The organism is Acidobacteriota bacterium, from assembly GCA_040756905.1.
In the GTDB taxonomy this organism is placed as follows: domain Bacteria; phylum Acidobacteriota; class Aminicenantia; order JBFLYD01; family JBFLYD01; genus JBFLYD01.
This window is the reverse complement of record JBFLYD010000068.1, coordinates 1-51,755: the sequence shown is the minus strand read 5'-3', so window position 1 is coordinate 51,755 and position 51,755 is coordinate 1. Positions and strand designations below refer to the sequence as shown.

46 protein-coding genes are annotated in these 51,755 nt (G+C 34.2%); 19 read left to right on the top strand and 27 right to left on the bottom strand.

The genetic code is table 11. The features are described from left to right. From AB1410_11770 to ispG, 12 genes are all read left to right on the top strand, one after another. A partial coding sequence (locus tag AB1410_11770) for a hypothetical protein (GenBank protein ID MEW6457378.1) occupies positions 1-182 on the top strand: 182 nt, incomplete at its 5' end. Positions 183-475: 293 nt separating this feature from the next. After that, complete coding sequence (locus AB1410_11765; GenBank protein ID MEW6457377.1) at positions 476-1,255, top strand: sulfite exporter TauE/SafE family protein; 780 nt, start codon at positions 476-478, stop codon at positions 1,253-1,255. Between the two features lie 53 nt (positions 1,256-1,308). Then, the gene (locus tag AB1410_11760; protein MEW6457376.1) at positions 1,309-2,289 is read left to right on the top strand and encodes an efflux RND transporter periplasmic adaptor subunit; all 981 of its coding nucleotides are present in this window, start codon (positions 1,309-1,311) and stop codon (positions 2,287-2,289) included. Positions 2,290-2,291: 2 nt separating this feature from the next. Next, positions 2,292-3,206, top strand: coding sequence for an ABC transporter ATP-binding protein (locus AB1410_11755; GenBank protein MEW6457375.1), 915 nt, complete (start codon positions 2,292-2,294; stop codon positions 3,204-3,206). Positions 3,207-3,222: 16 nt separating this feature from the next. After that, positions 3,223-4,008, top strand: coding sequence for an ABC transporter ATP-binding protein (locus tag AB1410_11750; GenBank protein ID MEW6457374.1), 786 nt, complete (start codon positions 3,223-3,225; stop codon positions 4,006-4,008). 4 nt (positions 4,009-4,012) lie between these two features. Then, positions 4,013-5,146 (top strand): ABC transporter permease, encoded by a 1,134-nt coding sequence (locus AB1410_11745; GenBank protein MEW6457373.1) that lies wholly within the window; start codon positions 4,013-4,015, stop codon positions 5,144-5,146. Beyond that, positions 5,143-6,276 carry an ABC transporter permease gene (locus AB1410_11740; GenBank protein MEW6457372.1) on the top strand — a complete coding sequence of 378 codons (1,134 nt, stop codon included), beginning with the start codon at positions 5,143-5,145 and terminating at the stop codon, positions 6,274-6,276. The genes AB1410_11745 and AB1410_11740 overlap by 4 nt, the downstream gene beginning before the upstream one ends. A 13-nt stretch (positions 6,277-6,289) precedes the next feature. Beyond that, on the top strand, positions 6,290-7,078 hold the full coding sequence (locus AB1410_11735; GenBank protein ID MEW6457371.1) for an isoprenyl transferase: 789 nt from the start codon (positions 6,290-6,292) through the stop codon (positions 7,076-7,078). After that, entirely contained in the window at positions 7,075-7,902 is an 828-nt protein-coding gene (locus tag AB1410_11730) for a phosphatidate cytidylyltransferase (GenBank protein ID MEW6457370.1), read from the top strand. The genes AB1410_11735 and AB1410_11730 overlap by 4 nt, the downstream gene beginning before the upstream one ends. Next, the gene (locus AB1410_11725) at positions 7,899-9,065 is read left to right on the top strand and encodes a 1-deoxy-D-xylulose-5-phosphate reductoisomerase (protein MEW6457369.1); all 1,167 of its coding nucleotides are present in this window, start codon (positions 7,899-7,901) and stop codon (positions 9,063-9,065) included. The genes AB1410_11730 and AB1410_11725 overlap by 4 nt, the downstream gene beginning before the upstream one ends. Continuing rightward, a complete protein-coding gene (gene rseP, locus AB1410_11720; protein ID MEW6457368.1) occupies positions 9,062-10,396 on the top strand; it encodes an RIP metalloprotease RseP in 1,335 nt (444 codons plus the stop codon). Before AB1410_11725 ends, rseP begins: the two co-directional genes overlap by 4 nt. 4 nt (positions 10,397-10,400) lie before the next feature. Beyond that, entirely contained in the window at positions 10,401-11,486 is a 1,086-nt protein-coding gene (ispG, locus tag AB1410_11715) for a flavodoxin-dependent (E)-4-hydroxy-3-methylbut-2-enyl-diphosphate synthase (protein MEW6457367.1), read from the top strand. Between the two features lie 12 nt (positions 11,487-11,498). Here ispG and AB1410_11710 read toward each other — a convergent pair whose 3' ends face one another. From AB1410_11710 to AB1410_11640, 15 genes are all read right to left on the bottom strand, one after another. Beyond that, positions 11,499-12,026, bottom strand: coding sequence for a cytochrome c family protein (locus AB1410_11710; protein ID MEW6457366.1), 528 nt, complete (start codon positions 12,024-12,026; stop codon positions 11,499-11,501). Positions 12,027-12,108: 82 nt separating this feature from the next. Then, the gene (locus tag AB1410_11705) at positions 12,109-13,332 is read right to left on the bottom strand and encodes a hypothetical protein (protein ID MEW6457365.1); all 1,224 of its coding nucleotides are present in this window, start codon (positions 13,330-13,332) and stop codon (positions 12,109-12,111) included. Positions 13,333-13,636: 304 nt separating this feature from the next. Then, positions 13,637-15,034 (bottom strand): sigma-54 dependent transcriptional regulator, encoded by a 1,398-nt coding sequence (locus AB1410_11700; GenBank protein MEW6457364.1) that lies wholly within the window; start codon positions 15,032-15,034, stop codon positions 13,637-13,639. 4 nt (positions 15,035-15,038) lie between these two features. Further along, a complete protein-coding gene (locus tag AB1410_11695) occupies positions 15,039-16,520 on the bottom strand; it encodes an ATP-binding protein (protein MEW6457363.1) in 1,482 nt (493 codons plus the stop codon). A gap of 196 nt (positions 16,521-16,716) precedes the next feature. Next, on the bottom strand, positions 16,717-17,856 hold the full coding sequence (locus tag AB1410_11690; protein MEW6457362.1) for an acyl-CoA dehydrogenase: 1,140 nt from the start codon (positions 17,854-17,856) through the stop codon (positions 16,717-16,719). A 30-nt stretch (positions 17,857-17,886) separates the two neighbouring features. After that, the gene (gene polX / locus AB1410_11685) at positions 17,887-19,614 is read right to left on the bottom strand and encodes a DNA polymerase/3'-5' exonuclease PolX (protein MEW6457361.1); all 1,728 of its coding nucleotides are present in this window, start codon (positions 19,612-19,614) and stop codon (positions 17,887-17,889) included. 10 nt (positions 19,615-19,624) lie between these two features. Then, positions 19,625-20,110 carry an HIT domain-containing protein gene (locus tag AB1410_11680; GenBank protein MEW6457360.1) on the bottom strand — a complete coding sequence of 162 codons (486 nt, stop codon included), beginning with the start codon at positions 20,108-20,110 and terminating at the stop codon, positions 19,625-19,627. Next, positions 20,110-20,382, bottom strand: a complete 273-nt coding sequence (locus AB1410_11675; protein MEW6457359.1) for an HU family DNA-binding protein — start codon at positions 20,380-20,382, stop codon at positions 20,110-20,112. Before AB1410_11675 ends, AB1410_11680 begins: the two co-directional genes overlap by 1 nt. A 22-nt stretch (positions 20,383-20,404) precedes the next feature. Further along, positions 20,405-22,123 carry a 30S ribosomal protein S1 gene (locus AB1410_11670; protein ID MEW6457358.1) on the bottom strand — a complete coding sequence of 573 codons (1,719 nt, stop codon included), beginning with the start codon at positions 22,121-22,123 and terminating at the stop codon, positions 20,405-20,407. After that, positions 22,110-22,985 carry a 4-hydroxy-3-methylbut-2-enyl diphosphate reductase gene (ispH, locus tag AB1410_11665; GenBank protein MEW6457357.1) on the bottom strand — a complete coding sequence of 292 codons (876 nt, stop codon included), beginning with the start codon at positions 22,983-22,985 and terminating at the stop codon, positions 22,110-22,112. The genes AB1410_11670 and ispH overlap by 14 nt, the downstream gene beginning before the upstream one ends. Positions 22,986-23,065: 80 nt before the next feature. After that, on the bottom strand, positions 23,066-24,178 hold the full coding sequence (hisC, locus tag AB1410_11660) for a histidinol-phosphate transaminase (protein ID MEW6457356.1): 1,113 nt from the start codon (positions 24,176-24,178) through the stop codon (positions 23,066-23,068). A 19-nt stretch (positions 24,179-24,197) separates the two neighbouring features. Continuing rightward, the gene (scpB, locus tag AB1410_11655) at positions 24,198-24,746 is read right to left on the bottom strand and encodes an SMC-Scp complex subunit ScpB (GenBank protein MEW6457355.1); all 549 of its coding nucleotides are present in this window, start codon (positions 24,744-24,746) and stop codon (positions 24,198-24,200) included. Next, positions 24,715-25,461, bottom strand: a complete 747-nt coding sequence (locus AB1410_11650; protein ID MEW6457354.1) for a segregation/condensation protein A — start codon at positions 25,459-25,461, stop codon at positions 24,715-24,717. The genes scpB and AB1410_11650 overlap by 32 nt, the downstream gene beginning before the upstream one ends. Next, positions 25,461-26,444: a tryptophan--tRNA ligase gene (trpS, locus tag AB1410_11645; GenBank protein MEW6457353.1), complete on the bottom strand. Its 984-nt coding sequence runs from the start codon at positions 26,442-26,444 to the stop codon at positions 25,461-25,463. The genes AB1410_11650 and trpS overlap by 1 nt, the downstream gene beginning before the upstream one ends. 37 nt (positions 26,445-26,481) lie before the next feature. Continuing rightward, positions 26,482-27,174, bottom strand: a complete 693-nt coding sequence (locus tag AB1410_11640) for a site-2 protease family protein (GenBank protein ID MEW6457352.1) — start codon at positions 27,172-27,174, stop codon at positions 26,482-26,484. A gap of 662 nt (positions 27,175-27,836) precedes the next feature. Here AB1410_11640 and ileS point away from each other — a divergent pair. From ileS to AB1410_11620, 4 genes are read left to right on the top strand one after another with little or no spacing between them, the layout of a single operon-like run. Continuing rightward, positions 27,837-30,605, top strand: coding sequence for an isoleucine--tRNA ligase (gene ileS / locus AB1410_11635; GenBank protein MEW6457351.1), 2,769 nt, complete (start codon positions 27,837-27,839; stop codon positions 30,603-30,605). Beyond that, complete coding sequence (gene lspA, locus AB1410_11630) at positions 30,586-31,113, top strand: signal peptidase II (protein MEW6457350.1); 528 nt, start codon at positions 30,586-30,588, stop codon at positions 31,111-31,113. Before ileS ends, lspA begins: the two co-directional genes overlap by 20 nt. Continuing rightward, positions 31,098-31,883 (top strand): prolipoprotein diacylglyceryl transferase, encoded by a 786-nt coding sequence (gene lgt, locus AB1410_11625; protein MEW6457349.1) that lies wholly within the window; start codon positions 31,098-31,100, stop codon positions 31,881-31,883. The genes lspA and lgt overlap by 16 nt, the downstream gene beginning before the upstream one ends. A 4-nt stretch (positions 31,884-31,887) precedes the next feature. After that, the gene (locus AB1410_11620; GenBank protein ID MEW6457348.1) at positions 31,888-32,796 is read left to right on the top strand and encodes an RluA family pseudouridine synthase; all 909 of its coding nucleotides are present in this window, start codon (positions 31,888-31,890) and stop codon (positions 32,794-32,796) included. A 105-nt stretch (positions 32,797-32,901) separates the two neighbouring features. On the opposite strand, the gene AB1410_11615 is transcribed toward AB1410_11620, so the two are convergent. The 12 genes from AB1410_11615 to AB1410_11560 form a co-directional block, all read right to left on the bottom strand. Then, positions 32,902-34,293 carry a sigma-54 dependent transcriptional regulator gene (locus tag AB1410_11615; protein ID MEW6457347.1) on the bottom strand — a complete coding sequence of 464 codons (1,392 nt, stop codon included), beginning with the start codon at positions 34,291-34,293 and terminating at the stop codon, positions 32,902-32,904. 10 nt (positions 34,294-34,303) lie between these two features. Then, entirely contained in the window at positions 34,304-35,704 is a 1,401-nt protein-coding gene (locus AB1410_11610; protein MEW6457346.1) for an ATP-binding protein, read from the bottom strand. A gap of 181 nt (positions 35,705-35,885) precedes the next feature. After that, positions 35,886-36,479, bottom strand: coding sequence for an SCO family protein (locus AB1410_11605; protein MEW6457345.1), 594 nt, complete (start codon positions 36,477-36,479; stop codon positions 35,886-35,888). Further along, positions 36,476-37,447 carry a c-type cytochrome gene (locus AB1410_11600; GenBank protein ID MEW6457344.1) on the bottom strand — a complete coding sequence of 324 codons (972 nt, stop codon included), beginning with the start codon at positions 37,445-37,447 and terminating at the stop codon, positions 36,476-36,478. The genes AB1410_11605 and AB1410_11600 overlap by 4 nt, the downstream gene beginning before the upstream one ends. 4 nt (positions 37,448-37,451) lie before the next feature. Beyond that, positions 37,452-38,870 (bottom strand): 4Fe-4S binding protein, encoded by a 1,419-nt coding sequence (locus tag AB1410_11595; protein MEW6457343.1) that lies wholly within the window; start codon positions 38,868-38,870, stop codon positions 37,452-37,454. Between the two features lie 3 nt (positions 38,871-38,873). Further along, positions 38,874-39,401 carry a hypothetical protein gene (locus tag AB1410_11590; GenBank protein ID MEW6457342.1) on the bottom strand — a complete coding sequence of 176 codons (528 nt, stop codon included), beginning with the start codon at positions 39,399-39,401 and terminating at the stop codon, positions 38,874-38,876. A gap of 27 nt (positions 39,402-39,428) precedes the next feature. Beyond that, positions 39,429-40,034, bottom strand: a complete 606-nt coding sequence (locus tag AB1410_11585) for a carboxypeptidase regulatory-like domain-containing protein (GenBank protein ID MEW6457341.1) — start codon at positions 40,032-40,034, stop codon at positions 39,429-39,431. A gap of 91 nt (positions 40,035-40,125) precedes the next feature. Continuing rightward, the gene (locus AB1410_11580) at positions 40,126-41,403 is read right to left on the bottom strand and encodes a hypothetical protein (protein ID MEW6457340.1); all 1,278 of its coding nucleotides are present in this window, start codon (positions 41,401-41,403) and stop codon (positions 40,126-40,128) included. Positions 41,404-41,756: 353 nt separating this feature from the next. Further along, positions 41,757-42,536, bottom strand: coding sequence for an inositol monophosphatase family protein (locus AB1410_11575; GenBank protein MEW6457339.1), 780 nt, complete (start codon positions 42,534-42,536; stop codon positions 41,757-41,759). Further along, positions 42,533-44,560: a S9 family peptidase gene (locus tag AB1410_11570; GenBank protein ID MEW6457338.1), complete on the bottom strand. Its 2,028-nt coding sequence runs from the start codon at positions 44,558-44,560 to the stop codon at positions 42,533-42,535. Before AB1410_11570 ends, AB1410_11575 begins: the two co-directional genes overlap by 4 nt. 63 nt (positions 44,561-44,623) lie before the next feature. Beyond that, entirely contained in the window at positions 44,624-44,908 is a 285-nt protein-coding gene (locus tag AB1410_11565; protein MEW6457337.1) for an acylphosphatase, read from the bottom strand. 237 nt (positions 44,909-45,145) lie between these two features. Further along, positions 45,146-46,804, bottom strand: coding sequence for an L-lactate permease (locus AB1410_11560; protein ID MEW6457336.1), 1,659 nt, complete (start codon positions 46,802-46,804; stop codon positions 45,146-45,148). A 435-nt stretch (positions 46,805-47,239) separates the two neighbouring features. Between AB1410_11560 and AB1410_11555 the strand changes: the two genes are divergently transcribed. The 3 genes from AB1410_11555 (at position 47,240) to AB1410_11545 (ending at position 51,654) form a co-directional block, all read left to right on the top strand. Then, on the top strand, positions 47,240-49,948 hold the full coding sequence (locus AB1410_11555) for a hypothetical protein (GenBank protein MEW6457335.1): 2,709 nt from the start codon (positions 47,240-47,242) through the stop codon (positions 49,946-49,948). A gap of 55 nt (positions 49,949-50,003) precedes the next feature. Further along, on the top strand, positions 50,004-50,804 hold the full coding sequence (locus tag AB1410_11550; protein MEW6457334.1) for a DUF4198 domain-containing protein: 801 nt from the start codon (positions 50,004-50,006) through the stop codon (positions 50,802-50,804). Between the two features lie 277 nt (positions 50,805-51,081). Continuing rightward, positions 51,082-51,654 (top strand): Crp/Fnr family transcriptional regulator, encoded by a 573-nt coding sequence (locus AB1410_11545; GenBank protein MEW6457333.1) that lies wholly within the window; start codon positions 51,082-51,084, stop codon positions 51,652-51,654. Positions 51,655-51,755 lie beyond the last annotated feature (101 nt).

Below are 51,755 nucleotides of genomic sequence, written 5' to 3'. Positions count from 1 at the left end.
TATTGAAGCACATAAGAAGGTGCAATGTGGTTAGTACAGGAATGCCAGAATACGGTTCTTTTAGTGAATATAAGCATGGGTACTTATCAGGTGAGCTTATTTTAGGGTTGCTTAATGCAAGGCTAAAACCTTGCCCTACATGTAACATTATTTTATGCGTTTGCTATAAATTAAGGAATTAAGAATATCTCTACTTCAATCACTTAATTTTTTTGGAATAAATACAGTTAGTGCGGGAGCACTCATGCTTCACCCCCCCTCACTTATCCCGCTACGCATTCGTGACGGTTTTCAGGAACCTTCGGTTTCTCCGCCACCCTTCCTGCTCACTCTTTTATGTTTAGAATTCATTCTCTTCTAAGTATTAAGATGCTCGTTGATATATCGCTCAGAAGATGGTTGGCTTCCCTTAAGAATGATAAAAGCCCAATTTCAAATTGACAGAAATAGGACTTTCCAATATAGTTTAGAGTTTATGGATTGGATAGCGAAATCAATTTTATTTTTTTTGATAGGAGGTTTAGCCCAGCTTATAGATGGAACTCTCGGGATGGGATATGGAGTCACCACTTCAAGTATTTTAATCTCAATTGGAATAACTCCTTCAATTGTTAGTGCAAGCGTACATACTTCTGAAATATTTGCCAGTTTTACATCTGGTGTTTCCCACTTCAGGTTTGGAAATGTTAGCAGAAATATTCTTACTCCTCTTACTGTGTTTGGAATTATCGGAGGAGTTATCGGTGCTTTTGGGCTCGTGAGCCTTCCATTAAAACCAGTAAGGATAATAGTTGGCATCATCCTTGGAAATATGGGAATATTAATTTTGATAAGATTTGCTCTAAATAGAAACAGAGACAAGGTATTGTTATTCTATAGATACCCAAATAAATTATTCTTATCCTTCCTAGGGTTTGCAGCTGCTTTCATAGATGCTATGGGCGGTGGAGGATGGGGGCCTATCTGTACTCCAAGCCTTGTAATCAGTGGAACAGAGCCAAGAAAAGCAGTAGGTTCAGCGAATTTAGCGGAATTCTTTGTCACCATATCTATCACAATTACGTTCATAATACTCATTGGATATGAAAATTTTAGATGGGATATTGTAATTCTTTTAGTCTTGAGTGGAATACTAATTGCACCTTTTGCAGCTTATTTAAGCAAAAAAATCCCCCATCATATCCTTGGAATTTTAGTGGGAATTGGAATATTCTTGTTGAGTCTAAGAATAGTTTTAACTTCAGTGTTAAAATAAAAAAGAAAATGATAAAATTATTCATCTATTGAGACATTAAGTCATTTATTAAAATGAGCAAATTTTTTTTAAATAAACTGAGATTAACCCTGATACTCAGTCTAATTTTGAATTTATTTTTTTTATCCTGTTCAAAGAAATCTAAGAATAAAATAGAAGCTTCAGGAACAATTGAAGCTGTAGAAGTTACTCTGAGTTCAAAAGCAAGAGGAGAAATTTTAGAGATTTATGTAAAAGAAGGAGATAAAGTTGATGTGGGAGATAAAATTGCTTCAACAGATAAAACAGAACTTAAACTTCAGCTAACAGAACAATTAGCTTCCCTCACTATTGTAGAAGAGCAATTAAAACTTATAAAAAAAGGTGCGCAGAAAGAAGATATAAGGCAGGCGGAGGAATCTTTTCATAAGGCAAAAATTTATTTAGAAAATGCTGAAGACAATTTAAAAAGAACTAAAAATCTTTACGAAAAAGAAAGTGCAACATCCAAACAGATGGAAGATGCAGAGACTCAGTATAAAATAGCAATTTCTCAATTTAAGCAGACGGAAGAGGTCCTAAAAAAAATAAAAGGGGGAGCAAGAGAAGAAGAGATAAAAATTGCTGAAGCTCGAGTAAATCAAACAAAAGCTATGATAAATATCCTAAGGAAAAAAATAGAAGATTGTGAAATTACCTCTCCTGTTAAAGGATTTGTAACTGAAAAGCTTGTTGAGAAAGGAGAGTTAATCGAAATTGGATTTCCAGTTGTAGTCATTACTAATTTAGATAAAGTATTTCTTAAAATATACCTTAGTGAAATTAATCTTGGAAAGGTTTTTCTCGGTCAGAAAGCAGAAATAAGAATTGATTCATACCCGAAAAAAGTATTTATTGGAAAGGTGGTAAACATTGCAAAAGAGCCAGAATTTACTCCAAAAAATATTCAGACAAAAGAAGAAAGAGTAAAACTTGTTTATGGAATAAAAATAGAAATCGATAACCCTGAATATATCCTTAAACCTGGAATGCCAGCAGATGCATCCCTTCTATAATAATGAAACTCCCCGCTGTTGATACTTTCAATCTTTCAAAAAATTTTGGGTCCGTAAAAGCAGTGTCTTCCTTAAATTTAAAAGTTGCCCAAGGCGAAATATTTGGCCTTGTTGGTCCAGATGGAGCAGGAAAGACAACCATAATCAAAATGTTATCCGGAGTTATGAGTCCTTCTGAAGGTAATGTAAAAATACTTGGTTTTGATTTGATAAAAGAAAAAAATAAAGTTAAGCCATACATTGGCTATCTTTCTCAACAATTCACCCTTTATGGTGACCTAACCGTTGACGAAAACCTGGATTTTTTTGCTGAAATATATGAGACAAAAAACTTTAAAACAAAAAAAGATGAATTACTTAAATTTACCCGACTCACCGATTTTCGAAAAAGGTTGGCTGAAAAACTCTCTGGCGGAATGTATAAAAAACTTGCCCTCGCCTGCTCGCTTGTTCATGACCCAAAAATTGTATTTCTTGATGGGCCAACTACAGGAGTGGACGTACTATCGAGAAGAGAATTATGGAAGATTTTTGATCGTTTATTAAAAGAGGGAATCACAATATTTATTAGTACTCCCTATCTTGATGAAGCGGAAAAATTTTCAAGAGTTGCTCTTATAAATGAAGGAAAATTAATAGCTTTAGACTCTCCATATGAGATAAAAAAGAAATTTCCTTTCTCAATATTAGAAGTTAATGCATCACCTATTCGAGATGCCTATCTATTGTTGAAAAAATTCCCAAACATACTAAAAGTTTACATATTTGGAAACAGCATTCATATCGAAATTGACAGACTTAAAATAAACCAAGAGAAAATAAAATCTTTTCTTTTCGAAAATAAAATTGAAGTATCAGAAATAAGAGAAATCTTACCTTCTCTTGAAGATACTTTTATTTCTCTGCTTTCAAATTGAAAATTCTAAAATTATCATGAAAGAATTTGCAATCGAAGTTGAGAGCCTGACAAAAAAATTTGGTGATTTTTTAGCAGTGGATAACATTAGCTTTAATGTAGAAAAAGGTGAGATATTTGGTTTCCTGGGTCCAAATGGAGCAGGAAAGTCTACTTTAATCAGAATGCTATGCGGGCTTTTAGAACCATCTAATGGTACAGCAAAAGTGGGTGGATTTGACATAAGAAAAACCCATGAGAAAGTCAAAAAAAATATAGGATACATGACACAGAAATTTTCTCTTTACAATGACCTCACTGTTGAAGAAAACATAAATTTTTTTGGAGGAATATATGGATTATCTAAAGAGGAAATAAATGAAAAAATAAACTGGACATTACAGATGTCTGACTTAGAAGGAAAAGAGAAAGCGTTAACAGGAAAACTTTCAAGCGCCTGGAAACAGAGGCTTGCTTTAGGATGCGCAATTCTCCATAATCCAAAAATTGTATTTCTTGATGAGCCTACAAGTGGAGTTGATCCTATTTCTCGCAGAAATTTCTGGGAATTAATCTATGAACTCTCAGATAAAAAAATAACAATTTTTGTTACAACTCATTTTTTAGAGGAGGCTGAATATTGCAATCGCCTTGGATTAATTTATAATGGAAAACTAATTGCCATCGGAACTCCCAGAGAGCTAAAAGAAAAATCATCTTATGAAGGATTAATACCTTCTCCTACCCTCGAAGATGCCTTTGTATATCTTATGGAAAAAGAAAGGGAAGAATTCAAACATAACCCTTTGAAGTCCAAAGGATAAATTTATGATAAACCAAAGGGTTTTTTCAATATCCAAAAAAGAATTCAAACAAATTCGAAGGGATTTGAGAACTCTGATTTTACTCCTTATTTTCCCCTCCTTCCTCCTTATACTATATGGATATGCTTTAAACTTCGATGTAAAACATATTCGTATGGGAATATATGACCAATCATGCACTAAAAAAAGTAGAGATTTTATCAATTCACTAATTCATTCAGAATATTTTTACCTGAAAAAAGTATTCACAAATTCAAATGAGATTGATGAGTATATCTCCAAAGGAGAAATATCTGTGACACTAATTATTCCTAATAATTTTTCGAAATCAATTGAACGAGGAAATATGACTTCAGTTCAAATAATAATCGATGGCTCAGATTCAAACACTTCAATTGCAGCTTTAGGGTATTTAAATAGTTTTGTACAGAATTTCACAGTAAAAATAATCAACGAGAAATTAAAATCCATAGCAAATAAATCTTTTCAACTACCAATAAACTCAGAATCCAGGATGATGTACAACCCTGAACTTAAAACATCAAAATTCCTTATCCCAGGGCTTATTGTATTTATTCTTATGATAACCTCAGTTGTATCCACTACAATGTCTTTAGTAAAAGAGAAAGAAAAAGGCACGATAGAGCAATTGAAAGTAACACCAATAAAGCCATCTGAAATAATAGCAGGGAAAACCCTTCCTTATGTTCTTGTATCTCTATTTTCAACCACTATTATTCTAATTGTTGGATGGCTTTTATTTGACATCTCAATTAAAGGAAGCCTGCTACTTTTATTTATGTCAACTCTAATCTTTTTAATTGGAGCTCTTGGATATGGACTCTTTATATCTTCAATTGTTGAAAGTCAGCAGGTAGCTTTTATGATTGCCCTTTTAACAACAATGCTGCCGACAGTACTTTTATCGGGTTTTATCTTTCCCATAAAAAACATGCCAGCTATAATTCAATGGATAACCTTTATCGTGCCTGCAAGATATTTTTTAGTAATTCTCAGGGCAATAATTCTAAAAGGTGCTGGGTTTTTAGCCTTCTGGGAGCAAATCGTCGCACTGGTAATTTTTTCATCTTTTATGATTGTAGCAAGCTCAATAATGATAAATAAAAGGTTAAAATGAGGATAATAATAAATTTTATCCAAAAAGAATTTATTCAATTAAGAAGAGACCCGAGAATGTTCCCAATTCTATTCATTGCACCTGTACTACAGTTGATTATTCTTGGATATGTAGCTACTCTTGATATAAAAGAAATTCCAACTGTAGTATGTGACCTTGATAACTCAAAACAAAGCCGTGAGATTTTAAAAAGTTTTTCAAATTCAGGATATTTTTCTTTTAGATATTTTGTCGATTCTCCAAAACATATAGATAAATATCTTGAAAGTGGAAAAGCCATTGTTTCAATAACAATTCCAAAAGGATTTATCAAAGAGATAAAGAGGGGAAGAGGAACGGACATTCAACTTTTATTCGATGCATCTGATGCCAACACTGCCAACATAGCAAGAAACTATTCCCAGATGATTTCAATGAATTACTCAAAAATTTCATTAACAAAACATCACTCAAGATTGAAAATTTTACAAAAAGAAAGAGCTTCTCAGATAAACGCAGAACCTCGGGTCTGGTATAACCCCGAGCTTAAAAGCTCTAATTTTATGGTTCCTGCAGTAGTATGTTTAATACTTACTGTTATGACAACAATTCTGACAGCGATGGCAATTGTTAAGGAAAAAGAAATGGGTACATTGGAACAGATTATAGTAACACCAATTAAACCTTTTCAATTAATCCTTGGGAAGCTCTTGCCTTTCACTATTATAGGGTTTATCGATGTAATCCTTGTTGTAGTTATCGGAACTTTTTGGTTTAAAGTTCCAATTAAAGGAAGCGTTCTTCTTCTCTTTGCGCTAAGTTCATTATTTCTACTCACTTCCCTTGGACTCGGACTTTTCATTTCAACAATCTCAAAAACACAACAGCAGGCAATGGTCACCTCAGCATTTTTTATAATGTTTCCATCGATCATTCTTTCAGGGTTCATCTTTCCGATAAACAACATGCCAAAAATAATTCAGGCTATTACATATATAATTCCTTTGAGATATTTTCTTACAATAATAAGAAATATTTTCCTCAAAGGAACTGGAATAGAATTTTTATGGGATGAAACTTTAGCTCTCTTCCTACTTGGAGTCATAATAATGACCCTCAGTGTAATCAGATTTAGAAAAAAATTAGATTAATAAACAAGCAATTTTGACACATGAAATCGAAAAAGAATATAATTTTGTGATGAAAAAGGGGCTCGAGAATTATATACTTCCTGGTTCTCCAGAAGAAGAGCTGATTAACAAAATAGACTTCTCAAGGCTGCCGTGCCATATTGCCATCATAATGGATGGAAACGGAAGATGGGCAAAACAGAGAAACTTAAAAAGAATCGAAGGACATAAAGCAGGAATTGAATCAGTAAAAGAAACGGTTGAAGCCTGTGGGAGAATCGGAATAAAATATCTGACCCTTTACGCTTTTTCCAAAGAAAACTGGAGAAGGCCAAGAACAGAGGTAAACTTCCTTATGAATTTAATGAAAGAATACCTATACAAAGAAAAAGATATTCTGATTAAAAACAAAATCAAGTTAAATGTGATCGGAAGAATCTCTGAACTTCCCAAAGATATACAAACAGAGTTAAAAAGAGCAATCGAGGAAACAAAAAATTTCAAAAATTTTAATCTTATCATTGCTCTGAATTATGGCGGAAGAACTGAGATAATCGATGCCGTTAATAAAATACTCGATTCAAAAATCATTAAAATTAACGAAAATATTTTTAAAAAATTCCTTTACAACCCTGACCTTCCTGACCCTGACCTCCTTATAAGGACTTCAGGAGAATTGAGAGTATCTAATTTTCTTCTCTGGCAGATCGCTTATACAGAACTCTGGATAACTCCTGTCCTATGGCCAGACTTTAGAAAAATTCATCTTTTACAGGCAATTGTTAATTACCAGAAAAGAGAAAGAAGGTTTGGAAGAATATGAACGGAACAAATTTATTCAACAATTTAAAAAAAAGAGTGCCGATAGCAATAATTTTATTGACCATTGCATATTTAGCCATTATGTATCTTCCTGATTTATTTTTTTTTCTCCTCCTCCAAATTGTAATAATATTATGCTTGAGAGAGTTCTATTCTCTTTCTAAAATCAAAAAATTCAATCCGAGTTTTCTTTTAGGAGCTCTTGTTTCAATCTTGCTTGCCTTTGAAATCTATACAAAGTTTTTTTCCTGGGATTTCTTACTTTTCATTCTTATACTCATTATTTCCTTTTATTTTCTTATCTCTACCAATTCTAAAGAAAAATTACCAGATTTCTTCCCCAATATCTCAATAACACTATTCGGAATTTTCTATATAAGTTTTACACTGAATTTCCTCTTCTATTTAAAAATAATTTCACCCCTGTTAATTCTTTTCCTTTTACTCGTTATCTATTTAGGGGACACAGGAGCATATTTTATTGGTTATCTTTTTGGAAATAGGAAAATCTTTCCTATTGCATCTCCTAACAAAACCCTTGAAGGTTTTTTCGGAGGAATTGTTTTTAGCCTTCTTGGTGGCATAATTGGATACTACGCAATCATTCCCGGATTTCCTTATGAAAAAATTCTACTAACTTCAATTCTTTTAAGTCTTGTGGCCCAATTGAGCGATCCATTTGAATCTTTATTCAAAAGAGCATCTGAAGTAAAAAATTCATCATCCCTCCTTGGAGAACATGGCGGAATATTGGACAGACTTGATTCCCTCATTTTTTCTTCTCCGTTTTTCTATTTTATTATAAAATTCTATTTAGAAAAATGAAGAAAATCTGTATTCTTGGGTCTACAGGTTCCATAGGAAGAAGTGTCCTCGAAGTAGTAGAAAAATACCATAAAAACTTCAAGGTTATCGGATTGTCAGCAGGAGAAAATTTTGAACTCCTGATAGAGCAAATAAAAAAATTTTCTCCAGAAATTGTCTCGATCAGGAAAAAAGAACATGCCAATGAAATCAAAAAATACATAAAAAATAATTCGGTCAAAGTATGCTGGGGAGAAGATAGTGCAAAGGAAGTAGCTTCATATCCTGATTGCGATATAGTTGTTTCATCAATAGTAGGAATATCAGGGCTTCTTCCAACCTATGAGGCAATTAAAAGTGGTAAAACTGTAGCTCTTGCTAACAAAGAATCTCTTGTTACAGCCGGACCAATTCTCATGGAAGAAGCAAAGAGGAAGAATGCAAAAATAATTCCAATAGATTCTGAGCATAATGCAATTTTTCAGCTTTTGAAAAACACTGAAAGAAAAGAAATAAAAAAAACAATCATAACTGCTTCTGGAGGCCCATTTCTTCATCATTCTTTGGATGAAATGAGCAATGTAACAGTTGAAGAAGCCCTCACTCATCCTAAATGGAAAATGGGAAAGAAAATATCCATAGATTCAGCTTCAATGATGAACAAAGGCTTAGAAATTATCGAAGCACGCTGGCTTTTTGACCTTCATCCAGATCAGATCGAGGTGTATATTCATCCCCAGAGCATCATCCATTCTCTCGTGGAATTCATCGATGGATCAATTATAGCCTATTTAAGCCAGAACGACATGAAAATTCCCATTCAGTATGCTCTTTTTTATCCGAAAAGACCAACAAGCATGATAAAAAGAGTGAACCTTGAAGATCTGGCTCCGTTTGAATTCTACAAAGTAGACCCGAAAAAATTCCCCTGTCTTTCTCTTTCCATACAAGCACTGAAAGAAGGCGAGTCTATGCCTATTGTGTTGAATGCAGCCAATGAAATTGCTGTCAATTTGTTCCTGCAAAGAAAAATTAAATTCACGTATATTCCAGAATTAATAGAAAAAATTATGAATAACCACAAAAAAGAAAAGATTGAAAACATTGAGACTGTATTAAAATTAGATAGATGGGCAAGAGCTAAATCTTTTGAAATAGCAAAAAAATCAGGAGGAATTAATTGATAGAATCTATATTGGGAAGAATATTATCATTCATAGTCGTTCTTGGAATAATGGTTTTCTTCCATGAATTTGGTCATTTCATAACGGCAAGATTAATTGGAGTTAGGATAGAAACATTTTCATTCGGTTTTGGAAAAAGACTCTTTGGAATAAGAAGGAAAAATACAGATTATCGAGTGAGCCTGATTCCTCTTGGTGGTTACGTAAAAATGGCAGGAGAAGAACCAAATGAAGAAAGACAGGGCCTTCCCGATGAATTCCTCTCAAGAAAGAGATGGGAAAGATTTCTAATTCTTATAATGGGTGCTGTTATGAATATAATCCTTGCAGTTTTCTTTATTACACTGGTGAACCTCATAGGTGTTTCAATTCCTGCTTATCTTGAAAAACAGGCAAGGATTGGCTGGATAGAAGAAGGCTCGCCAGCTGAAAAAGCAAATCTCCATGTAGGAGATATAATACTCAGTATCGACGGAAAAGAAATCAATAACTGGAAGGATGTTGAAATCATTATTTCAACAAACCCAAAGAAATCCCTTCAGGTAAAAATAAAAAGAAATTACGAAGTTATGAATTTAATCCTGAATACTGAATCTCAGACTCCCTTTGAAATGGGTTATGCAGGATTCTACTGGGAGCTTCCTCCTAAGATAGGATTTATTGTCTCCGGATTTCCTGCTTCAAAAGCTGGATTAAAAGAAGGAGACCTCATTACTAAAATAAATAGAAAACCCATCGAAAATTACTATGGGTTGAGAAAAATTGTGAGGGCAAACCCGAATACTGAATTAACATTTACAGTCAAAAGAAACATGGAATTGAAAGAAATAAAAATAATTCCTTATAAACAGGATGATTTTGGGATGATAGGGATAAATCCTGAAATTGAAACTTCAATAAAAAGATATTCTTTTTTCAGTGCCATAGGGAATAGCATTCATGAAAACTGGAAAATGGCATTTCTTGTGTTTGATGTATTAAGAAAGCTATTCTCAGGAAAGATATCTATAAAAACCCTGAGTGGACCCCTTGAGATTGCTGATTTTTCTTACCATGCAGTCCGTTCAGGTTTCATCTCCTTCATCTCTTTTATGGCTCTTATATCTCTTCAACTTGGAATTTTTAATCTGATTCCGATTCCAGGCCTTGATGGAGGACATATATTTATTCTTACGTTAGAGAGTATCATAAGAAAAGATTTCAGCTTAAAACTTAAAGAGATTGTTATTCAAATTGGATTTGGCTTTCTCATTCTTCTGATGGTATTTATCATTATTAATGATATTGTGAAGAAATTTCCTAAAGGATGGGAAACAATCTTTCCCTGGTAAATAAATGATAACCAGAAGAAAAACAAGAAAAATCTATGTGGGAAGTGTTCCCATTGGAGGAGATGCTCCAATATCTGTTCAATCGATGACAAAAACTGATACAAGGAATGTCAAAGAGACTCTTTCGCAGATATTCAGGTTGAAAGAAGCCGGATGCGAAATAGTAAGGGTTTCTGTACCGGATAAAGAATCAGTTAGAGCGTTAAAGGAAATAAAAAAAGAATCGCCTCTTCCTGTAATAGCAGATATACATTTTAATCATAGATTGGCGCTTGAATCTATTGAGAATGGGGCTGATTGCCTCAGAATAAATCCAGGAAACATAGGAGATAAAGAAAAGCTAAAAACCATAATAAAGTCAGCAAAAAATAAAGAGATTTCAATCAGAATTGGAATTAATTCAGGTTCTCTGGAAAAACACATTCTGAAGAAATATGGTGCTACAACCGCAGAAGCAATGGTTGAAAGCGCTTTGAATAACATTAAATTTTTTGAGGACATGGATTTTCGAGATATAAAAATTTCAATAAAAGCATCAGATGTTGAAAGAACAGTTAAGGCATACAGGCTACTTGGAGAAAAAGTTGATTATCCCTTTCATGTAGGAATCACTGAAGCTGGAACTTATTTTTCTGGCACGATAAAATCCTCTATTGGGATCGGAATTCTTCTCTATGAAGGAATCGGAGACACCATAAGAGTATCGTTAACATCCAACCCAGAAGAAGAAGTAAAAGTTGCCTGGGAAATACTAAAAAGTCTGGGATTGAGGAAAAGAGGCGTTGAAATTGTTTCATGTCCGACATGTTCCAGGCTTGAAGTAAATCTTATCCCGATTGTTTCAGAAATTGAAAGAAGGCTCGCAAACCTCGATTATCCATTGCACCTTGCAATAATGGGATGTGTTGTTAATGGTCCAGGAGAGGCTTCAGAGGCTGAGATAGGATTAGCATGCGGGAAAGGAGTCGGACTTATATACAGGAAAGGAGAGATACAAAAAAAAGTAAAAGAAGATGAAATGATTGATGAATTAATTAAAACAATAAATATTTATTTAAAAGAAAAAACTATCGACTTTAAAATATTATAATTTAAACCAGGGTTATCTTTTAACTATTTCATGAACTCCTTTTTTCACATATTCATCGTAAATAAAACCTGGTGACATTTCTTTTGTATGGCACGTCAAACATACCTTCTCATCCGGTTTTCCAACTATAAATTTAGCTTTTTCGTCTCTTTTTGCCGAGTAATGAGATGAACCAGGGCCGTGGCAGCTTTCACATGTAATATTAATTAAATTATCATTTGACTTTGACAAATTAAACCCTCCATTTAACTCAAACCCTGTCGTATGACACCTAACACAATCAGGAGATTTAGGAGCTTCTTCCGGAATTAAGCTGCTTACATTATGACTCTTTAAAAAATTGTTTACTTTTGCTTTATCTTTTAGAGATTTATAAGCTTTTGCATGAGGAGTTTTGACCCATGAATTATAAATTTGAATATGACAGGGTTTGCATTTTGCAATACCTAAATAAGTTGCTTCTGTTTCACTGTTTGGGAATGAATAACCCAGAAAAACAAAGATGAAAATAATAAATAAAAATATAATTGAAGTTTTCATTTTCTCCTTCTTCTAAAATTAATTTATTAAAATATTTTAAAAAAGAGGGTATAATAATATATTATACCCCTAAATTCTTTTTTTAAAACATACTGCGCATGATTATCAGATATTCATTGACTTTACCGGTTTTTGGACTCGTCAAATCGAATCGTGCCATAAAACCAATCTTCCAATTATCTCTTGCCACATACCAGAGCGAAGGGGTTATCTTCTTATAATCTGTTATTTTCGGATCATCATAATCAGTAGAATCATATCGAATATGATAATAGATATTATTATGGAGATATCCACATTGAGCTAAAATGCCTTTATGGGCTACCTCTGTTGGTTTTGTCGATGTAAGGTACCAGTTATCATCTTTACCATTTACATATGCAAAAATTGCATCAAATGCTCCTGTTCTTATATTGAATGCCGGGGAAATCCTTGTAAAATTATTTCTCTTCTGCGATGTAGCTGTATCCTTTGTATCAACTCCTTTGAAGGCAAAAAGTGATATTGAACTCCCTTCCAACATTCCTGAGGGCATTTCGAGTCGAACTACTCCCCAGTAATTTTTGAAATCATTAACATCTGTTACCTTTGCCCCACCTTGAACTCCAACCTCAAAAAGAAATGGAACCTTATATCCATAAATACTTAACGATGGTTTACCACCGCCAATGTCTACAGAATCTTCGCCTTTACCTCCAGAAGATTTAACACTACGCCATGCTTCTGCTGGTGGAATCATTCTTAATCTGCCTGAAGCAGCATGCCACTCGGTAGGAGCGAGTTGCCCAAACCTAATGTTGAAAAGGCTTGTTCCAAATAGATTATGTAAACCAACCTTCAACCAATGAACCTCTATCTTATCCGCCTGGAATTCAATTTCTGCAAATGTTGAGACATTCTTAAAAATAGTTCCGCCAGGGAAGATCTGAACCCATGAAGGTTTTCCAAAATCATAAGAAGTAACCATTTTCCCATTTTTATTAAGACTGTGTGTTTTAATTTCTACTAAAGATAAGTTCAGCCTGACACCAACAAAATCCCCTACCTCTCCAATTGTAAGCTTGTTTCCAATTGCTTTTTTACCTACCTCATCCCCATCTTGAGTTTCTGGCATTTGATATCCATTACGCATAAATTTTTCCCCAAAATAATTCAACCTTGGAAACACAGAATGGCAAGTATTACAACTTACACCATATTTCCTTGTCCACTGGGAAAGTGGAAATAAATATGAATTACCAAGAAACCCGAATATTAGAATAACAGCTGGAATAAACATAACTCTACGTAAATAAACTTTACTCATATAGCTCATCCTCCTTTAAAAAAATATTGTGTAAAACATATATATTTTAGTAGCAATTCTAATGCCAAATCAAGAGTAAATAAAATATGATCAATTTCTTTATTTAAAAGGTTTTATTTTCTCTTTTTCATATTCATAAAAACATAAGCAAACCCCATTCAATGTTTATTAGATTTTTAACTTATTAAACAAATTTAAGATTATTTTCTTAATTTTAAGAAAAAAATTCTTTTTCAGAAAGAAGATATTCTCAGGTTTAAGGATATGCTAATTAATTTATTAATATGTGGTTTATTTGACTATTCTAATGGGTTATATGACTACTTTTAAAATCTTTTACATTTATTTTATACTTTTTTATTTTATACCTGATAGCATCTCTACCAATACTCAACAATTCAGCTGCTTTTTTCTGATTCCCTTTACTTTTCTGTAAGGCCTTGATTATTAAACTCTTTTCAATATTTTCAAGAGATGCACCACATTCAGGGATTTCAAATAGAATATCAGGATTTAATTCATTCTTTTCTTTAATCTTAATGGGTAAATTCTCAGAATGGAGAATAGAATCATCTTCCAGAATCATGGCTCTTTCAACAGCATTTTTTAATTCTCTTACATTTCCTGGCCAGTCATACTCCAAAAGTATCTTTTTAGCGTTTGTTTCTATTGATTTTATATTCTTTTTAAGTTTTTGATTCAATATATTTATAAAATGATTTGCAAGGGGAAGAATATCTTCTTTTCTTTCCCTGAGAGGAGGTAATTTAATGGGAAATAGATTCAATCGATAAAATAAATCTTTCCTGAAATCCCCTTTTTCTACATCTTTCTCCAATTCATGATTGGAAGCTGCTATTACCCTCACATCAACATATATTTCATGAATTCCCCCTATTCTTCTAAAATAATTATCTTCAAGAACTCTCAATAATTTTACCTGAAGAGCTGGCTTCATATCTCCTATCTCATCAAGAAAAATTGTTCCTCCGTCAGCCACTTCAAACAATCCTTTCTTTTGAGCTTTGGCATCAGTAAAAGCACCTTTTTCATAGCCAAATAATTCACTTTCCAGAAGATTTTCAGGCAAAGTTGAACAATTTATAGGGATAAAAGGGCCATAGCTTCTTTTCGAATTATAATGAATAAATTTTGCAAATAATTCTTTGCCCGTTCCACTTTCTCCTAAAAGTAATACTGTAGATGCTTCACTTCTGGCTACTTTCAATGCGAGATCTAATGCTTCTTTTATCCTGAAAGAGTCGCCAACAATTTTGTCAGTCAATGCTTCTTCTTTCTCTTTCTCCTTATAAAAAATTATTTCTTCTTTAAGAAAGTGAGCTTCAAGGGAATTTTTAACAAGATTTTCTAAAACCTCATAATTTATTGGTTTTGTTATAAAATCAAAAGCTCCTTCTTTGATTGAAAAAACTGCATCTTCAATCGTTCCGTATGCTGTTATAACAATAACAGAAATGTTCGGATTTATTTTTTTAATTTCTTTCAAAACATCTGTCCCTTTCAAATCAGGAAGAATTAAGTCAAGAATGACTAAATTAGGATTTATTCTCTGAGTTTCTTCAATAGCACTTTTTCCTGTTGATGCTTCGAATGGGATATATCCCCATTTTTCTAATTTCTTTTTCAGATTCCACCTTATTAAATATTCATCATCTACTATCAGAATCCGGGCTTTCTTCATAATTTTATATTTCCAAATTTTTAATAAAAGGAAAAAAAATTGAAACAATTGTGCCTTGACCTTCTTCACTCTCAATACTTATTCGACCTTTATGGTTCTCAATAATTCTCTTACATACAGAAAGTCCAAGACCTGTACCTCTTGGTTTTGTTGTAAAAAAAGGCTTGAAAACTAACGGCATATTCTCTTTTGGAATTCCTCTTCCATTATCAATAATCTTTATTTCAATACCTTTTTTATTTAATACATTCAGAATTAAGGATATCTTCCCCTCATTCTCTATTGATTCAATGCTATTCATTAACAGATTTACCAGTACCTGTTGAACTTGATCTTCATCAAGGTATTGATTTGGAAGGTTAACAGGACACAGAGAATTGAATTCAATCTTTTTGTTGAAATAATAAAACTCAACTATTTTTATAGCATTTTTAACTATTCTGCACATGTTTGACATAACAAGCTGAGGCTGCTTTGGTTTAGCGTAAATCAAGAACTCCTTGATAACTTCATTTATCCTGTCAATTTGAGAAAGAACTGCATTAAGTATATCCCTTAAATTCTCTTTCTTAGGGTTCTCCTCAATTATAGTCTCAAGAGCTCCTTTTATACCTGTAAGGGGGTTTTTTATCTCATGAGCCAATCCTGCTCCGAGTTCTCCAAGGGATGCAAGATGTTCTGCATATCTCATCTCTTCACTGTGAATTCTTTCTTTTTCGGCATAAATCTCTTCAACCCTTTCTGCCATATGGTTGAACTTCTCTCCCAACTGAGAAATTTCATCATTTCCTCTGAAATTGGCTCTAACTTTGAAATTCCCCTTTTCGATTTCTCTCATATACTTTAAAATTGAGACAATTGGATTATTTATGTATTTTTTGAAGGCTATCCTTAAAAATAAAAATGTCAAAATTAAGATAACTAATGAAATCAATACCATTCTTTCTGTGTCTTCTTCTGTTATTTTTTTAATTCTATTAAAGTTAAATTTTATGTATAAAAATCCGTTAATTTTCTTTTCAGGATTATGGCAGGAGTAACATCTATGATTATTCGTTATTGACTTAACATAGAAAAAGCTTGTTTTTTCTTTTTTAAAATATGGTTCTTTTTTGTTGCTTTTTAAAATCTCACCAATAGCTTCTTTAATTTCCATTTCGACTTTCTTCCCAATTTCTTCCTTTACAGAAGAGGACACTATTTTTCCTACATCAGAAACGATCTTAAAATTTACAATTTCATTTTTTATAGATATGTTCGTTATGATCTTTTGAACCAGCTCTATTTTCCCTTCTACCATAGGAGCTGTAAGAACATTTTCAATGGATGAACTTAAAATACTTATGTTCTCCTTTGACACAGAATCTTCCAAAATAGAACGGTATTTAAGGTCATAGTAATTCAAAATCCCAATGCTTATTATTAAAGTCAACAATACAATAATAGAAATTTTAAATTTCAAGGTTAAAAACAATTTTTTCTTCATCCTTGATTTATAAGCAATTATTATGCCATCTTTCTATGTCTCTATCTTTTCCTGATATGCCTTATTCGAGAAATTGATATATAGATTTTTGTATAGCTTTCATTCTCTTCTCTATGAATAATCACTTCAGAATTATAATGAAAAAAATATGATAAATGGTAATAGATAATGTTTTTTACTGCTTACTGTCCATTGCTTATTGAAGCAGTCTTCTTGCAATTACGATTCTCTGAATTTCAGAGGTTCCTTCATATATTGTGGTTACTCTCGCATCTCTGAAAAGTTTTTCTATCAAATATTCCTTTGAATATCCATAGGCTCCATGAATCTGAAGAGCATTATAGACCACCCTATTTGCAATTTCAGAAGCGTAGAGTTTTGCCATAGAGGCTTCTTTTGTGTACTGCTTTCCTTGATCTTTTAGATAAGCTGCTCTGTAAGTTAAAAGTCTTGCAGCTTCTATTTGAGTTGCCATTTCTGAAATCATAAACTGTATAGCCTGGAACTCTGAAATTGATTTACCGAATGCTTTTCTCTCTTTTGAGTATTTGATTGCCTCCTCCATGGCACTCTGGGCTATTCCTACTGCCTGGGCAGCAACCCCTATTCTTGAGGCATCAAGGGCAGTAAAGGCAATTTTTAATCCTATTCCCTCTTCTCCTAAAAGGTTTGATTCAGGGACAATGCAATCTTCAAGAAATAATTCTCCGGTCTTGGAAGACCTGATGCCCATCTTATCTTCAATTTTAGCTAATTTAAGACCAGGCGAATCTTTATCAATTATAAAAGCGCTAATGGATTTTGAGCCAGCGATTGGAGATGTTTTAGCCATTACAATGAATGCTCCTGCTATAGAACTTGATGTTATCCAGTTCTTTGTTCCGTTTAGAATGTATAAATTTCCTTTTCTCTCCGCCTTTGTTTGAATACCCTGAGCATCAGAGCCGGCACCAGGTTCAGTAAGAGAAAAAGCTCCAATAAAATCTCCTCTTCCAGCTGGTACTAAATATCTTCTTTTCTGGGCTTCACTCCCAAATTTAGCTATTGGATAACAAAAGGCACAATTGTGAACTGACAAAGTAATGGAAGTTGAAGGACATACCCTCGATATTTCCTCGTAAACAATACATGAAGAAACAAGGTCTAAATTACTTCCTCCATATTCAGATGGAACTGACATTCCCATGATGCCGAGACCTGCTAATTTTTTAAATATTTCTTCAGGAAACAGCCCTTTCTCCTCAAACTCTTTAACATTTGGCCTCATCTCTTTTTCCACAAATTCGTGTACCATCTCTTTTAAAAGCTCCTGTTCTTCGGTAAATTCAATTTTCATAATTATTCCCTTGATGGATGGTTAAAATTCTTAAATTCTTTTATTTAAATATTTTCCAATTTCTATCAAGGGATAAGTGTTTAAAACATCTTTTTTCTCAAGCCATCCTCTTCTTGCCACATAAACACCAAGCTTAATATAATCTAATTGATCTAAGATATGGGCATCTGTTCCGATTGCCATTTTTACTTCTAATTCTTTAGCCTTTTTGCAGAATATATCCCTTAAATCCAATCTTAAATGATATGCATTTATTTCAATGTTTGTTCTAGTATCTTTAGCAACTTTCAAGATCTCATCCATATCAAGCTCATAAGCCTCTCTCTCTCCTAAAAGCCTTCCTGAGGGATGAGCAATCAAATTAACATATTTATTCTTCATTGCCCTTACAATCCTTCGAGTTTGAGTTTTTATGTCCTGCTTAAATCCTGTATGGATCGCGGCAATTACAACATCAAGTTTTGAAAGGACATCATCGCTGAAATCAAGATTGCCATCTTTATCAATGTCAACCTCAATTCCTTTAAATACATAGAAATTTTTTTTCCGGAGTTTCTCATTCAATCTATCTATCTCATCAATTTGCTTGAAGAGTTCTTTCTCTGATAAACCTCCTGCCACTCCCAATGATTTTGAATGGTCAGTAATTGCTATGTATTCATATCCTCTTCCAATTGCAGTTTCAGCTATTTCTTCTATCGCATGGTGACCATCGCTCCATTTACTGTGAACATGTAAATCTCCTTTTATATCGGATAATTCAATAAGAACCGGGAGTTCTCTCTCAAGCGCTGCTTCAATCTCCCCTCTGTCTTCTCTTAACTCTGGCTCAATAAATGATAGTCCCAAAGTTTTATAAATTTCTATTTCTTCTCGTCCTCCTATTTTTTTACCTGTTTTCTCGTTGAATATTCCATACTCATTTATTTTCAGATTTCTCTCCCTTGCCATTTCTCTTAACCTGATGTTGTGTTCTTTTGATCCGGTAAAATATTGCAGAGCTGAACCAAATGAATCAGGCTCAACCACTCTTAAATCCACCTGAATTCCTTCCTCAGTTCTTATGGAAGATTTTGTAACTCCCTTTGCAATAATTTCTTTCGCCTCTGGAAGGGAGGTAAACTTATCCATAACCTTCCCAGAATTGGCAGAGGTTATAAGAATATCAATATCCTTTATTGTATCTTTTTTTCTTCTCACACTCCCTGCGGGGCTAATTTTTTCGATCTCTGGAAGAGATTGAAGAGCATTCAATATATTTGTTGTGATGCTTAGAGCCTGATATAGGGGTAATCTTTCTCTTCCTTTCTTTAATATTTCTATTCCTTTAAGAATATTCTCTTCAGTTTTTTCACGAATTCCTGGAAGGTTTCTGAGTTTATGCTCTTTAGCCATCCTCTCTAATTCATCTATACTTTGGATATTAAGATTTTCATACAAAATTTTGGCAGTTCTAGGACCAAGTCCTGGTATTGATAAAAGCTCTACCAATGAAGAGGGAACTTCTTTTCGTAACTCTTCTAATTTTCTGAGTGTTCCGGTGCTAAAAATTTCTTCAATTTTTTTTGCTAATTCTTTGCCAATTCCGGGTAAATCTTCTAATTGTTTCTTTTCAAGTAAGGTCTTCATATCTTCAGCAAGACTTTCTATATTAAGAGCAGCTTTCCTGTACGCTCTTATTTTAAAGGGATTCTCACCCTTTATCTCCAAAAGATCTGCAATTTCATTGAAGATTTTTGCAATCTGAGAATTGGTCATATCTAAAAAATTATTTATTCTTGAATAAAGGCGCTAATTTCTCATAAACAGTTGACACATCTGAAACAAGAACTTTTGTATTTCCGAAAATTGCCATGAAATTTGAATCTCCCTCCCATCTTGGAACCACATGGAGATGATAGTGCTCAAGCACTCCAGCTCCGGCAGATTTCCCTAAATTCATACCAATGTTAAACCCTTGCGGTTGAAATAATTTTTTAATGTTAGAGATCGAAGACTTCAAAAGTTCGAGCATTTCTTTCCCTTCTTCCTCAGAGCAATCTTCAAGAGATGAAAGATGCCGATATGGAGCTATCATCAAATGACCTGTATTGTAAGGATATTTGTTCATTATTATAAAATTATAATTTCCTCTGAAGAGAATAAAAGCATCCTCATCAGAGTTTAATTTCAAAGAATCACAGAATATACAATTTGGCATATTATGAGCATTTTTAATATATTCCCATCTCCAGGGAGCTAAAATATACTCCATCAATCAAAAAGTTTTTTTAAAAGTTTTCCTGGTTTGAAATATACTACAGTCTTTGAATCTACTTTAACTTTTTCTCCTGTTCGTGGATTTCTTGCAACTCTTCCTTTTTTTCTCTTTATATTAAAAGTACCAAATCCTCTTAGTTCTACTCTTTCATTATTCTTTAGGGCTTCTGTAATGTTTCTGAAAAATAAATTGGTTATTATTTCAGATTCTTCTTTATCGATATTAATTCTTTTTGAAAGTTCTGAAACAAGCTTTGCTTTTGTCATTTTCTTCCTCTTAACATTTATCTTATCTATTCTTTCCCTGATTTGATAGACTTTTAATTTGAGTATTCATAAAACTACCAAGAGTTGATTTCTTTTTACTCATCGAACTCTCGAGCTCGTGTTTCTCTTCGTTTCTGACTGCTGCCTTAAAACTCAATCCAATTTTCTTCTCTTGGGGGCTCATTTTTATTATCATAGCTTTTTTTATCTCGCCAATCTTTAAGTTTTTCAAAGCTTCTTCTCTATTTGCTCCATCTATTTCAGAAACATGAACTAGGCCATCAATGCCAGGCATTAACTCAACAAATACTCCAAAATTTGTGGTTCTCAGTATTTTTACATTAACTAAATCTCCTATTTTGTAATTTTTAAAAAACTCATGCCATAATCCTTCTTTTAATTGTTTTATTCCCAGAGAGAGTTTCTTTTCTTCCTTATTCAATTTCAATATTACTGCTTCGACCTTATCCCCTGGTTTTAAGACCTCCGAAGGATGAGAAATCTTTGACCAAGAAATATCGGATATGTGAATTAATCCTTCCACCCCATTTTCTATTTCTAAAAATGCTCCAAAATCAGTGAGATTTTTGATCCTTCCTTTAACTATCTGGCCTACTGTGTGAGAATTACAAAATTTTTCCCATGGAGATTCTCCCACTTGTTTTAATCCCAGTGAAATTTTCTTTTCCTCTTTTTTTATATCAAGAATAACTACCTCAATTGTATCGTTGGGAGAAAGAATTTTTTTAGGATTCTTAATTCTCTTATCCCAGCTCAAATCGGATAAATGAATCAATCCCTCCATTCCTTTTTCTATTTCTACAAAAACTCCAAATTCAGTTACGCCAACAACTTTCCCTTTTATTTTCTGACCTACTCTATAATTCCTATCAACAACATCCCATGGATTTGGAGTTTTCTGTTTATACCCAAGAGCAATTTTACCCTCATTTCTATTAATTTTAAGCACGACAACTTCGACTTCTTCTCCTCTACTAAATACTTCTGAGGGGTGACTTATTCTTCCCCATGAAATATCATTGATATGAAGAAGTCCCTCTACTCCTCCCAGGTCGATAAAAATACCCCAATTTTTAATCGAAGTAATCTTTCCTTTTACTAATTTTCCTTCTTTCAAGGTGTTGAATATAAAATTTTTCCTTTCCTCTTTTTCTTCCTCAACTAAAACTTTTCTGGAGACAACTACCTTATTATTTTTCTTATCAAGTTTTATTACTTTAAAATCAAGAATCTTTCCAATTAAATCTTCATCATTTTTTTTGGGCCTGATTTCAATTTGAGAATCTGGTAGAAAGACTGGGATACCCACATTTACTATATAACCATTCTTAACTTTCTGCTCAATTCTTCCTCTCACTGGAAATTTTCTATTATGAGCTTTCTCTAGCAACTTCCATCCAATAAGAAAATCTGCTTTCTTTTTTGATAGTGTCAGATATCCATCACGCAAGTCACTTCTTTCAATTGTTACTAAAATTTTATCCCCCTCTTTGTATCCAATTTCCTTCTTCCAATTAAAAAGTTCTTCAATCGGAATTATCCCATCCGCCTTAAAACCAACATTAACTACTGCTTCATCCTTAGAAATTTTTATAATTTTTCCTTTCAGAATATTTCCCTCAAAAATGTCCTTCTGATTGAACTCATATTTTTCAAGCAGTTCTTCCCAGTTAGAGAATCTACCTTCTTTTTCGATAAAGCCTTCTTTAACTTCTTCCATTTAAAAAACTCCCTTTTGCAGGCTGATCATCAAGCTGGTTTATTTTATCTATAAGAGCATCAATATCTTCATTGGGTGTTGATGCACCTGCTGAAATTCCTATTGATTTTTTTCCTTTTAAAACATTCAATGGAAGCTCATCAGGATTTTCAATTAAATAGGTCTCATCCCGTATCTTTTTACAGATGTTATAAAGTTTATTTGTGTTTGAGCTTGCCTTTCCTCCAAGAACGACCATAACATCAACTTCTTTTGCAATGGAAGCTGCTGATTTCTGTCTTAATGAGGTGGAATCACAAATTGTATTGAAAACCCTCAATTCTAAAGAGTTTTTCAACAAGATTGAAGCTATTCTTTCAAAAAGATTTTCATCCTGAGTTGTTTGAGCTATTAATGCTTTTTTATTTTTAAATGGAAGACCCATGGCCTCTTCCTCACTTTTTACAATCACTCCCATATCATTAAGAAATCCCTGAATACCTACAATTTCAGGATGATTTCTATCTCCTACTATTACTACCTCATATCCATCTTCATAAAGCCTCTTGGCTATCATCTGAGATTTTTTGACATAAGGACATGTGGCATCTATTATTTCAATTCCTTTATTTTTTATTTCTTTTAAAGATTGAGGAGAAATTCCGTGAGTTCTTATTATTGCAATGCCCGAATTCAAATCATCGATCGATTCACATACTTCAATTCCTTCTTCATTTAATTTTTTTACAACTCCAGGATTATGAATTAAAGGACCTAAAGTTTGTATTTTTTGATTTCTCTCTTTTCGAGTTTTCTTTACAATATCTAAAGCTCGCTTCACTCCATAACAAAATCCTGATTCCTGAGAAACAATTATGTTCATAGATATTAAATTAAAATATATATTACTGCATTAAAAATTGTCAACTTTTTTGGGGAACAAATTAAAGTCTTATGTTGGAATTATTTACTTATCAACTCTGAGAAAACATCTTCAAATGCTTTTAAAAATATTTTGGTTTCCTCTTCTGTTCCAACAGTAACGCGAATAGAATCTGGGGCATCAAAAGCATCTAAAGGCCTGACAATAACCCCCCTGTCTAAGAGTTTTTCGTATAAAATCTGAGCAGAAAAAGGAAGGTTTATCATCACAAAATTTGTGAAAGACCTCACATACTCAACTCCAAGTTTATCAAGGAACTTGTAAATCATCTCCTTTCCTTTTTTATTATTTTCCTTGCTTCTTCTCGCATGTTCATCATCCTCAAGAGCTGCCAGAGCGGCCTCCTGGGCAATTCTGCACGTATTAAATGGAGCTTTAACTCTATAAAGATTTTTTATTATTTCCGATCTTGAGATTCCATATCCAATTCTGAGCCCGGCCAATCCATATATCTTTGAAAAAGTTCTCAGGACTATTACGTTTCTTCCCTCTTTGACAAATTCAGTTCCATCAGGATAATCTCTGTCTATTGCATATTCGAAATAAGCCTCATCGATAACGATTATTACTTTATCTGGCAATTGATCGAGGAATTTTCTCATCTCACTCTTTTTTATCATAGCCCCTGTAGGATTATTTGGATTTGCTATCCATATTAACTTAACGCCAGGTTTTACATTTTCAAGAAAACTGCTAAGATCATACGAATAATCTTTCATTGTGGGTATTTTAATCAATCCTTTACTTCCACAAACTTCCTGAGTTGCAAGTTTATACATCAGGAAAGACTTCTCGGACATTATTGCTTTTTCATTAAAATTTAAAAATGAGTGCGCAATAATTTTAATCAATTCTGTTGTTCCAGCCCCGACAATAATCTGGTCAAATGGAAACCCTAACTTTTCTTCCAGTGTCTTTTGGAGGTAATAAGCATGGTCCTCAGGATAGAGATGGGAGTCTTTTAACACCCTTCTCATCGCCTCAACTGCTTTAGGAGACGGACCCAAAGGATTCTCATTGGAAGCTAACTTAATAACATTTTCAATGCCCCTCTCTCTCTGAAGTTCTTCAACAGGCTTTCCTGGAACATAGGGATGTATTTCCAGTATATGTTTTGGTATTAATTTATTCATCTATGACTCCTTAAAAAAATTATTTTTCCTCAATTATACTGGCAATTTCTTCTATAGAAGGTAAGTCTTCAATAGAATCTATCCCAAAATATTTGAAAAATTCTTTAGTTAAACCATAAAGAGAAGGTCTTCCAGGCGAATTCTTTTTTCCTACTATTCTTACCAATTTTTTATCAAGAAGGGTTCTTAACGGACTTGATGAATTCACCCCACGATAAAATGAAATTTCTGATAATGTTAAAGGTCCTTTGTATGCAATTGAAGCAAGGGTTTCTAAAGATGCCTGGGACAATTTTTGGAAATTCTTTGGCTTCGATACATTTCTTACCCATTTCTCGTACTCAGGATTAGTGTAAAATTCATACCCACCACCAATCTTTCGCAATACTATTCCTCTCTTATTATTGGAATAATCCTCTATAAGGGCATCGATCGCTCGCTCAACCTTAGTCGAATCATACTCGGAAAGAACATTCTTTATTTTTTCAACATTTAAAGGTTCATGAGAAGCAAAAATAAGTGATTCAATTATGCTTTTAATTTTTTCTTTTTCTAAAGTATCTTCCATCTTCTTTATTTAACCACACATGAATTTTATTAAAACTCTTTTTCTGCTTCGCAGTAACTACTCTTCTTCTTATCAATTCAAGAAGAGCAAAAAATGCAACAAATGCTTCTTCAAGGGAACTTCTACCTTCTATGTAAGATAGGAATTCTATGTATTTTTCAACTTTAAGAATCTGGAGTATTTCATCAATTTTTTCCTCTATCGAAAATCTTCTTCCCCTTACTATTAAAAACTCTTCCTGCTCTTTCTTCTTAAGGAGCTGAAAAAAACTTTTTGCTAAATCGTAGAGATTAATATCTTCAAGATAGAACTCATTCTCATCGAATTCAGGGGGGCTTTCTTTTTTAAAGAAAAGAGTATTTGCTATCTCCTTTTCTTTCAGAATGCTGGAAATGACTTTTATCTTATCATAATTATCGATTCTACTGATTAAATCTATTTCCTCCTCTTCTTTTTCTGACATCTCTTTATTTCTTGGCAGTAATTTTAGGGATTTAATATATATAAGAGTAGCTGCCCAGAGAAGAAAGTCGCCTTCCCTGCTTAAGTTTATTTTATCTTTTTTCTCTAAATACTCTAAGTATTCTCTTGTTATCTTTGAGAGAGAAACATCCCAGATATTTATTTTCTCCTTTTTGACAAGAAAAAGAAGTAAATCCAACGGACCTTCGAATATCTCAAGTCTAACCTGATAATCAGTGAGGGTATTGTCCACTATCTTATTCCAATTCTCTCTCTAACCTCTTCCATTGTGATCTTAGCCCTTTCTCTTGCTCTGCTTGCTCCCTCCAGGAGAATCTGATAAACAAGATCAGGTTTGATTGAAAACTTTAATCTTCTTTCCCTTACAGGGTTCAGGAATTCATTCAAATTTTTAATTAAAACCTTTTTGCAATCAATACATCCAATCCCGGCAGATCGGCAGCCATTCATTACCCAATCGATTTCTTCTCTATTCGAGAAAGCTTTATGATAATCAAACACCGGACAATCTTCAGGCTCTCCTGGATCAGTTTTCCTCTTCCTTTTCGGATCTGTTACCATCGGAAGAATCTTTCCTTCAATTTCTTCAGAAGAATCTTTAAGATAAATTGCATTTCCATAACTCTTGCTCATTTTCCTTCCATCTGTTCCGAGTAATCTTGGAATCGGGGTAAGATAGGCCTCTGGCTCCGGAAAAACATATCCATAGAAATTATTGAATCTTCTTACTATCTCTCTTGCAAGTTCCACATGGGAAACCTGATCTTCTCCAACGGGAACCAGCTCAGCTTTATAAATTATTATGTCTGAAGTCTGAAGAACTGGATATCCAAGGAATCCATATGTGTTTAAATCTCTGTTTGAAATCTGTTGTTGCTGGTCTTTATAAGTGGGAACTCTCTCAAGCCAGGGAACAGGAATTATCATCGAAAGCAGAAGATGAAGTTCTGAATGTTCCTTTACCTCCGATTGATTAAACATTACACATTTCTCTGGGGCAAGACCTACTGAAAGCCAGTCAAGAATTATATCAGATATCCACTGTTTTATCTCTTTTGCATTTTGATATTCCGAGGTTAGAGCATGCCATGTGGCTATTTCAAAAAAACATTCATATTCATCCTGAAATCTCACCCAGTTCGATAAAGCACCAACCCAGTGACCAAGATGAAGAGGACCTGATGGTCTCATACCACTAAGAACTACCTTTTTCATCTGAATAAGTTTATCATTTATGATACATTTTTTCTATTTAAATGAGAAGGACTTTCAAGACAATTCTTATAACTGGAGAAAGGACAATACGAAAAATTAAATCTATAACTCCAAGATAGAGGAAAAGAAATAGAATCAGAAATCCGTAAGGAAAAATCTTTTGATACTGAAGATATAAATTTCTTGGAAGGAGGCCTAAAAGAACATTGCTCCCATCAAGAGGAGGAATCGGAATCAAATTAAAGATTGCAAGGGTAAGGTTTATAAAAAGCATGGTAAAGGCAAGAATAGCTAAACCTTTTGCTAAATAAATTCCTGAACTCAGTGAAACACTCTTTGTAAAATAGCTCGTCAGGAAAAAAGCTATTGATGGATCAATCTGTTTTAGAATTATCAAAACTAAAAAGGAGATAAAAGCAACTCCAAGGTTTGAAAGGGGACCTGCTGCAGAAATCCACATGTTATCCCTGATCGGATCTCTCAAATATCTGGTATTTACCATAACTGGCTTAGCCCAACCAAAGATGGGAGCTTTCAGAAATGCCAAAAGAAGAGGAAAAATAATCGTTCCAATAATGCTTATATGAGCAATCGGATTAAGAGTAATCCTTCCCATCATCTTTCCAGTTGGATCTCCAAATTTATATGCTGTCCAGGCGTGAAAACTCTCATGAACAGAAAGAGAAAAAAGTACTACAGCAAAAGAAATAATTATATTAATTATATCCATTATTTATAACCTCTTTTGAATAATTCTTTATAATATAAAAATTATTTCATTTTTTCCAATATGTGTCAAAGATTTTTTATTAATAAAGAATTGAGAGGTCAACCATCTCTTTCGCTCAGAAGTTCTCTCTCATTATAGTTTAAGAGTGATCAGGAAGGGTGACTCCGAAAACACGCTGTATTTTCCCCAGTCCCGCACTAACTTATTATTACCTAATACAAACGCATTGAATAAATTGTAGGGCAACCCTTTAGAGCCTGCCCCAAACTTGATTCGGGGGTTGCTTAATGCAAGGCTAAAGCCTTGCCCTACATGTAACAATATTTTATGCGTTTGCTATAAATTAAGGAATTCATAATATCTCTACTTCAATCACTTAATTTTTTTGGAATAAATAAAGTTAGTGCGGGAGCACTCATGCTTCGCTCCCCCTCACTTATCCCGCTCCGCATTCGTGACGGTTTTCAGGAACCTTCGGTTTCTCCGCCACCCTTCCTGCTCACTCTTTTATGTTTAGAATTTATTCTCTATTAAGTATTAAGATGCTCGTTGATATGTCGTTCAGGAGATGGTTGACCTCTCAATTTAAATACATATTTAAATATAAAAGATTGACCAATCCGCAGATAAAAGTTAAAATTGATAAACGTTGAGAGGCATTGATGAGTGAGAAAAAAGACTATAAAGAAACTTTGAACCTCCCAAGAACAGATTTTCCAATGAAAGCTGATTTGCCTAAAAAAGAACCTGAAATATTAAAATTCTGGGATGAAATCTCTGTATACAAAAAAATAATTGAGATAAGAAAGAAATCACCTTTATTTATTCTCCATGATGGTCCTCCTTATGCAAATGGCCATATCCATCTTGGGACAGCTTTGAATAAAATCTTAAAGGATTTCATCATAAAATCAAAAACTATCAGCGGTTTTAAGTCACCATATCTTCCAGGATGGGATTGCCACGGGCTTCCTATAGAACATAAGGTTGACCAGATTTTAGGAGAAAAAAAGAAAAAAATGAAAATCCCTGAAATTCGTAAGGAATGTGAACTCTACGCAAAAAAATTTATAGATATTCAGAGAGAAGAATTCAAAAGACTGGGTGTTTTTGGAGAATGGGATAATCCATACCTTACGATGAATCCATCTTATGAGGCTTCAATCATAAATTATTTGGGAGAATTTTTTGATAAAGGATATATCTACAGGGGGAAAAAACCTGTTCTCTGGTGTTTCAATTGCATAACCGCCCTTGCTGAAGCAGAGATTGAATACCATGAACATGCATCTCCTTCGATATGGGTTAAATTTCCTCTTTCCTCGGATCTATCTGAAAAATTTCCGACTATTAAAAACAAAAAAATATATGTTCTTATCTGGACAACAACTCCGTGGACTCTTCCTGCAAACCTTGCGATTGCTTTCCATCCTGAATTCGATTATTCAATATTTGAACTCGGAGGAGAGACTTTTATCGCAGCTAATAGACTAATACCTGAAATCACAAAAAAAGCTGAGGAGAAACCTTATAAAGAAATCCTCAATTTTAAAGGAAAAGAAATAGAAGGATTTAAAGCCCATCATCCATTCTATGAAAGAGAATCTATATTTGTACTTGCTTCATATGTCACTCTTGACCAAGGTACTGGTTGTGTTCATACAGCTCCGGGGCATGGAGAAGAAGATTTTCTTACAGGCCTTGAATACAATCTTGAAATTTATAATCCCGTTGATGAAAAAGGTAAATTCAAAAAAGATGTTCCTCTTGTTGGTGGTAAAAATGTGTTTGAAGCGAATCAGTTAATAGTTGAAGAGCTAAAAAAAAGAAATTATCTCTTTTACGAGGAAAAAATAGAACATTCATATCCTCACTGCTGGAGATGTAAAAATCCTTTGATTTTTAGAGCAACAGAGCAATGGTTTATCTCGATGGATCACAACGACTTCAGAAAAAGAGCTCAGGAAGCAGTAAAAAAGGTAAAATGGATTCCTGAATGGGGAGAAGAAAGAATGATTAACATGCTCTCATTCAGCCCCGACTGGTGTATTTCCAGACAGAGAATATGGGGAGTGCCAATCCCTGCTTTTTACTGCACTGAATGTGGAAATATAGCTGCAAACAAAGAGACTATAAAAAGAGTGGCAGAAATTTTTGGAAAAGAGGGATCAAATTCCTGGTTTGAAAAAGACCCAGAGTACTTTCTTCCTCAGAATTTCAGATGTGAAAATTGCAATTCCTCCAGTTTCAGAAAAGAAACTGACATTTTAGATGTGTGGTTTGAGTCTGGCTCATCCCATTCTGTTCTCGAAGAGGATGAAAATCAGAGATGGCCAGCTGATATTTACATCGAAGGAAATGACCAGTATCGAGGATGGTTTAATAAATCTCTTCTTGTAGCATTGGGAGTTAAAGGTGCATCTCCTTTCAAGAATGTCATAACTCATGGATGGGTTCTCGATGAACAGGGAAGAGCTATGTCAAAATCTCTGGGAAATGTCATCTCTCCTCAGGATATAATTGAAAAAAAGGGCGCAGAGATTCTCAGATTATGGGTGGCTATGGTTGATTTCAAAGAAGATATAAGGCTCGGAGATGAAATTTTGGAAAGACTCATAGAGGCATACAGAAAAATAAGAAATACTTGGAGGTTTATGATAGGAAATCTTTATGATTTTAATGTAGAAAAAGATACAGATGAAAAAAGTTATGAGCCCTTAGATAGATACATTCTTCAAAGAAAAAATACAATAGCGAAGAAAATTTTGAAATCATACGATGATTACCAGTATCATTCAATATTTCATGCTGTGTACAATCTTTTCACAATAGACCTCAGTTCTTTTTATCTTGATGTAATAAAGGATAGGCTTTACTGTTTTCATCCTTTGTCTTCAACGAGAAAAGCAGCTCAGGCTGCCATATTCGAAATATTGAAAGATACTTTAATCATAATGAGTCCAATACTTCCTTTTACAACAGAAGAAGCATGGAAATTCATTCCGGATTTTAATGGCAAGGAAATCTCAGTTCATTTAAATACAATGCCAGATTTTGAAAAAGAGTGGCTCTCTAATAAAGAAGAAAAGGAATGGGAACTTCTAATTTCATTAAGAGATAGGGTTTTAAAATCAATTGAAGAATTAAGAAGGTTGAAACAAATCGGAAATTCTTTAGAAGCAGATGCTTTTATACAATCTCCAGAAAAAAATAAAAATTTTTTTGAAAACTATAAAAATTATCTCCCTGACATATTTCTTGTTTCAAACGTGAAACTAAATTTTGGAAACTTTGAAGAAATCTTAATCGATGTAAAAAAATCTGAAGGAAAAAAATGCAGTAGATGCTGGAATTATAAATCAGATACAGGTAAATCTCCTGATTTCCCTGATTTATGTCCTCGTTGTATAAATGTTATCCAGACACTATAAATCCATGAAAAAGAATGCCCTATATTTTCTTATAATCTCAGTTGCTTTTCTTTTAGATCAAATCACTAAGATATTAATACAGAATAGTTTAACAATGTATGAAACAAGGGTAATCATAAAAGGACTTTTGAATTTCACCTATGTTTTAAACAGGGGAACTATCTTTGGCTTTTTCTCTAACGCAACCCATGGAGCAACAAGATTAATTACTTTCTTATCCATTATTGCAATCGGATTTGTAATCTACATTTTTATAAAAACTCCCCTTGAACAAAAAACAATTAAGGTGGCTCTTTCTCTTATTCTGGGAGGAGCTTTTGGAAACCTATGGAATAGAATTTTTAATCTCTGGGTTATTGATTTTATTGACCTTCATTATAAAAAATTCCACTGGCCAACCTTTAATTTAGCTGATACATTTATAACCATAGGAGCTTTCATAATTGTATTGGACATATTATATATAAAAAGAAAAAAAACCAGGAGAACTGATTGCACCCTGTCCTGATAAAAATAGGCTCTTTAGAAATTCATACCTATGGATTTCTCCTTGCAATAGGATTTCTTTTAGGTATATGGATTCTTTCCTATAACGCAAAAAAATTTGGACTTTCATCAAAAAAAATGGTTGATTTTGTCTTTTATGTCCTTATTATTTCTTTAGTTGGAGCAAAATTATTTCTTTTTCTCAGCGAATTTCAATTCTACATAACAAATCCAAAAGAAATTTTAAATCTTCTTCGTGCTGGAGGTCATTTTTATGGAGGGCTTATTTTTGGAATACTGTTTTCTGTATGGCATCTCAGAAAAAATAATCTTCCGGTTTTAAAAACAGGCGATATAGTCGTTCCTTCCTTAGCCCTTGGTCATGCCTTCGGTAGACTCGGATGTCTCTCAGCAGGCTGTTGTTATGGAAGGCCCAGTAATTTATTTTTATCGATTATTTTTTCAGATCCATTAGCCTCTCAAAATACAGGAGTTCCATTGGGAATTCCTCTGTATCCAACCCAGCTTATTGAGGCTATATTCAATTTTCTAAACTTTGGCTTTTTATTTTTCCTTTTAAAAAAGAGAAAATATGATGGTCAGGTTTTCTTTTTTTACATAATCAATTATTCTGTTGCAAGATTTGTATTAGAATACTTTAGAGGAGATCCAGACAGAGGATATTTAATTACAGGCACATCTGCATTCACCTCATTTTCTATTCCGCAGTTTATAAGTTCCATAGGAATTATTGCCTCTCTTTTATTTTTCTTTTACTTCAGGAAAAAATAAAAAGTTGAATCAAAAAATTTACAGGCTAAATGTTAATCATAACGAACAGAACATGAGATTGGATTTATTTATCTCAAAAAAAATCCCAGAAATCTCTCGATCAAAGGCAAAACAACTAATTCTTGAAGGAAAAGTTTTAATAAGCAATCAGATTATGAGAAAAGCTGATCACAGGGTAAAAACCAATGAATATATTCAAGTACATCATGAAGAAAAAGATACAGATGAATTAATCCCTCAAGATATTCCATTAAAAATTATATATGAAGACAATTCAATAATTGCAATAGATAAACCTTCTGGAATGGTGGTTCATCCAGGTGCAGGTAATATTTCTCACACTCTTGTCAATGCTCTAATCTTTTTAAGGCTTGAGATAAAAAGTGTTGGACATGAAAAAAGGCCAGGAATCGTTCACAGGCTTGACAAAGAGACCTCTGGTATAATTGTAGTTGCAAAGAATCAGAAGACTTATTTAGCTCTTCAGAATCAATTTAGAAAAAGAGAAATTTCAAAAGAATATCTTGCGATTATTCATGGTAATCTACAGGCAAAAACAGGGAAGATTGATTATTCTCTCGGAAGAGATTTAAGGGATAGAAAAAAAATATCTCCAAAAACAAAAAAAGGAAGGGAAGCTTTAACCTTTTATAAAATCCTCGATGAAAAAAAAGGATTCTCCTTTATAAAGCTGACTCCAAAAACAGGAAGAACTCATCAGATAAGGGTTCATCTCTCTTCGATAGGAAGTCCCATTTTAGGAGACAAAAAATACGGAAAAAAGAAAGACACTTTTCCCCGTATGGCACTCCATTCTTATTCCATAGAATTTTTTCATCCTGAAAAAAAGGAAAAAGTAAAACTTTACTCTCCCCTTCCCTCTGAGTTAAAAGAAATCTGGGATAGACTATAACATAAAAATTCTCACATTTAAAAAAGAAAAAAGTAGATGGGGTACTTTTTTCTATGTCAGGGTCGTCTCTTCCCTTTAGATTTCAATCTAATTTAAAGCCGCGCTTTACTTTCGAAAATTATCAGTCCTGAGCTTATATTTTTTGAGAAATCTGTATAATGTGCCCTTTGGAAGTTTCGCTTCCTTTGCAGCCTCCGAAACATCACCCTTGAATCTTGTGAGTAATTTCTCCAAATATTCTCTTTCAAACTTCGCCATTTCATGAGAACGGAGTTCAAAAAATCCTGAAATTCCTTGATTTTGAACTTTTTCCTTTCCTGCCAGTACTGCAATTTCATTGGGAATATCGCTTAGCTTGATATACTCATTCTGAGTTAATATTATTCCTCTTTTAATAATATTCTGAAATTCCCTTACATTACCAGGCCATGAATAATTTAAAAGCACTTCCTTTACATCCTTATCAACACCTTTTATTGGTTTTCCTATCTCTCTTGAATAGCGATCAACAAAATACTCTGTTAACAATTCTATATCCTCTCTTCTCTCTCTGAGAGGCAGAACATATATTTTAACGACATTTATACGATAATAAAGGTCTGCACGAAACCTTTTTTCTTTGACTTCTTCATCAATATCCCGATTAGTTGCCGCTATAACCCGTACATCGACTCTTTTCTCTTCCCTTGCTCCTATTCTTCTAAAACTTCTCTCCTGTAAAGTCCTTAGAAGTTTAGCCTGCAATGAAAGACTGAGTTCGCATATCTCATCTAAAAAGAATGTTCCTTTATGGGCAAATTCAAGAAGTCCCATTCTTGAGGTTGATGCATCAGTAAAAGCTCCCTTTTCATATCCAAAAAATTCGCTTTCCATTAAATTCTCAGGTATCGCGCTGCAGTCCACAGGAACAAATGGTCTATCTTTTCGATTGCTTCGAGTATGGATACTTCGTGCAATCAACTCCTTACCTGTTCCACTCTCCCCTATCAGCAATACATCAGAATCAGTTGGAGCTACTTGATTAATAAGTTCAAAAATTTTTTGCATTGGTTGGCTTTTCCCCACTATATTATCAAACTTATATGTTTGCTCGAAATGTCTTCTGAGAAAAACATTTTCTTCTCTTAAATATTTTTGCTCAAGAGCACGCTTCACTACAACCCGAATCTGTTCTGGAGTAAAGGGCTTGATGACATAATCATAAGCTCCAAGTTTTATTGCTTCCACTGCAGTTTCAACAGTGGGATATCCTGTTATCATACAAACCATCGTTTCGGGAGAGATCTCCAGGACTTTTTTAAGAAAGCTTATTCCATCCATCTCCGGCATCTTTAAATCCACAAGCACGAGAGCCCAGTCATTTTTATTTAACATTTCCAGGGCATTTAATACATTCGCTTCAGTTGATACGCTCAGATCTAATCTCTTTAAAGCATCCTCGCAGACCTCAAGCATATCAGGTTCATCATCAACTATGAGGACTTTTGGAATCTTCATTTCTTAACTTTTAATTTTTTTCTCCCGTATAAACTTGTTCACCTCTTGCACAGGGAAGAAAAATATGAAACCTGCTTCCCTTTCCAAGGGTTGATTCAATCCTGATTTTTCCATTATGATCTCTGATTATTCCATCGCATATGGTAAGGCCCAGTCCCGTGCCTTTTTTACCCTTGGTTGTAAAAAATGGCGTAAAAATTAACTCTTTGTGCTCGGACGGAATACCTTTTCCAGTATCAGCGATCTCAATTTCCACATCTTCAGTGGTCTGATTATTCATATATCCTGAACGAGAAGTTCGAACCATAAGTTCTCCACCATCTGGCATTGCATCAACAGCATTATTTACAATATTGATGATAACCTGTTGTAATTCATTAAAATTTCCAATAATTCTTGGAAGATTGCCTTCTAAATCAAATTTTAAAGAAATCCGTTCAATTTCAACTCGCGATCGTATTAAATTAAAACTTTCCTCTATAACTTTATTTATATCAAGGGGTTCTTTTTTATTCACCGATGGACGTGCAAAACTCAAAAGACCAGTTATAATAGTTGCAATTCGTGCTGCATGTTTGTCTATTTTCTCAATGTCTGAGATTACCTTTTCTGATAGATGTTGTCGAAAATCTGAAAGCAATGTTTTTGTTTTCATTATTATGATACCAATTGGATTGTTTATTTCATGGGCAATATTTCCCGCTATTTCTCCAATCGCTGACATTTTTGCAGCCTGGACAAGTTGTGAGGCTATCTCTTTTTGCTTTTTGATTTGAGTGCGCAAATTTTCAGCAAGGGATGTAGCAAATAATGTTGAAACAAACATCACCATGATAAAAACCCCTAAAATTCCAAACGTATAAAGGGGATCATGGGAGGCATGTTTATCTTCATAATGAGGAAAGACTTCCAAAGTATAGTGTGGTAGAATATGAGAGTATTCAAGAATAGAAAGAGTGGCAAAAAAAACACATGCCATAACTGTTACTTTATATGCATCACTTTTAGATAGAAGTATACTCGCTATAAATACATGAAATACATATAGCATGAACAATGGATTTTCAGCACCACCGGAATGATGCAATATGCCTGTCAAAATAAAAAGGTCAGAAATAATCTGAATAAAAAGTTGTAAACGGGTTGAGATCTGCTTTTTTGATAGATAAAGAAAAATACCATTACTAATTCCTATAGAAACAGTAAAAATGGTTAAAGGTACACGGCATGTACTTTCTTTGACAACACCAAAAATGTACACACCCCATAAACAAAAAATCAATGCAAGGGCAAAAGCTATCCAGCGAAGCTCTATAAACCAGCTTATCATCATGGCTTCAGTTTCAAACAATTTCTCTTCCAGTTTATGGGTTCGTTCTTTTATAATCATTGCTTTTTTTTCATTATACATTATCTTTTTAGATTTATACAAAATTTGAAAGTGCAAAGCAACGAATTTCATGGAGCTTGCTGTTAGTAGCTTAGATTTACCCTCTTAGAAAACCCTGCCCTTTATGGCGGGGATGATATAAATAAAGTTTTAGTTCCTTATAGAAAGGGCGGGGTTAAAGCCCCGTCCTTTCCAACGGGGTTTACTTTATCAGAAACTCTATTTCTGAAATCAGATCTTCCTTTCTCCATTCAGTGCCCAAGAAATATTTTCTCAAAATACCATTCTGGTCAATCAAAGATACTACAATATTATGCTCAAATATTCCGTTAGACGCCTCCCGATAATATATGTTAAATGCCCGACTGAGGTTTGCAATAGTCTGAGGGTCTCCAGATGCAAACCTGAAGAAAGTATAATCCACATCATATTGAGAAGCATATTCTTTTAGCCTATCCGGTGTATCCCATGATGGATCGAAGCTGATTAATATAAATATGACTCTATTAAAACCTCTATTAATCAATAAATCTTTAGTTCTAACAAGTTTTTCGGTTACTGAAGGACACATTGAAGGCACATTGCAGCGAGTATATATAAAAGCAAGACACAAAATATTCCCCTTAAGATCAGAGATAAAGAATTCACGACCATCCTGATCCTTAAGAATTGCATCAGGAATCAAATCACCTGGTTTCAGGGCATAAAAGGATTTCGAATGATAAATCCCCCGAATTATTAAAATGCCAAAGCTTATAATCAGACCGATAAAAAGTATGTAAATTGCCTTCTTCATTCTTCTTCCTCCCATGGCTGTAAAGTTAGAAGATAAGCAATAATAGCATCTATATCAGAATCTGATAACAGTTGTTCCCATGAGGGCATCAATAGCGGTGGCATCGGTCCCTCAGGATCTTTCTTTCCAGGGAGACTTCCTTTTTTAATAACATCGCGGATTGCTTTATATTGAGCCAGTACAACATTATAACGTGGAACAGGAAGCTCTGAAATTTTCTCTAAATCGATCCCCCTCTCGAGTAATTTCACAATTTCATCTGCATCTTCCTTATCAAATAACATCATCCTTTCAGATAAAATATTTAAAGCAGGAATAACATTTTTCACATAGTTCCAGTTTTGAATACCGCCTTCTCCATTTAATCCATGGCAGGTGAAACAGCCTTTTTGACGATATAACCATTTCCCGTATTCAACTGGTCTTGCATCAGGTGGAGGAGGTTTTTCAAGCCAGTACTTCCCAAAATTTAAACTTTTTGACGGTAAAGATTGGTTTGATTGAGTATCCCTGCCAAGCACAACTATTTCTCCTCGCATCCCGAAGTGAGGTCCACCGCACATTGTAGTACAGTAGTATTCAAAAATACCTACTTTTTCTGGTATTACTTTTATCTCAACTACTTGGCCTGGATATACATCTACAGGTCCTATACCAAGTCCAGGAGAATAAAAAGCATGAATTACATCAGCGCTCTTTAAACGTAGTATTATTTCCTGTCCTACCTGCAATACCGGTCGTGCTGGAGAATATTTCCGATACCAGTAGTTCCCCCCACGAACCTCCTCATCAGTCCATACTCCTTCCTCAAATACACCGGTAATGGTTATAACTCTATTTCCCTTTTGGAAATATCTTTTTACAGATTCAGATTCATATGACAATGGAAATAAAATACTTCCAATGATGCATAATACAACTACAAGAATTGCAAGAAACTCCACTATTTTCTCTCTTTTATCTTTCATTGCTTTACCCTGCATATAACCTCAGGAAAAACAAAACAATTCCTGTGAGAAGTATTGCCACAGGTGCAAAACCTCTTATTGCCTCTGAACGGCTGCTGTAAAGTTGTAAAGCATGGATGTATCCTTTTTTAAGGGAATAATACAACCCGATGAGAAGCAAAGAAACCTGGATGTATGGAGTCCAGTGAGGAATAACTGGAGTCCACTTAATATTTGCAGTTCCGAATAGATTCCATCCCCACCCAAATGGGTCCGAAAGAACCATCAGTATATATGAACCATTAACCAGGATAAGAGGAAAGCTGAATGCTATCCAAGCAAGAAGACCCAGAGGAACAAGGGGATAGGCAAAATTGAGAAACATTTCTTTAAATGAAGGAGTATTTGAACCTGAGAGCTTCCTTCCTGTATAAACAGCAAGATAATAGATACCGGGCATCAAAAGCAGTGCTGATATCCACAACATTATTCCATAGGCAATAAACCCAGCCAAGTCCCATTTCTCGGTTATGTTAGCCCAATCTTTAAAAAAAGACCATGGGCCTAAATAAATAAGGGAGTAAGCTATAGCCAGTGTTAGCATAATAAAAGCCTTCCATGCCTCATCATATCCCTTAAGCTTCGTATCTGATGCAAATGGCCTCAAGTTTATTGTCATATTATCGTAGGGGCATGTTTTAAAACATTCCATACAGAGACCACAATAGTTGTTCCGGTCCAGCTTACTCGGATAAAGCATCCAGGGGCATCCCCAACCCTTGTCATTTCCTGCAAGACATCCTTTATCCTTACATCTCACGCATACATCATAATCTTTAGATCGAACTTCAACCATAGAAGTCATAGAATAAAGACTTAGAAATCCACTAACAGGACACACATAATTGCAAAAAGCCCGCTGTCGGTAAATCTGGTGCATAACTGTAGCAATTAAAAAGAGAGACCCCAGCACAAATACGCTTACGATCGGGCGAGTCAGGAACAGAGCACTGAATGTACATAGAGCTAAAAATCCTATATTTTGAATCCAGATGTTTGAGAGGACTTTTGGCCATCGAAGGTTTAAACCAAAGTACCGATTCCTTCCAACTGTTATACCAGGTCCTTCTTTCTTTTTAGGGTCAATGCCACGGGCACGTATTAGAGCTCTCCTCTGTAACCATTCTCCAAAAAAGGGAAACGGACAGACTGTACACCAGATACGGGAAAAAAATGGAACCATTAAACTGATTAGAAGAAACCACCAGAGAATCCAGACAAAAATGATTATAATATTTCGATTCCCCACAGGACTTCCGAATGTTCCAGCAGTAAGGAAAAATAAAAATAAAAAAAGGTTGGGTAAGATTACTGCGAATTGAAACCATCGACGTTGACACAACCATTTTAAAGCTGGAATTTTTTTAAAAAGATCAATCCGCATGTTTTATTCACCATTGACATTACCGGAATTCTCCCTCTTCAAAAGGGCTATAAAAAATCCTCCTATAAGGATACCTATCGCAAGCCCAAAACTTGTGGGCAGCAATCGATTTGGCCTTACTATCAATTCACCTAACATGAATGGATGCATATATCCGCATGTCTGAGAACATCTGTAACGGAATTTTCCTTCGCGCTCAGCAATAAACACAACTTCCTCCACATTTTTAGATTTCCCCGGCTGACTTGGTTTATGCAATTCAACTTTAGATTGCAATGGAGTGATAATAACATCAAGGTCATATCCTTCAAGGTAGAAACCATGAATTACATCCTCGGATATAAATCGTAGCCTTATAAGGTCACCACGGTTAACTCTTATAATTTCAGGGTTATAACCATATCTAAAAGCGCGGATAGTGATATCCCTCTTTTTAGGATTTAAATTCATGTTTCCTGCAAAAAATCCTATAAGGCCTGAAACTATTACAATTAAAATGAAAATTAGAATTTGAATTATCCGGTTGCGCATGATTATATCTTTATTGACATTTCCTTTTTATAACTCGATCAATAGTTTTGTCTCCGTTTCTGCTTCTATTTTCACCTCATATTGCTTCTCAAGCTGTCTTGGCTTAAATCGTTCATGCCAGACTTTCAGCTTCCAGGTTCCTGGCGGAATATTGGGAATTTTAAAATTTCCTTCGGGATCTGTTATCGAAAAGAATGGTGTCTTAACAACTATTATATACGCAACCATCTCAGGATGAAGAGAACAAAGTTGGGTATATGCTCCAGAATTCTTGAATGTATAACTTCGCTTCAGTCCTTTACCCCACGTACCTAAATCATACTTTTCTCCATCGGGAGAGAATACATTATGCTCCATGTCATCACTGTTGAGAAAATTAACCGTTGTACCTGCAAGGATTGGAAGAATTCGAGGTATAAATTCCTTTCCTTTTTGATCCATTTCAACTGGCTTTTTTGGAGGGTCGAACTTCATCCCTGTTATTTCTTCGATATAAACCACTGCTGGATATTTATTTACATATTTATATTTTATAGTTCCAGCTACTGTACCTCCTTTTTCTTCTCCCGAAACAGTTAAAATAATGCTATGCAGTAATAAAATTGAAAGAAATATCTTTATAGATTTCTTCATCATGTTCCTCCTCATTAATAAATAATTTATTCAATTTATTTTTTTCTTAAAAAATCTTTTGGATTTCACTAAATTTAAAAAATTTTCCTGATTAAAACCCAAAGACTAGGCGCACATTAAATATATCGGTTTTACCAACTCCCTTGGTATAGAGAGTAGCTTCTGTAATTAACCTTATGTTTGCTCTGATCGTCCAGCTAAGTCCCACAATTACATTAGTCTGATCAATATCGGTGACACGATAGTCTGTAGGTTCATCAAGCTCTAAGGACTCATATCTTGCCTCTGCAATAAGCCATGGAAATATATAATAATTAGCCTCAACAAACCATGTTCTTGAATCCACACTCTGAGCGCTCAATCTACCATATGGGTCCTTATTTTCTCCTATGAGATATCCTCCTGATAGATGTAGATTCTGATAGTTCCAGCGTGCGCCTATTCCATACCGGTTAAAACTATCCTTAACTTCACCAATCACATGGGCTCTACCGAAATAGGCAAAAGCAGCCAGTTCAAATGAATTATCTATCCAGAAACCTGTTGGCTTCACACCTATTGCCTCTTTGGTAGCCTCTTCCGTTGGAGCTGAGCGATCGAAAGGTGTTCCTCCTAATTTAAAACGTATTGTTCCATAACTATCAAAGCCTCCTTCAGGGTCAACCAATCCTGCACTGTAATAAAAACCACTACCTAAAATTCCATTAATTTCAAATCCTGGCTTTCCACCTCTTAATCTAAACCTGTTCTCACTTCCTGGCATACGCCAGTTATTATAAAGATAATGGGTTTTACTTAATCTCAGATGGTCAAAAGCAACTGGTAAAGGATTAATTTCAAAAGAGCCTATTCTAAAATTAACAGTTCTTCTATCAGAATTGAATACATTGTAGAAGCCAACCCAGGCTTCTGCTTCCACCTCTCCCTCTTCGATCTCTACTTCTGCAAAAAAAGGAACATCGTCTCCCATTGTGCCAGCCATGAAAATTTCAACCTCATGGGGAAATTCCAGCTCCATTTCTTTTTCCTCTCCTTCCAACGGTTGATTCACATCTGACATGATAAAAGCAGATAGAGGAAAAGAACCTGGTATGGCTCCAGGCCATATTGCGTCCGGCCAGACTTTCTTCCAAGGAGTTGCTCCTAAAGAAACAGGCTTTTCCTTTAAGTACTCTTCATCCCCTTCAGGAATCTGATACCCATTGAGTCGAAAACTCTCTCCGAAAGCTGTAAGTTTGGGAATAGCCACATGACAGGTGGAACAACTTGTCTCATATTTCCTGGAAAATGTGGGAAGAGCTTGAACTAATTGAGAAAAACAAATAATAAACAAAAGAATCAATACAATCGAAATACTGGATTTTTTCATTTCATCTCCTTTCAATTGAATTGAAATTATCAAAAAACTCTTGATAATTTTCTTTTAATCGCAATATTTTTAATAAATCAATGATTGTCATTTCTTGAGCTTCCATAAAACTATATGCAAAAATCATTCCAATACTTTGAGCTATCCTTTATATGAGCGAAATCCCTTGTAAATAATGGAAGAACAGTAAATTAAAAAATTGAAGGAGATACTTAAATAAAGTTTGATTTTTTAAAAAAATAAGAAAAGATTAACTAAGAAATTACAAAAAATTAATTTAATTTATTAATTATCAATAATATACAAAAATTCACAAATTTGTGACTTAATTCCCAAAAATATGAATTTTAACATTATTTAGTATCTTTAAAGATCTGGATCATCTGAGAATGGATTTTTCCATTGGAAGCCAAGACTTCTTTAGAATACATATCAATTTCACTACCATTGAAATCAGAAACCATTCCATCTGCTTCTTTCACTATAAGAATTCCTGCTGCGACATCCCATGGAGAGAGCTTTATCTCCCAGTATCCATCGAACCTTCCACATCCCACATAGCACATATCAAGGGCAGCTGAACCACATCTTCTTATAGCCTGAGCTCTTAAAGCGAACTTTGAGAAATAATTTAAATTATTTTCATCACTCTCTCTTATGTCATATGGAAATCCTGTTGCAAGAAGACTTTCACTCAGTGAAGAAACAGAAGAAACTTTAATTCTCGAGCCATTAAGATAAGCGCCTTTTCCTTTTTCTGCCCAGAAAAGTTCATCGAGAATCGGATTGTAAACAACTCCTAAAACAATTTCTTTATTTTCTTCAAGGGCAATGGAAACAGAAAAAATAGGAAAATTATGGGCATAGTTTGTGGTTCCATCTAAAGGGTCAATTATCCATCTAAAATTAGAAGAGGAATTTTCTTCAAGGTTCTCTTCTGATAAAATCCCATGCTCAGGGAAATTTCTGTTAATTTCTTTTTTTGTAAAATCCTGGGAGACAAAATCAGCTTCTGTAACTAAATTTACAGCGCCTTTATAATCAACATCCTCAACTTTTCCAAATCTTTCTTTTAGTATTAATCCTGCTTCTTTAGCTATTCTTTTTCCAAACTCTAAATAACTTTCTATCATTTCAACCACTTCTTAAACCATTCGTGTAGAGTTTTCCACCAGAGCTCAGCATTCTGAGGTTTTGTAACAAAGTGCCCCTCATCAGGAAAATATACAAGTTTTGAAGGAACCCCCATCCTCTGAAGGGAGGTATACATCTGCAAGCCTTCTGTTACAGGAACCCTAAAATCAAGTTCTCCATGGATTACAAGTGTGGGAGTCTTAAAGTTTTTAACATAATTATGGGGAGAGAATTTCTCATACATTTCTTTATTTGTCCATGGAGTTCCTTTAAATTCCCATTCAGGAAACCACAACTCTTCAGTTGATCCATACTTGCTGATTAAATTAAAAACTCCTGCATGACTCACAAGACATCTGAATCTATCAGTATGTCCTGCAGTCCAATTTATCATGTATCCTCCATAGGAAGCTCCTGCTGCAGCAATGCGATTTTTATCTATGAAAGGATATTTGTTGAGAACATAGTCAAGTCCTTTCATCAAATCTTCAAAGGGTTTCCCTCCCCAATCTCCACTTATGGAATCTGTAAATTTCTGCCCATATCCTGTGCTTCCATGAAAGTTAACCATAACAACTACATAGCCTGAAGAGGCAAACATCTGAGCATTCCATCGATAATGAAATTCATCACCAAAAGCTCCCTGGGGTCCTCCATGGATAAGATAGATCATCGGATATTCTTTATTTGGCTCAAACTTTGGAGGCTTTAACAGAAATCCATGAACATTATCTCCTCCTGCTCCCTTAAACCAGAACTCTTCTAAAGAATTCATTTCAAGTTTTGAAAGTATCTCTTTATTAACATCGGTAATCTGAATTAAATTTTTCCCATCTGCATCACATGTATATACATCACTGGGATGATTGATACTCTGTCTTGTAAAAACTAAATTTTTCCCATCAGGAGAAATATTTAGGTTTCCGTTTGTGCTTTTCTCAGAGATTTTTGTAACATTTCCATCAGGAATACTTATTCTAAAAATCGATTCATATCCTTGATCCTCACATGTAGTGTAGATAAATTTTCCATCGGGTGACCAGACTATCGAGCCTATAGAGCTATCAAAATTCTCAGTTAAGTTTAAAACTTTTCCAGTTTTTCTTTCATAAAGCATCAATCGATATCTGTCAGCTTCAAAGCCTGGCCTTTGCATTGCCCTGTAGGCAATATACCTTCCATCAGGAGAATAAACAGGTTGATTATCATTTGCTTTATTTTCAGTTATTTTTTTGGGCTCACCCCCTTGTACTGGAATTAGGAAAATGTCGTTATTAGTGCTAATGGCAATAACAGGGTCTCTGTTTGAAACAAAAGCTATTTCTTTTCCGTCTGGAGAAAAAGCATAATCTGAACCACTTCCAAGGTCCAGTGGTGGAACATCATAATCACCTGGCGTTAAATCTTTTAATTCACTCCCATCTGAATTTACGATAAAAAGATGGCTTCTTTTATCATGGGTCCAGTGGTTCCAATAACGGAAAAACAACCTCTCTGTAATTATAGCTTTTACCTTGCTCTTTTCCTTTTCCTCTTCTTTTTTCTTATTGCATTCATCATCCTTGCATCCAGGGTAAACTTCTGAAGAAAACAAAAAATACTTTCCATCCGTAGAAATCACCTGTCCTGAGACTCCAGTTGATATATTTGTTATCTTCTTGGGCTCCCCTCCTTTTAAAGAAATCAACCATATCTGAGGTACTCCATCTCTTGTGGAAACAAATGAAAGTGAACTCCCATCAGGCATCCATTCAGGATTGTAATCAGCTTTTTCGTTGTATGTGAGTCGAATTGTTTCTTTACCATCGACTGATACAATGTATATATCACTATTGCTTGTGTTTTTCTCTTTATCAAAAACCGTAAGAACATATGCAACCCACTTTTCATCAGGAGAAATTCTGGGGTCAACCAATCTCTTTATCTTTATGAAGTCATCGAACGTAATCGGCTTTAAACCATCTGAATAAACAGGAAATATTATAATTATAAGAAATAAAAATAAAGGTATATATTTTTTCATTTCCTCTCCTTTTTAAGTCTCAATATTAAAAAAATATTTTATCATAAAGTTACCTCTCTCTCGTTAATCCCAGTAGGACTTGATTCTGAAATCAGAGAATTCTCCCCTGTACTCTTCCCATTCTACTTCTACATCAGTTACAATTGCCAAAGGAGGGCCTTTCTTCAAAGATTCAACGAAATTTTTTAAATTCTCCTCTTCTCCCTCAGCTACAACCTCAACCCTTCCATCAGACATATTTCTAACCCATCCTTTAACACTCAATGGATAGGCTTCCCTTCTTGCAAAATCCCGAAAAAATACTCCCTGAACCCTTCCTTCAACATAAGCATGTATTCTTCTTTTCATCTCAAATTCCTTCTAATTAAATAAAATATATATTTTAAATTAATAGGTCAACCGTCTTTTGAGCGATATATCGATAGATATATTAATATTCATTAAACAGTAAATTCCGAACATTAAACATATATTAACGAGCAGGAAGGGTGATGGAGAAACCGAAGGTTCCTGAAAACCGTCACGAATGCGGAGAGGGCGAGGAGATGGTCGAGCTCTTCTAAAAAATTTGGAAATCATTTAAATTTAGAAAAGCCCCGGGGAAAGAAAGATAAGAACCGTTCCTATTATTCCTGCAAGCATACCGTAGATTATAGCTGGAAGAATATTTTTCTTGATTACCGAACCTTCCTTCCCAATTATGCCAACAGTTGCACAAACAGCAACAACATTATGCACACATATCATGTTCCCAACAGCTCCACCAACAACCTGTTCTCCAACTATGATGGTTCTTGATAATCCAAGCACATAGGCTGTTGCATACTGAAACCCTGAGAACATAATATTAGAAACAGTGTTGCTGCCAGCAATGTAAGCTCCAAGAATACCAATAAATGGAGCAAAGATTGAATATGCTTTTCCTGTTAAAGTGGCAACTCCTTTTGCAATCATAATAACCATTGAATCTAATTTATATGGATTATTACCTGAGAGAATCATAACTTGAGATAGAGCAACTGCAAAAAGTAGAGCTATTGAGGCAGGAGCAATTCTTTTTATTGTAGTACTCCATGCCTTTTTGATCTGTTTTCCTCGCATCCTGAAGAAAAGATGACTTAAAAGAACAATAATTATAAAGTAAAGACCAGGGTTATTTAACAATTTTATCGACTGGGCAATGTCTGTGCCGAATATATCCCTCAAGGTAATAACAAGATTGTTTTCCACAAAGCTTTTAATACCAGGAATTGTTCTGGTTATAATTAGAGATAATGCAACAAGGATATATGGAAGGAATGAAACACCAATGCTGATGCGAGGTTTAATTTTACTCTCTTCCATTGTATTCTTTCTATCCTCCATTTCTTTAAATCCATAGATTTTCTTATATTTAAATGCCCCGAGTTTTAAAAGAACAGCATATATAAAAAGTCCTGCAAGAGAGCCAAGGAGTGAAGGAAGTTCTGATCCAATGAAAATAGCTATTAAAGTATAGGGAACAGTGAAGACCAGGCCAGCTATAAATATTGATGGAAGCGCTTCTTTAAACTCCTCTCTTTTCCCATTTGTCCATTTTATGAAGAAGTAGAGAGCCATAAGAGGAAGGAATGTACCGATAATTCCATGAATAATTCCAACATACTTTCCAATTATATGATGAATCCAGAAATTATATTCAAGACCCATCGCAGAAAGGTGTTGCTGTATTTCCGGTGTTTTTAAGGTCCAGCCAACGCCACCCCAGATTGGAATTCCTACACATCCAAAGGAGACAGGAGTGGAATTAAAGATAAGAACAAGAGGAGCTGCAACCATCGCAGGAAAGCCAATTCCTAAAAGGAGAGGCCCAACTACTGCACCAGGCGTTCCAAATCCTGCTGCGCCTTCAAAAAATGCTGCCAGCAGCCATGCCAAATTTGCTTGAATTCTTCTGTCCTTGCTCAATCCCATAACTGACTCTGTAACTATTTTGATTGCTCCGCTTTCGAGCATGTCATAGTAGAGAAGAACTGCTCCAAAAATTATAATTAAGATATCAACTGAAACAATGAATCCCTTAAATGTAGCACCTAAAATCCAGTTCCATGGCATCCTCCAGAATATAACTGCAAGAACTACTGCAACAAGCCACCCAAGAGGCATTGCCTTCATGGCAGACCATGCATACCTGACCATTAAAATGAGAACAACCAGGATTGGAATTAATCCTATTAAAGCACTTATTGCTAAAGGTAGATGCATTCTTCCTCTTCCTTAAATAATTAACTAATACACACGCACAAATATTTGTTACATTTTATTTTTACCCCTCACCCCCGAATCAACCCATGAAACAAGTTCAGGGCAAGGTTCGGGGCAAGCTTTAATCCTCTCCCCTTATGGGAGAGGGAAGGATGAGGGGGTAGAAATATATTAAAATTAAATACATTCTCATTAAATCACATTATTATGTTTCAAAAAAATTAATATTAAAGAATATTAGTATCAATTGCAAATTAAGAAGGCAATCGTCTTCTGAGCGAAGGAGATGGTTGACCTCTTAATTTAAATTAGTGTTTTGGTGTTACTCTTTTTGCTCACATTTTTAAAATATCAAAATTGACTTTATTAATTTTCAATGATATAAATTTAAACATCATATTTTTTTAAGCAATATTATTTTAAATAATTATCTTTATGAAAAAGACTTTTTCTAAATCAAAGAATTCTTTAAAACTTACTGACAATTCCAGAATTGCAATAATTGGTGGAGGTCCTGCTGGTGCATTTTTTGCATTTTATCTATTAAAACTGGCTCGAGAAAAGAAATTGAATTTATCCGTAGAAATCTACGAGGGAAAATATTTCTCTCGGAGTGGTCCACCTGGTTGTAACTACTGCGCAGGGGTAATATCAGAAACGCTTATAGAAAAAATGGAAAAAATTGGAATTGCTCTCCCCCAAGAGATTGCCCAATCCAGAGTAGAAGGATATTACATGAAAACAATTAAAGGAGGACTGCTCCTTACCCATCCTCTGAAAAGAAATAAAATCGCCACTGTTTTTAGGGGAAATGGGCCTCTTTTTTCCAACATTACTAAGAATATTAGCTTTGATGATTTCCTCTTAAGAGAAGCAACGAAAATGGGCGCGAAGGTTTACTATGAAAGAGTAAATTCCATAGAGATTCCACCAAACCTGGAGAGTAAGACAATTTTGAGAGTTGGAAATAACAACAAATACGTAGAAGCTGATTTAGTGGTTGGTGCTTTCGGCCTAAATACCAATTTAATGGAAAAGATGAAAAATATGGGCTTTGGATATAAACCTCCAAAAACTCTAAAAACATTTCAAACTGAAATAAAACTTGATTCAGAGTTTATAAAACAAAAATTTGGAAATAATATTTATATCTTCAACATGGGAATTGACAATCTAAGATTTGTGGCAATTGTCCCCAAAGGAGAATTTCTAACGTTAACTCTTGTGGGAAAAAAAGATGTTACTTTTTCGCAATTGAAGAAATTCTTAAATTTTCCCCACATGAAGGAAATGTTACCCGAGAACTGGTCTTTTCCCTTGCAACACTGTCACTGCCTACCAAGAATAGCTACAACTCCAGCCAAAAAGCCATATACCAATCGATTAGTCATAATAGGAGATGCCAGTTGCTCAAGATATTACAAAAATGGAATAGAGTCCGCTCTTATCACAGCAAGTCTGGCAGCAGAAGCAGCGATTAACTATGGAATATCCGAAGAGAATTTCAAACATGAATATTACAAAAAAGCAAAAAAGATAATAGTTGATAATTACTACGGAAGATTGCTCTTTTATTTCAATGATTTCATTTCCAGATTTGCATTTGTAGTGGAGAGTCACCTACGAATAGGTCTTTCTAAAGGGTATACATCTACTCTCTTAAAAAATATTCTCTGGAATATGTTCACTGGAAATATAGAGTACAAAAGAATTTTCTTCAGAACCCTGAACCCTGTTCTACAAATCTCAATGCTTTCATCTATTTTTTTGACCATCTGGATAAATTTAAAAAGGAGGCTTTTTGAGAGAAATAAAACAATTATTGATAAGAATTTATCAAAAAAAATTCCTCTAACCTTGAGTTATAGAAAGATGAGCTCTGAAAAAAATCTTAAGTCTCTGAAAAATGGTTCAGTTGTTGTAATAATCGGCGGAGGCCCAGCAGGATGCGGATGTGCCATTGCATTAAAAAAACTCTCTCGAATGCATGGAAAAAATATAGAAGTGGTTATTTATGAAGGAAAAATATTTGAAGGAGAAAGACAATTTAATCAATGTGCAGGAGTTCTTTCTCCTCCAATAAAAGAAATTTTAGAAAAAGAACTTAATATAGATTTTCCCCATAATCTGGTCCAGAGAACAATTGTGGGATATATTCTTCATTCTGATTTAAACAGTATTCTCTTGGATGGCCAGAGCGAGCCCTCTTATGCTATCAGGAGAATAAAATTCGATGAATTTTTGTTAAATCAAGCAGCTAAATTGGGAATAAAAGTTATAAATGCTCGAATGGTGGATCTGGAATTTCTCTCTGACAAAGTTATAGTTTACAGCGAAAATGGCAATACTAAAGCTGATATGGTTGTAGGTGCCTTCGGGCTGGATGATGGAAGTGCTAAAATTTTTGAAAGAGTCACCCCTTACCGACAACCAAGATTTTTAAGTTCGATTGTTACCAAAGTGCACCCAGGACAGGAATTTATGGATAAATTTGGAAATAGAATACATGCCTTTCTTCCCTCGTTTAAAGAAATTGAGTTCGGTGCTATAACTCCAAAAGGAAATCATCTTACAATAAACATTGCTGGAGAAAGAATAACTTCTGATTCAATGGATAAATTTCTCGATTACCTTCCTGTAAAAGAAGAACTCCCTCCAGGGATAGAGACTCTAAAAGAAAAGATGGATTATTTCAAGGGAAAATTCCCCATCTCAACCGCTCAAGGTATGTTTGGCGATAGGTATGTAATAATAGGAGATGCAGCAGGACTCATAAGACCTTTCAAAGGCAAGGGTGTGAATGCAGGGATAATAACAGGTATTAAAGCAGCATATACTATGATAGAAGTAGGAATATCAAAGGGGGCTTTTCAAAAATTTTATGAAAGCTGTGACGATGTTCTTGAAGACCTTCCCTATGGAAGATTGGTCAGAAGGTTGGCTATTTTATTCAGCAACTTCAAATTGATGCCATCAATTTTAGAAAAAGCAAAAAATGATGCTAAACTGAAAGAAGCCTTATTTGATTGTGTTTCTGCTAACAGAAACTATAAAGAAATATGGAGAAATACTATTAGCTTCAAAACCATTCTGGAAATATTAGGAGCAATAGGAAATTCTTTTCTGAATAAAACTTCTTCGTAAATGTATAAAAAAATGGTAATAATATAATGAAAAATTTACATTTTGAGGAGACTTGATGAAAAATAAAATTTTTATTTTTTTTATTTTTACGTTAATACCTTTTTCATTAATCTTTTCCCACGATTTCTGGCTTGTTCTTAAATCATACAATTTACCAGCTGGAAAAAACATTACTGTTTACTGCAACACTGGAGATAAATTTCCAGAAAGTGAAGCACCGATATCTCCTGACAGAATAGAAAGATGCTCATTAATTAACTCTGGTGAAAAAATTGAGATTAAGGAATTTAGAAAAACTGAAAAATCGCTTCTATTTGATATCTTAACAAATCAAGAAGGAACATATCTAATTGAACTGATATTGAAACCACTTTTTATAAAACTAAGTGCAAAAGATTTTAATTATTATTTAGAACATAAGGGTTTAACAGAAATTATTAAATTACGAAAGTTAAAAGGATTGGATGATAAAGAAGGAAAAGAGGAATATTCAAAATATGCTAAAGCCATTATACAAATCGGGGATAAAAAAAGTGAAATTTTTAAGGAGATTTTAGGACATGAAATTGAGATCATTCCGGAATTAAATCCATATAATTTAAAATCAGGAGATATATTGCCGATTAAGATATTTTATGATGGAAAACCTTTGCCTTCTGCTTCTATCTCTTATGGAAATTCTGAAGAACTGGGAAAAATATATAAAACACAAACTGATAGCGAAGGAAATGCAAAAATCGACTTAACTTCTTCGGGAATCTGGTATATTCATACCATACATATGATTCCCTCTTTAAAAACTCCTGAAATTGAGTGGGAAAGTTTCTGGGCAACATTAACATTCGAAATCTTATAATTTAATCGATTAATTTTAATTCTTTTCCTTTACGCTTTCCTTACTAATACAAAAGCAATAAATAATTTGTAGGGCAACCCTTCAGAGCCTGCCCCGAACCTTGCCCTGAACTTGTTTCATGAGTTGATTCGGGTGTTGCTTAATGCAAGGCTAAAGCCATGCCCTCCATGTTAATTTATTTAATTCGTTTGTATTAAATATAAAAATAAGGACGCCAAAACCTCCATTTTGAATAATTTTAAAAATGATATAAAATATACAAAACTGAAAAAAAGATATGAAAAATATAAATGTTTTAAAAAAATTTCCGTTATTCTCAAATCTTGCAGAAGATGAATTGAAAAGCATAATGCTTCTTACCTCAGAGAGAGATTATCCTAAAGGAAGCATCATTATATATCAAGGAGATCCGGGAACTACCTTTTATATTATTCTAAAGGGGAAAGTAAACATTGTTCTAAAGGGAAAGAGAGGCAAAGAAATCATAATAGACACTTTAAGCGAAGGCGATTTCTTCGGAGAAATGGCTCTTTTTGATGATCAAACAAGATCTGCCACTGTTGTAGCTGCTGAAAACTCAAAGTTTTTAGTCCTTACGAGGAACACTTTTTTATCCCATCTTAAAAAACATTCAGAAATATCCATCCATCTTCTAAAGGAAATGCTCAGAAGATTGAGAAAAGCTGATGAAAAGATAGGGGACTTAGCTCTTTTTAATGTCCATAATCGTTTAATTCATTTTCTATTAAACTTATCTAAAACGAGTGGAATCTCTACTAAAGATGGAATCATTATAAAAGAAGTTCCTTCCCAGCAACAAATTACATATTCCGATGAATCTGGCCACTGATTCTGATTGAAACCGGCCACCTGTCGGAGCGAAGTGACGCTGAATTTTCATTATACCTCAGAGTGGCTGGATTGAGTCAAGGATGACTTTCTTTTCCTCAT

Excerpts from the sequence above, each read along its gene's own strand:
- AB1410_11605 (MEW6457345.1), bottom strand. The coding sequence starts at position 36,479 with ATGAAGAAGGCAATTTACATACTTTTTATCGGTCTGATTATAAGCTTT.
- AB1410_11750 (MEW6457374.1), top strand. The coding sequence starts at position 3,223 with ATGAAAGAATTTGCAATCGAAGTTGAGAGCCTGACAAAAAAATTTGGT.
- AB1410_11560 (MEW6457336.1), bottom strand. The coding sequence starts at position 46,804 with ATGCATCTACCTTTAGCAATAAGTGCTTTAATAGGATTAATTCCAATC.
- AB1410_11680 (MEW6457360.1), bottom strand. The coding sequence starts at position 20,110 with ATGGAGTATATTTTAGCTCCCTGGAGATGGGAATATATTAAAAATGCT.
- AB1410_11725 (MEW6457369.1), top strand. The coding sequence starts at position 7,899 with ATGAAGAAAATCTGTATTCTTGGGTCTACAGGTTCCATAGGAAGAAGT.
- ispG (MEW6457367.1), top strand. The coding sequence starts at position 10,401 with ATGATAACCAGAAGAAAAACAAGAAAAATCTATGTGGGAAGTGTTCCC.
- hisC (MEW6457356.1), bottom strand. The coding sequence starts at position 24,178 with ATGAATAAATTAATACCAAAACATATACTGGAAATACATCCCTATGTT.
- AB1410_11730 (MEW6457370.1), top strand. The coding sequence starts at position 7,075 with ATGAACGGAACAAATTTATTCAACAATTTAAAAAAAAGAGTGCCGATA.
- ispH (MEW6457357.1), bottom strand. The coding sequence starts at position 22,985 with ATGAACATAATTGTTTCTCAGGAATCAGGATTTTGTTATGGAGTGAAG.
- AB1410_11575 (MEW6457339.1), bottom strand. The coding sequence starts at position 42,536 with ATGATAGAAAGTTATTTAGAGTTTGGAAAAAGAATAGCTAAAGAAGCA.
- AB1410_11700 (MEW6457364.1), bottom strand. The coding sequence starts at position 15,034 with ATGAAGAAAGCCCGGATTCTGATAGTAGATGATGAATATTTAATAAGG.
- AB1410_11615 (MEW6457347.1), bottom strand. The coding sequence starts at position 34,293 with ATGAAGATTCCAAAAGTCCTCATAGTTGATGATGAACCTGATATGCTT.
- AB1410_11740 (MEW6457372.1), top strand. The coding sequence starts at position 5,143 with ATGAGGATAATAATAAATTTTATCCAAAAAGAATTTATTCAATTAAGA.
- AB1410_11745 (MEW6457373.1), top strand. The coding sequence starts at position 4,013 with ATGATAAACCAAAGGGTTTTTTCAATATCCAAAAAAGAATTCAAACAA.
- AB1410_11755 (MEW6457375.1), top strand. The coding sequence starts at position 2,292 with ATGAAACTCCCCGCTGTTGATACTTTCAATCTTTCAAAAAATTTTGGG.
- ileS (MEW6457351.1), top strand. The coding sequence starts at position 27,837 with ATGAGTGAGAAAAAAGACTATAAAGAAACTTTGAACCTCCCAAGAACA.
- lspA (MEW6457350.1), top strand. The coding sequence starts at position 30,586 with ATGTTATCCAGACACTATAAATCCATGAAAAAGAATGCCCTATATTTT.
- AB1410_11705 (MEW6457365.1), bottom strand. The coding sequence starts at position 13,332 with ATGAGTAAAGTTTATTTACGTAGAGTTATGTTTATTCCAGCTGTTATT.
- scpB (MEW6457355.1), bottom strand. The coding sequence starts at position 24,746 with ATGGAAGATACTTTAGAAAAAGAAAAAATTAAAAGCATAATTGAATCA.
- AB1410_11640 (MEW6457352.1), bottom strand. The coding sequence starts at position 27,174 with ATGGATATAATTAATATAATTATTTCTTTTGCTGTAGTACTTTTTTCT.
- AB1410_11690 (MEW6457362.1), bottom strand. The coding sequence starts at position 17,856 with ATGAAAATTGAATTTACCGAAGAACAGGAGCTTTTAAAAGAGATGGTA.
- AB1410_11610 (MEW6457346.1), bottom strand. The coding sequence starts at position 35,704 with ATGTATAATGAAAAAAAAGCAATGATTATAAAAGAACGAACCCATAAA.
- AB1410_11670 (MEW6457358.1), bottom strand. The coding sequence starts at position 22,123 with ATGGAAGAAGTTAAAGAAGGCTTTATCGAAAAAGAAGGTAGATTCTCT.
- AB1410_11550 (MEW6457334.1), top strand. The coding sequence starts at position 50,004 with ATGAAAAATAAAATTTTTATTTTTTTTATTTTTACGTTAATACCTTTT.
- AB1410_11600 (MEW6457344.1), bottom strand. The coding sequence starts at position 37,447 with ATGAAAGATAAAAGAGAGAAAATAGTGGAGTTTCTTGCAATTCTTGTA.
- AB1410_11590 (MEW6457342.1), bottom strand. The coding sequence starts at position 39,401 with ATGCGCAACCGGATAATTCAAATTCTAATTTTCATTTTAATTGTAATA.
- AB1410_11580 (MEW6457340.1), bottom strand. The coding sequence starts at position 41,403 with ATGAAAAAATCCAGTATTTCGATTGTATTGATTCTTTTGTTTATTATT.
- AB1410_11760 (MEW6457376.1), top strand. The coding sequence starts at position 1,309 with ATGAGCAAATTTTTTTTAAATAAACTGAGATTAACCCTGATACTCAGT.
- trpS (MEW6457353.1), bottom strand. The coding sequence starts at position 26,444 with ATGAAAAAGGTAGTTCTTAGTGGTATGAGACCATCAGGTCCTCTTCAT.
- AB1410_11710 (MEW6457366.1), bottom strand. The coding sequence starts at position 12,026 with ATGAAAACTTCAATTATATTTTTATTTATTATTTTCATCTTTGTTTTT.
- AB1410_11695 (MEW6457363.1), bottom strand. The coding sequence starts at position 16,520 with ATGAAGAAAAAATTGTTTTTAACCTTGAAATTTAAAATTTCTATTATT.
- polX (MEW6457361.1), bottom strand. The coding sequence starts at position 19,614 with ATGACCAATTCTCAGATTGCAAAAATCTTCAATGAAATTGCAGATCTT.
- AB1410_11595 (MEW6457343.1), bottom strand. The coding sequence starts at position 38,870 with ATGCGGATTGATCTTTTTAAAAAAATTCCAGCTTTAAAATGGTTGTGT.
- AB1410_11565 (MEW6457337.1), bottom strand. The coding sequence starts at position 44,908 with ATGAAAAGAAGAATACATGCTTATGTTGAAGGAAGGGTTCAGGGAGTA.
- AB1410_11675 (MEW6457359.1), bottom strand. The coding sequence starts at position 20,382 with ATGACAAAAGCAAAGCTTGTTTCAGAACTTTCAAAAAGAATTAATATC.
- AB1410_11585 (MEW6457341.1), bottom strand. The coding sequence starts at position 40,034 with ATGAAGAAATCTATAAAGATATTTCTTTCAATTTTATTACTGCATAGC.
- AB1410_11765 (MEW6457377.1), top strand. The coding sequence starts at position 476 with ATGGATTGGATAGCGAAATCAATTTTATTTTTTTTGATAGGAGGTTTA.
- AB1410_11545 (MEW6457333.1), top strand. The coding sequence starts at position 51,082 with ATGAAAAATATAAATGTTTTAAAAAAATTTCCGTTATTCTCAAATCTT.
- AB1410_11570 (MEW6457338.1), bottom strand. The coding sequence starts at position 44,560 with ATGAAAAAATATATACCTTTATTTTTATTTCTTATAATTATAATATTT.
- AB1410_11555 (MEW6457335.1), top strand. The coding sequence starts at position 47,240 with ATGAAAAAGACTTTTTCTAAATCAAAGAATTCTTTAAAACTTACTGAC.